The 57671-nt window shown below is 63.9% G+C and carries 46 protein-coding genes and 1 pseudogene (2 of these 47 cut by a window edge); 31 read left to right on the top strand and 16 right to left on the bottom strand.

Annotation, left to right across the window (positions count from 1 at the left end):
- The 4 genes from glp to LOY54_RS15590 form a co-directional block, all read left to right on the top strand.
- Positions 1-576: the 3' end of a gephyrin-like molybdotransferase Glp gene (glp, locus tag LOY54_RS15605; RefSeq protein WP_258607054.1), read on the top strand. 660 nt of this gene lie to the left of the window's left edge; only the last 576 of its 1236 coding nucleotides appear in the window; its start codon lies beyond the left edge, outside the window; its stop codon occupies positions 574-576.
- A 127-nt stretch (positions 577-703) separates the two neighbouring features.
- Positions 704-1699 (top strand): peptidase U32 family protein, encoded by a 996-nt coding sequence (locus LOY54_RS15600; protein WP_258607053.1) that lies wholly within the window; start codon positions 704-706, stop codon positions 1697-1699.
- A 10-nt stretch (positions 1700-1709) separates the two neighbouring features.
- The gene (locus LOY54_RS15595; protein ID WP_258607052.1) at positions 1710-2600 is read left to right on the top strand and encodes a U32 family peptidase; all 891 of its coding nucleotides are present in this window, start codon (positions 1710-1712) and stop codon (positions 2598-2600) included.
- On the top strand, positions 2594-3088 hold the full coding sequence (locus tag LOY54_RS15590; protein ID WP_045198001.1) for an SCP2 domain-containing protein: 495 nt from the start codon (positions 2594-2596) through the stop codon (positions 3086-3088). Before LOY54_RS15595 ends, LOY54_RS15590 begins: the two co-directional genes overlap by 7 nt.
- Here LOY54_RS15590 and LOY54_RS15585 read toward each other — a convergent pair.
- The 3 genes from LOY54_RS15585 to LOY54_RS15575 form a co-directional block, all read right to left on the bottom strand.
- A complete protein-coding gene (locus LOY54_RS15585; protein ID WP_258607051.1) occupies positions 3085-3762 on the bottom strand; it encodes a Crp/Fnr family transcriptional regulator in 678 nt (225 codons plus the stop codon). The two genes, LOY54_RS15590 and LOY54_RS15585, sit on opposite strands and share 4 nt — an antisense overlap.
- 89 nt (positions 3763-3851) lie before the next feature.
- Entirely contained in the window at positions 3852-4499 is a 648-nt protein-coding gene (narL, locus tag LOY54_RS15580) for a two-component system response regulator NarL (RefSeq protein WP_258607050.1), read from the bottom strand.
- Complete coding sequence (locus LOY54_RS15575) at positions 4496-6298, bottom strand: HAMP domain-containing protein (protein ID WP_258607048.1); 1803 nt, start codon at positions 6296-6298, stop codon at positions 4496-4498. Before LOY54_RS15575 ends, narL begins: the two co-directional genes overlap by 4 nt.
- A 315-nt stretch (positions 6299-6613) precedes the next feature.
- Between LOY54_RS15575 and LOY54_RS15570 the strand changes: the two genes are divergently transcribed.
- The 14 genes and pseudogenes from LOY54_RS15570 (at position 6614) to LOY54_RS15505 (ending at position 31822) form a co-directional block, all read left to right on the top strand.
- On the top strand, positions 6614-7909 hold the full coding sequence (locus LOY54_RS15570) for a nitrate/nitrite transporter (RefSeq protein ID WP_258607046.1): 1296 nt from the start codon (positions 6614-6616) through the stop codon (positions 7907-7909).
- Positions 7896-9293: a NarK family nitrate/nitrite MFS transporter gene (locus LOY54_RS15565; RefSeq protein WP_258607044.1), complete on the top strand. Its 1398-nt coding sequence runs from the start codon at positions 7896-7898 to the stop codon at positions 9291-9293. The genes LOY54_RS15570 and LOY54_RS15565 overlap by 14 nt, the downstream gene beginning before the upstream one ends.
- A 73-nt stretch (positions 9294-9366) precedes the next feature.
- Positions 9367-13134 (top strand): nitrate reductase subunit alpha, encoded by a 3768-nt coding sequence (locus LOY54_RS15560; RefSeq protein WP_258607043.1) that lies wholly within the window; start codon positions 9367-9369, stop codon positions 13132-13134.
- Positions 13135-13145: 11 nt separating this feature from the next.
- Complete coding sequence (narH, locus tag LOY54_RS15555; protein ID WP_258607042.1) at positions 13146-14684, top strand: nitrate reductase subunit beta; 1539 nt, start codon at positions 13146-13148, stop codon at positions 14682-14684.
- Between the two features lie 2 nt (positions 14685-14686).
- The gene (gene narJ, locus LOY54_RS15550) at positions 14687-15442 is read left to right on the top strand and encodes a nitrate reductase molybdenum cofactor assembly chaperone (RefSeq protein WP_258607041.1); all 756 of its coding nucleotides are present in this window, start codon (positions 14687-14689) and stop codon (positions 15440-15442) included.
- Positions 15435-16115, top strand: a complete 681-nt coding sequence (gene narI, locus LOY54_RS15545) for a respiratory nitrate reductase subunit gamma (protein ID WP_195884341.1) — start codon at positions 15435-15437, stop codon at positions 16113-16115. The genes narJ and narI overlap by 8 nt, the downstream gene beginning before the upstream one ends.
- 10 nt (positions 16116-16125) lie before the next feature.
- Complete coding sequence (locus LOY54_RS15540; protein ID WP_258607040.1) at positions 16126-16950, top strand: peptidylprolyl isomerase; 825 nt, start codon at positions 16126-16128, stop codon at positions 16948-16950.
- Positions 16951-16960: 10 nt separating this feature from the next.
- A complete protein-coding gene (gene moaA, locus LOY54_RS15535; RefSeq protein ID WP_258607039.1) occupies positions 16961-17953 on the top strand; it encodes a GTP 3',8-cyclase MoaA in 993 nt (330 codons plus the stop codon).
- 172 nt (positions 17954-18125) lie between these two features.
- A pseudogene (locus LOY54_RS15530) lies at positions 18126-20339 on the top strand (ribonucleoside triphosphate reductase).
- Positions 20336-21031 (top strand): anaerobic ribonucleoside-triphosphate reductase activating protein, encoded by a 696-nt coding sequence (locus LOY54_RS15525; protein ID WP_258607038.1) that lies wholly within the window; start codon positions 20336-20338, stop codon positions 21029-21031. Before LOY54_RS15530 ends, LOY54_RS15525 begins: the two are co-directional and overlap by 4 nt.
- A gap of 12 nt (positions 21032-21043) precedes the next feature.
- A complete protein-coding gene (locus tag LOY54_RS15520) occupies positions 21044-22663 on the top strand; it encodes a methyl-accepting chemotaxis protein (RefSeq protein ID WP_195884336.1) in 1620 nt (539 codons plus the stop codon).
- A gap of 95 nt (positions 22664-22758) precedes the next feature.
- A complete protein-coding gene (locus LOY54_RS15515) occupies positions 22759-22980 on the top strand; it encodes a DUF3079 domain-containing protein (protein WP_258607037.1) in 222 nt (73 codons plus the stop codon).
- Positions 22981-23039: 59 nt separating this feature from the next.
- Positions 23040-27296 carry an NEL-type E3 ubiquitin ligase domain-containing protein gene (locus tag LOY54_RS15510; protein WP_258607035.1) on the top strand — a complete coding sequence of 1419 codons (4257 nt, stop codon included), beginning with the start codon at positions 23040-23042 and terminating at the stop codon, positions 27294-27296.
- A complete protein-coding gene (locus LOY54_RS15505) occupies positions 27293-31822 on the top strand; it encodes an NEL-type E3 ubiquitin ligase domain-containing protein (protein WP_258607033.1) in 4530 nt (1509 codons plus the stop codon). Before LOY54_RS15510 ends, LOY54_RS15505 begins: the two co-directional genes overlap by 4 nt.
- Before the next feature lie 7 nt (positions 31823-31829).
- Here LOY54_RS15505 and LOY54_RS15500 read toward each other — a convergent pair whose 3' ends face one another.
- The 3 genes from LOY54_RS15500 to LOY54_RS15490 all read right to left on the bottom strand — a co-directional run bounded on the left by LOY54_RS15500 (position 31830) and on the right by LOY54_RS15490 (position 33433).
- The gene (locus tag LOY54_RS15500; protein WP_195884332.1) at positions 31830-32078 is read right to left on the bottom strand and encodes a hypothetical protein; all 249 of its coding nucleotides are present in this window, start codon (positions 32076-32078) and stop codon (positions 31830-31832) included.
- Positions 32079-32335: 257 nt separating this feature from the next.
- Entirely contained in the window at positions 32336-32857 is a 522-nt protein-coding gene (gloA, locus tag LOY54_RS15495) for a lactoylglutathione lyase (RefSeq protein WP_258607031.1), read from the bottom strand.
- Positions 32858-33073: 216 nt separating this feature from the next.
- Positions 33074-33433 carry a histone-like nucleoid-structuring protein, MvaT/MvaU family gene (locus LOY54_RS15490; protein WP_093381900.1) on the bottom strand — a complete coding sequence of 120 codons (360 nt, stop codon included), beginning with the start codon at positions 33431-33433 and terminating at the stop codon, positions 33074-33076.
- 364 nt (positions 33434-33797) lie between these two features.
- On the opposite strand from LOY54_RS15490, the gene LOY54_RS15485 reads away from it, so the two are divergent.
- Together LOY54_RS15485 and cobF are read left to right on the top strand one after the other, a co-directional pair.
- Positions 33798-35087: an OprD family porin gene (locus LOY54_RS15485; protein WP_258607029.1), complete on the top strand. Its 1290-nt coding sequence runs from the start codon at positions 33798-33800 to the stop codon at positions 35085-35087.
- 72 nt (positions 35088-35159) lie between these two features.
- A complete protein-coding gene (cobF, locus tag LOY54_RS15480; protein ID WP_258607028.1) occupies positions 35160-35909 on the top strand; it encodes a precorrin-6A synthase (deacetylating) in 750 nt (249 codons plus the stop codon).
- Here cobF and LOY54_RS15475 read toward each other — a convergent pair.
- Positions 35875-37194 (bottom strand): glycosyltransferase, encoded by a 1320-nt coding sequence (locus LOY54_RS15475; protein WP_258607027.1) that lies wholly within the window; start codon positions 37192-37194, stop codon positions 35875-35877. The two genes, cobF and LOY54_RS15475, sit on opposite strands and share 35 nt — an antisense overlap.
- A 64-nt stretch (positions 37195-37258) precedes the next feature.
- Positions 37259-37621: a response regulator gene (locus LOY54_RS15470; RefSeq protein ID WP_093381907.1), complete on the bottom strand. Its 363-nt coding sequence runs from the start codon at positions 37619-37621 to the stop codon at positions 37259-37261.
- Positions 37622-37917: 296 nt separating this feature from the next.
- Here LOY54_RS15470 and LOY54_RS15465 point away from each other — a divergent pair, with 296 nt between their 5' ends.
- From LOY54_RS15465 to LOY54_RS15440, 6 genes are all read left to right on the top strand, one after another.
- Positions 37918-41409 (top strand): response regulator, encoded by a 3492-nt coding sequence (locus LOY54_RS15465; protein WP_258607026.1) that lies wholly within the window; start codon positions 37918-37920, stop codon positions 41407-41409.
- Positions 41406-42227 (top strand): protein-glutamate O-methyltransferase CheR, encoded by an 822-nt coding sequence (locus tag LOY54_RS15460; RefSeq protein ID WP_045198052.1) that lies wholly within the window; start codon positions 41406-41408, stop codon positions 42225-42227. Before LOY54_RS15465 ends, LOY54_RS15460 begins: the two co-directional genes overlap by 4 nt.
- Positions 42224-42799 carry a chemotaxis protein CheB gene (locus LOY54_RS15455; RefSeq protein ID WP_195884329.1) on the top strand — a complete coding sequence of 192 codons (576 nt, stop codon included), beginning with the start codon at positions 42224-42226 and terminating at the stop codon, positions 42797-42799. Before LOY54_RS15460 ends, LOY54_RS15455 begins: the two co-directional genes overlap by 4 nt.
- A complete protein-coding gene (locus LOY54_RS15450) occupies positions 42793-44019 on the top strand; it encodes a hybrid sensor histidine kinase/response regulator (protein ID WP_045198057.1) in 1227 nt (408 codons plus the stop codon). The genes LOY54_RS15455 and LOY54_RS15450 overlap by 7 nt, the downstream gene beginning before the upstream one ends.
- A gap of 53 nt (positions 44020-44072) precedes the next feature.
- Positions 44073-44450, top strand: a complete 378-nt coding sequence (locus LOY54_RS15445; protein ID WP_093381910.1) for a response regulator — start codon at positions 44073-44075, stop codon at positions 44448-44450.
- Positions 44451-44796: 346 nt separating this feature from the next.
- Positions 44797-45453 (top strand): DUF2931 family protein, encoded by a 657-nt coding sequence (locus tag LOY54_RS15440; RefSeq protein ID WP_309475649.1) that lies wholly within the window; start codon positions 44797-44799, stop codon positions 45451-45453.
- 1 nt (position 45454) lies between these two features.
- Here the strand turns inward: LOY54_RS15440 and LOY54_RS15435 are convergent, their stop codons facing one another.
- The 3 genes from LOY54_RS15435 to LOY54_RS15425 are packed head-to-tail and all read right to left on the bottom strand — an operon-like array spanning position 45455 to position 48107.
- Positions 45455-46048: a TetR/AcrR family transcriptional regulator gene (locus LOY54_RS15435; protein ID WP_258607024.1), complete on the bottom strand. Its 594-nt coding sequence runs from the start codon at positions 46046-46048 to the stop codon at positions 45455-45457.
- An 11-nt stretch (positions 46049-46059) separates the two neighbouring features.
- The gene (locus LOY54_RS15430) at positions 46060-46908 is read right to left on the bottom strand and encodes a 3-hydroxybutyryl-CoA dehydrogenase (RefSeq protein WP_045198065.1); all 849 of its coding nucleotides are present in this window, start codon (positions 46906-46908) and stop codon (positions 46060-46062) included.
- Between the two features lie 14 nt (positions 46909-46922).
- A complete protein-coding gene (locus LOY54_RS15425; RefSeq protein WP_045198067.1) occupies positions 46923-48107 on the bottom strand; it encodes an acetyl-CoA C-acyltransferase family protein in 1185 nt (394 codons plus the stop codon).
- A gap of 170 nt (positions 48108-48277) precedes the next feature.
- Between LOY54_RS15425 and LOY54_RS15420 the strand changes: the two genes are divergently transcribed.
- The gene (locus LOY54_RS15420) at positions 48278-49309 is read left to right on the top strand and encodes an AraC family transcriptional regulator (protein WP_258607023.1); all 1032 of its coding nucleotides are present in this window, start codon (positions 48278-48280) and stop codon (positions 49307-49309) included.
- Here the strand turns inward: LOY54_RS15420 and LOY54_RS15415 are convergent.
- The 3 genes from LOY54_RS15415 to LOY54_RS15405 form a co-directional block, all read right to left on the bottom strand.
- Complete coding sequence (locus LOY54_RS15415; RefSeq protein ID WP_258607022.1) at positions 49278-50807, bottom strand: catalase; 1530 nt, start codon at positions 50805-50807, stop codon at positions 49278-49280. The two genes, LOY54_RS15420 and LOY54_RS15415, sit on opposite strands and share 32 nt — an antisense overlap.
- A gap of 160 nt (positions 50808-50967) precedes the next feature.
- Entirely contained in the window at positions 50968-51852 is an 885-nt protein-coding gene (locus LOY54_RS15410; RefSeq protein WP_258607021.1) for a dihydrodipicolinate synthase family protein, read from the bottom strand.
- A gap of 35 nt (positions 51853-51887) precedes the next feature.
- A complete protein-coding gene (locus LOY54_RS15405; protein WP_195884321.1) occupies positions 51888-52670 on the bottom strand; it encodes an aldolase in 783 nt (260 codons plus the stop codon).
- A 160-nt stretch (positions 52671-52830) separates the two neighbouring features.
- On the opposite strand from LOY54_RS15405, the gene LOY54_RS15400 reads away from it, so the two are divergent.
- Complete coding sequence (locus tag LOY54_RS15400) at positions 52831-53367, top strand: helix-turn-helix domain-containing protein (RefSeq protein WP_258607020.1); 537 nt, start codon at positions 52831-52833, stop codon at positions 53365-53367.
- A gap of 5 nt (positions 53368-53372) precedes the next feature.
- Positions 53373-54158 (top strand): AraC family transcriptional regulator, encoded by a 786-nt coding sequence (locus LOY54_RS15395; protein WP_258607018.1) that lies wholly within the window; start codon positions 53373-53375, stop codon positions 54156-54158.
- Here LOY54_RS15395 and LOY54_RS15390 read toward each other — a convergent pair.
- Complete coding sequence (locus tag LOY54_RS15390) at positions 54147-54734, bottom strand: LysE family translocator (RefSeq protein WP_258607017.1); 588 nt, start codon at positions 54732-54734, stop codon at positions 54147-54149. The two genes, LOY54_RS15395 and LOY54_RS15390, sit on opposite strands and share 12 nt — an antisense overlap.
- A gap of 181 nt (positions 54735-54915) precedes the next feature.
- Between LOY54_RS15390 and LOY54_RS15385 the strand changes: the two genes are divergently transcribed.
- Positions 54916-55626, top strand: coding sequence for an SDR family oxidoreductase (locus LOY54_RS15385; protein WP_258607015.1), 711 nt, complete (start codon positions 54916-54918; stop codon positions 55624-55626).
- 201 nt (positions 55627-55827) lie between these two features.
- Positions 55828-57399 (top strand): TerC family protein, encoded by a 1572-nt coding sequence (locus LOY54_RS15380; protein WP_258607013.1) that lies wholly within the window; start codon positions 55828-55830, stop codon positions 57397-57399.
- On the opposite strand, the gene rarD is transcribed toward LOY54_RS15380, so the two are convergent.
- Positions 57362-57671 carry the end of an EamA family transporter RarD gene (gene rarD / locus LOY54_RS15375; protein WP_258607011.1) on the bottom strand. 578 nt of this gene lie beyond the right edge of the window, so only the last 310 of its 888 coding nucleotides appear in the window; its start codon lies off the right edge, out of view — the gene reads right to left on this strand; it ends in the stop codon at positions 57362-57364. The two genes, LOY54_RS15380 and rarD, sit on opposite strands and share 38 nt — an antisense overlap.

The following is a 57671-nucleotide window of genomic DNA, read 5'->3' as shown; positions in this document are numbered from 1 at the left end:
GGCGTGGAGGTGCATGACTACGGGGTGATGGCTGATGAGCTGGCGGCCAGCAAGCACGCGCTGAACCTGGCGGCGGCCGAGTGCGACCTGTTACTGACCTCTGGCGGTGTGTCGGTGGGCGAGGAAGATCACCTCAAGCAAGCCATCCAGGCCCTGGGCCGTGTCGATTTCTGGCGCCTGGCGATCCAGCCGGGCAAGCCCCTGGCCTTTGGCGAGGTGGCGGGGCGGCCGTGGATCGGCATGCCGGGCAACCCGGCCGCGGCGCTGATCACCGCGCTGGTGGTGGTAAGGCCATGGCTGCTGCGCGCCCAGGGCGTGCGGGACGTGCTGCCACAGCCCGTGGCGCTGCCGGCGGGTTTTGACTGGCTGCAGCGTAACAAGCGCCGCCAGTACCTGCGGGCGCGCTTGTTGCCCGAGGCCAACGGCCAGTCCAGCGTGCAACTGCACCCGCAGCAAAGTTCGGCGATGCTCAGCGCCGCCTGCTGGGCCGACGGCCTGGCGCTGGTGGAGTGCGAGCAACAGGTGCACAAACACGACAGCGTACAGTTTTTGTCATTTGCCGAGCTGATGCAGTGAGTGGCCTTGATTGCCGTCAAGGTTCTGCTGGAGGCGCTGGCTAGACTGGCAGCGCTTTTTCCAGTGCTCCGGGCCTGTGTCAACCGCGCAGGCCAGTGGAGATAGGTTTCTTTGATGAGGAAAACCCATGCAACTGGTCTGCCCGGCAGGCAACCTGCCTGCGCTTAAAGCCGCGGTGCGCCAAGGCGCCGATGCGGTGTATGTCGGCTTTCGCGATGACACCAACGCCCGCCATTTCGCCGGCCTGAACATGGACGACAAGCAGTTCGACGCCGCCGTCGGCCATATCCGCCAGCACAATCGCAAGCTCTATGTCGCGGTCAACACCTACCCGCAACCGCTGGGTTGGGAGCGCTGGCAGCGGGCGGTGGACCGCGCCGCCGACCATGGTGTCGATGCCCTGATCGCCGCCGACCCGGGGGTGCTCGGCTACGCCGCCGAGCGCCACCCGCAGCTGAACCTGCACCTCTCGGTCCAGGGCTCGGCCACCAACGCCAGCGCCCTGGCTTTCTACGCCCAGCACTACAACATTCGCCGCGCCGTGCTGCCGCGGGTGCTGTCGCTGGCCCAGGTGCGTCAGGTCGCTGCCAGCACCACGGTACCGATCGAGGTGTTCGCCTTCGGCAGCCTGTGCATCATGGCCGAAGGGCGCTGCCACCTGTCCTCGTACATCACCGGCGAGTCGCCGAACCTGTGCGGCGTGTGTTCGCCGGCCAAGGCGGTGCGCTGGAGCGAAGATGCCGATGGCCTCAGCGCGCGCCTGAGCGAGGTGCTGATCGACCGCTATAAAGCTGACGAACCCGCCGGCTACCCGACCTTGTGCAAGGGCCGCTTTATGGTCGGCGGCAAGCGCTTCCACGCCCTGGAAGAGCCCACCAGCCTCGACACCCTCGACCTGCTGCCAGAGCTCGCCGCCATGGGCGTCGAGGCGGTCAAGATCGAAGGCCGTCAGCGCAGCCCGGCGTATGTCGAGCAGGTCACCCAGGTCTGGCGCGCCGCGCTCGACGCCCACCGCCTGGCGCCGCAACGCTTCACGGTCAAGGCGCAGTGGCGCCAGGTGCTGGCCGGTTTGTCCGAAGGCAGCCAGACCACCCTGGGTGCTTACCATCGATCATGGCAATGAGGGACTGCACATGAAACTCAGCCTGGGACCCGTCCTGTACTACTGGGACAAGGAACAATTGGGGCGTTTCTACAGCGAAATGTCGGCTTTGCCCCTGGATGTGATTTACCTGGGGGAAACCGTCTGCTCGAAACGCCGGGTGATGAACCTCGACCACTGGCTGGGCCTGGGCCGCGAGCTACAGGCCTGCAGCCCGGCGCAGATCGTGCTGTCGAGCCTGACCCTGATCGAAGCTGCGTCCGAGCTCTCCAGCCTGCGCCGCCTGTGCGATAACGGCGAGTTGCTGGTGGAGGCCAACGACATGGGCGCGGTGCAGTACCTGGCCGAGCGCAAGCTGCCGTTCGTGGCCGGGCCGGCGCTCAACCTGTACAACGGCCATGCCCTGGCCAGGCTGCTCGAGTGCGGGATGATCCGCTGGGTGCCGCCGGTGGAGTGCTCGGCGGCGCTGATTCGCGCGGTGCTCGACCAGGCCGTTGAACTGGGCCGTGAACTGCCCGAGGTCGAGGTCTTTGCCTATGGCCACCTGCCGCTGGCCTATTCGGCGCGCTGCTTTACCGCGCGGGCGGAAAACCGGCCCAAGGATGACTGCCAGTTCTGTTGCATCAACTACCCCGATGGCCTGGCCCTGAGCAGCCAGGAAGGCCAGGCGCTGTTCACTCTCAACGGCATCCAGACCATGTCCGCCGAAGTCACCAACCTGCTGGCCGACTATGCCGGGTTGCAAGCCTGCGGCGCCGACCTGCTGCGCCTGAGCCCGCGCGCCCAGGGCATGGCCGAGGTGATCGAGGCCTTTGCCCGGGTGCGCCAGGGCGAGGCGCCGCCGCTCTGTGTCGATGGCTGCAACGGCTACTGGCACGGCCAGGCGGGCATGTTGCGGGTCGAGGAGGTGGGCCTGTGCTGAACCGTACGCAATGGCTGTTGAAAGGCGCCGACAAGGTCCTGCCGTTGGTGCGCAAGGTGCCTTTTGTGATCCAGCGCGTGGCCTTGCAGCAGGCGCTCAACCGCTGCCTGGCCGAGCCCTTGCGCGACGGTGAGTTCGACCTGCTGCGCGGGCGCTGGCTGTGCCTGCGCATCCCTGACCTGGACCTGACCTGGTACCTGACGCGCACCCGCGAAGGCCTGCAGATCGCCGAGCGGGCCAGGGCCGATGTGACCATTCGTGGCAATTGGCGCGAGTTCCTGTTGCTGGCCAGCCGGCAGGAAGACCCGGACACCCTGTTCTTTCGCCGCCGCCTGGTGATCGAGGGCGACACCGAGCTGGGCCTGACCCTGAAAAACCTGATCGACAGCCTCGACCCCGAGGTGCTGCCGGTGTGGTTGTGGCGCAACCTGGAACGCGCCGGCAAGGGCCTGGCAGCAAGCTCTGGGCAGCGCCGGCGCGCGGGCTAGCCCGTGTAGCCGGCCAGCTCGTCGGCTTTGAGGATCTGGATGCTGCGCCGCTCCATGGCGATCAGGCCGCGTTCCACCAGGCGGTGCAGGGTGCGCGAAAAGGTCTCCGGCTGGATCCCCAGCTTGGAGGCCACCAGGCGCTTGGACACCTGCAACTCGAGCCGGCCGCTGTCCGAGTCGCACTCCTGCAGCAAAAAGTTGATCACCCGCCGGCTGGCGCTGGCCGAGGTCAGGGTGTCGATGTCCTTGAGGCGCTGGTGCAGGTGGATGCTCATGCTCGCCAGGATCGCCAGGCACACCTGCGGCTGGTCTTCCAGGGCATTGCGGTAGTGGCCGCCGTCGATGCTGATCAGCAGGCAATCCTTGAGCGCCGTGGCCGTCACCGGGTAGCTGCGCGCCTGGCTGAACAGCAGCGTCTCGGCAAAGGTCTGGCCCGGCTGGATGATCTCCACCAGGTGTTCCTGGCCCTCGGCGCTGAGCCGGTACAGCTTGATCTGGCCGCTGACCAGCAAGAAGAAGCGCTTGGCCGGGTCGCCCTGGTGCATGAGCGTGTCATGACAGCCCAGGCGCCGGAGCATGGCCAGGCTGCAGACGGATTCGAAGACTTTCTCCGGCAGTTGGCTGAACAGGTGATGGCGACGTAAAAGCAGAACGCTAGAAGGGTGGGTCAGCATGGCGTACCTCCGCTGGCGCCTATGGTAGAACCCGTGGCGCCGGCGGCCTATGCCTCTGCCGGTCTACCTCCAAAGGGGCAGTCGCCGGCTCAGGCACTGTGGCGCAGGTGCTCAAGGGCCCACACCGCCGCCTCCACCCGCGAGCGCAGGCCGAGCTTGTGCAGCAGGTTCTTCACATGCACCTTGACCGTGCCTTCGGTGATCCCCAGCTTGTGGCCGATGACCTTGTTGCTGTAGCCGCTGGCGATGGTTTTCAGCACCTGGCGTTCGCGTTCGGTGAGCTCGACGTCGGCCTGGCGCGGCGGTGAGCGCAGGGCCTGGGCCATGACCCGGGTCAGCCCCGGGCTGATCACCAGGGCGCCGTTCATGGCATCGCGGATGTACTGGATCAACAGCTCCGGCTCCATGTCCTTGAGCAGGTAGCCGTCGGCGTCCAGGCGCAGGGCATCGCGGATATCGTCTTCGGCATCGGACACGGTAAACAGCAGCACCTTGCCGGCAAAGCCCTGGCTGCGCAGATGGCGCAGGGTTTCGATGCCGTTCATCTGCGGCATGTTGTTGTCCAGCAGTAGCAGGTCAGGTTGCAGCGGCGCGATCAGGGCCAGGGCTTGTTCGCCGTGGCTGGCCTCGCCGACGATCTCGAAGTCGTCTTCCAGTTCAAGCATCTGGCGAATGCCATGGCGCATCATCGGGTGGTCGTCGACCAGCAGTATCCGGTAGCGCGGGGAGGGGTTCATACAGGGTTACCTTCGTTCAAGTGCCCGAGAAATTCCGGGCGAAATTCCATCTGTACCCGGGTGCCTTGCGGCGTCCGGCCAACAATCTGCAACTGGCCGCGCAGGCTGCGCGCCCGCTCGTCCATGATGTTCAGGCCGTGGTGTTCGCGCAGGTCGTGGGTGGCGCTGAAACCACGGCCATCGTCCTCGATCGACAGGCAGACCTGCTCGCCGTGCTGGCGCAATTGCAGCCAGGCGTTTTGCGCATGGGCATGGCGCAGGCAGTTGGACAGCGCCTCGCGGGTGATCTGCAGAATGTGGATCTGTTCGCTGGCCGAAAGCTCGAAGGCCAGGCTGTCGACGTGCAGGTGCACCTGGAACTCGCCCCGGCGGGAGAACTCCTCGGCGGTGTCCTTGAGTTCCTGCACCAGGCCTGCGTCATGGATCTGCAGGCGAAAGGTGGTGAGCAGTTCGCGCAACTGCCGGTAGGCGTTGTTCAGGCCTTCGCGCAGCTCGGCGGTGACGTTCTCAAGGGTTGCCACCGGCTCGCCACGGCGCATCAGGGTTTGCATGCGGCTGACCTGCAGCTTCATGTACGACAGCGCCTGGGCCAGCGAATCGTGCAGCTCGCGGGCGATGATCGCGCGTTCTTCGAGCAGCACCAGGCGATGGTCCTGTTCGCGCTGGCGCTTGAGCGACAGCGAGGTGCCGATCAGGTTGGCCAGGGCCTGGATCAGCTCGGTTTCCCAGGCTTGCGGCTCGTGGCCGTCGATAAAGTGCGCCTTCAGCTCACCGAGGGTGCTGCCCTGGTTGCTGATGCTGAAGGTATGGCGCAGGGTGCGCTGGTGGCGCTGGCAACTGGCGCAGTCGCTGCTGGCGCAGATCTTGCGGCTGGCGGCGCCATGCAGGGCCAGCAGTTGCTGGGCCGGGGCCTGCAACTGGCCTTGCAGGCACAGCGACAGGCGCAGGCCCGGCAAGCGCTGCTGAAAGCGCCGGATCAGCTCATCCAGGCCCTCGGCGTTGGCCAGCCGCGTGGCCAGGCTGCGGCTGCTCTGGTACAGCAGTTCAAGGGCGGCATTGGCCTGCTGCAGGTTGAGGGTTTTTTGCTGCACCTGGCTTTGCAGCGTGCGGTGCGAGTGTTCGATGGTTTCGGCCATGGCGTTGAAGCGGGTGGCCAATTCGCCGAGTTCGTCTGCCGACTGATGATTGACCCGCGCCTGGAACTCGCCACGGCGAAAGCGCTGGGTGGCGTCGACCAATTCCTTGAGCGGCGTGATGACGTTGTACTGCAGCTCGTACAGGCCGAACAGCAGGACGATCATGGTGGTGAACAGCGCCGCGCCCTGGATCACTTGCTGCCAGCCCTGCTTATGCTCGCTCTGGCGCTGCAGCAGGCTGACGAACTGGTTGAGCTGGTTGACGAAGGGCAGGGTGCTGGCCTGAAACGTGGCGGCGTCGTCGCGCTGCAAGGCCGGCAACAGGGTGTGCTGCCAGTAGTCCTGCAAGCGCTGGTAGCTGGCCTGCAGTTCAAGGTTCTTGCCGTCTTCGAGCACCGCTTGCAGGGCCGGGCTGTTGAGCCGTTGCTGCAGGCTGTCGCGGATGCGCTCAAGCTCGGCAGGCTCGGCACCGGCGGCGAGCTTCCAGCTCAGGTGGTAGGTCTCCATGCGCACCGAGCCTGCGGTATTGATCGCCGCCGCATCGCCCTGGCTGAACCAGGCGATCAGGCCGGCGCTGAGCGAGCTGGCCAGGGCCAGCACGGCAATCAGAATCACCGCCAGGCCGGCGCGCGCGGGCAACGAGCTGCGCAGCCAGCCGATCATGGACGGCGGCCGGGGGCGATGAGTGGAAAGCGGTACATGGAGCACTCCAGGGTGTTGCAGCTGATCGTTTCGCAGCCTTCCCTGGCGCTCTACCTCTAAAGAGTTTGCAACTGTCAGATTTCTTGCGATGGCGCTGAGGAATCTGACAAGGCCCTGATAAATAAAGGGTTTAGAGGTTTTTCGGCGCTACCTCGTTGGAGGTAGGCCGTACAAGCATAGGCCCAGGGGCGCCAGGGCTTCTTTGATCGGGGTCAAGTTTTATCGGGGTTTGCCTCTCTAGTCTGCCGGCCATGGCTACCTGACTGGAGACCCGAGATGACTCAACCGCGAATACGCCAAGGCCTGGTATTGGGCATGAGTACGCTGGCCTTCACCGTCTGCTTCATGGTCTGGATGATGTTTGCCGTGCTCGGCGTGCCGATCAAGGACCTGCTCCAGCTCAACGAAACCCAGTTCGGCCTGCTGGCCGCCACCCCGGTACTGACCGGCTCGCTGGTGCGCCTGCCGCTGGGCATGCTCACCGACCGCTTTGGCGGGCGCAGCGTGTTCTTCCTGTTGATGCTCGCCTGCGTGCTGCCGCTGTACCTGATCAGCCACGCTACGGCGTACTGGCAGTTCCTGGTCCTGGGTTTGTTCGTCGGCCTGGCCGGTGGCTCGTTCTCGGTGGGCATCGCCTACGTTGCCAAGTGGTTCGAGCAGGACAACCAGGGCCTGGCCATGGGCATCTTCGGTGCCGGCAACGCAGGCGCCGCGGTCACCAAGTTCCTCGCCCCGGCGCTGATTGCCGCCGGCAGCTGGCAGCTGGTGCCGAAGGTGTTCAGCGCCATTCTGTTCATTACCGCGCTGCTGTTCTGGTTCCTCAGTGCCGACAACAAGGCCCATCGCAGCGCCAGCGGTGCGAGCCTTGGCGAGCAGCTCAAGGCCCTGGCCGAGCCTGCGGTGTGGCGCTACTGCCAGTACTACTCGATCGTCTTCGGCGGCTACGTGGCCCTGGCGCTGTGGATGACCAAGTACTACGTCCAGGAATACGGCTTCAGCCTGCAAAGCGCGGCGCTGCTGGCCGCCTGCTTCTCACTGCCGGGTGGCGTGCTGCGCGCCGTCGGCGGCTGGATGTCGGACCGCTGGGGTGCGCAGAGCGTGACCTGGTGGGTGCTGTGGGTCAGCTGGATCTGCCTGTTCCTGCTCTCGTACCCGCAAACCCAGCTGCAGGTGCAGACCATCAACGGCCCGCTGGACTTTCACATCGGCCTGAACCCTGCGCTGTTCACCGTGCTGCTGTTCGTCATGGGCATCGCCTTCGCCTTCGGCAAGGCCTCGGTGTTCAAGTACATCGCCAACGACTACCCGCAGAACATGGGCGCGGTGTCCGGCATCGTCGGCCTGGCCGGCGGCCTGGGCGGCTTCATTCTGCCGATCCTGTTCGGCGCGCTGGTCGACCTCACCGGCGTGCGCTCCTCCTGCTTCATGTTGATGTACGGCGTGGTCTGGGTCTCGCTCATCTGGATGTACCTCAGCGAAATCCGCAAGCGCCCGCTGCTGGGTAGGCAGCCTGCAGCCGTAACGCCCCCGTTTTCCAGCATTGCCCAAGGAGAAGACCATGTCGGTTCTTAAACAGCCTGACCAAGGCCCGGTGATTCACGACTGGCGCCCGGAAGACCCCGCGTTCTGGGGGCAAAGCGGCAAGCAGACCGCCACCCGCAACCTGTGGATCTCGATCCCCGCACTGCTGCTGGCCTTTGCCGTGTGGATGGTGTGGAGCACGGTGATCGTGCGCCTGAATGCCATCGGCTTTACTTTCAGCACTGACCAGTTGTTCTGGCTGGCAGCCTTGCCCGGGCTCTCGGGGGCGACCTTGCGGGTGTTCTACTCGTTCATGGTGCCGATCTTCGGCGGCCGGCGCTGGACTGCCCTGAGCACCGCCTCGCTGCTGGCACCGTCGCTGTGGATGGGCTTTGCCGTGCAAGACCCGAACACCCCCTACAGCGTGTTCGTGATCATCGCGCTGCTGTGCGGCTTTGGCGGCGGCAACTTCGCCTCGAGCATGTCCAATATCAGCTTTTTCTACCCCAAGTCGCAGCAGGGCACCGCCCTGGGCCTGAACGCCGGGTTGGGTAACCTCGGCGTTTCGGTGATGCAGTTCTGTGTGCCGCTGGTGATCACCTTCGGCCTGTTCGGCGCCTTCGGTGGCCAGCCGCAGGCACTCGCCGACGGCGGCCAGCTGTGGCTGCAGAACGCCGGTTTCATCTGGGTGCCGTTCATTGTCCTGGTCACGGTGCTGGCCTGGTTCGGCATGAACGACCTGTCCAGCGCCAAGGCCTCGTTCAGCGAGCAGGCGGTGATCTTCAAGCGCAAGCACAACTGGCTGATGTGCTGGCTGTACCTGGCAACCTTCGGCTCGTTCATCGGTTTTTCCGCGGCCTTTCCGCTGCTGATCAAGACCGCCTTCCCGCAGGTCAACGCCCTGACCTTCGCCTTCCTCGGCCCGCTGGTCGGCGCCCTGGTACGCCCGCTCGGTGGCTGGCTGGCCGACAAGCTCGGCGGCGCACGGGTGACCTTGTGGAACTTCGTGCTGATGATCGTCATGGTCTTCGGCGTGCTGGCGTTCATCCCCGCCCAGGGCGAGAGCGGCAACTTCTACGGCTTTCTCGGCATGTTCATGCTGCTGTTCATCACCACCGGCATCGGCAACGGTTCGACCTTCCGCATGATCCCGGTGATCTTTCGCACCCTGCACGAACAGGCCGCCAGCGGCAAAGGCGCCGCCGCCCGCGAACAGGCGCTGAAGAACGCCGGCAAGGAATCGGCCGCAGTGCTGGGCTTCAGCTCGGCGATGGGCGCCTTCGGCGCGTTCTTCATCCCCAAGACCTTCGGCACCTCCATGGCCCTGACCGGTGGCCCGCAGATGGCCTTCTACCTGTTCGTCGGCTTTTACCTGAGCTGCATCGTCGTGACCTGGTGGTGGTACGCACGCAAAGGCGCTGCGACCCCCTGCTGACAGAACCCCGAATTCACACCTTGCCCGGGCGGGGCGCAGAACCCCGCAGCCGCAAGCCTGAGAGGAAAGCACCATGAGTCATTTACTGGATCAACTGCGGTTCTTCAATCGCAAGCAGGGCGAGTTCGCCGACGGTCATGGCGAAACCCGCAAAGAGTCGCGCGACTGGGAGAACGTCTACCGTTCGCGCTGGCAGTACGACAAGATCGTGCGCTCCACCCACGGGGTCAACTGCACCGGCTCCTGCTCGTGGAAGATCTACGTGAAGAACGGCCTGATCACCTGGGAAACCCAGCAGACCGACTACCCGCGTACCCGCAACGACCTGCCCAACCACGAGCCGCGCGGCTGCCCGCGGGGTGCCAGCTACAGCTGGTACATCTACAGCGCCAACCGCCTGAAGTACCCGAAGATCCGCAAGCCGCTGCTCAAATTGTGGCGTGAGGCGCGCCAGAACCTGGCGCCGGTCGAAGCCTGGGCCAGCATCGTCGAGAACCAGGCCAAGGCCGACAGCTACAAGAGCAAGCGCGGCATGGGCGGCTTCATTCGTTCCAGCTGGGATGAAGTCACCGAGATCATCGCCGCCGCCAACGTCTACACCATCAAGCAATACGGCCCCGACCGGGTGGTGGGCTTCTCGCCGATCCCGGCGATGTCGATGGTCAGCTACGCCGCCGGTGCCCGCTACCTGTCGCTGCTGGGCGGCACCTGCCTGAGCTTCTACGACTGGTACTGCGACCTGCCGCCGGCCTCGCCGATGGTCTGGGGCGAGCAGACCGACGTGCCGGAATCGGCCGACTGGTACAACTCCAACTACATCATCGCCTGGGGCTCCAACGTTCCGCAGACCCGCACCCCCGACGCGCATTTTTTCACCGAGGTGCGCTACAAGGGCACCAAGACCGTGGCCATCACCCCCGACTATTCGGAAGTGGCCAAGCTCACCGACCTGTGGCTCAACCCCAAGCAGGGTACCGACGCCGCCCTGGCCCAGGCCTTCAACCATGTGATCTTCAAGGAATTTCACCTCGACCAGCCCAGCGCCTACTTTACCGAGTACGCCAAGCGCTACACCGACCTGCCGGTGCTGGTGCTGCTCAAGCCGATGCTCGGCACCGCGCCGGGCAACGGCTATCAGCCGGACCGCTTCCTGCGCGCCTCGGACCTGGCAAACAACCTTGGCCAGGACAACAACCCCGAGTGGAAAACCATTGCCCTGGACGCCAACGGCGAGCTGGTCTCGCCCCAGGGTTCGATTGGCTACCGCTGGGGCGAGCAGGGCAAGTGGAACATCCTTGCCCGTGAAGGCGGCGAAGGCCGCGAGATCGACCTGACCCTGAGCCTGATCGGTGGCGACGTCGCCGAAGTGGCCTTCCCGTACTTTGCCGGCGAGAGCCACGAGCACTTCCAGCATGTCGCCGGCGACGCCGTGCAGTACCGCCGTGTGCCGGTGCGCAGCCTGACCCTGGCCGACGGCAGCCAGGTCAAGGTCGCCACTGTGTTCGACCTGTCGGCGGCCAACCTTGCCATCGACCGTGGCCTGGGCGGCGCCAACGTCGCCCGCGACTACGATGACGCCAGCGTACCCGGCACCCCGGCCTGGCAGGAGCAGATCACCGGCGTCAGCCGCGAGAAAGCCATCCAGATCGCCCGCGAGTTTGCCGACAACGCCGACAAGACCCGTGGCCGCTCGATGATTATCGTCGGCGCGGCGATGAACCACTGGTACCACATGGACATGAACTACCGCGGGCTGATCAACATGCTCATGCTCTGCGGTTGCGTCGGCCAGACCGGTGGCGGCTGGGCCCACTACGTCGGCCAGGAAAAACTGCGCCCGCAGTGTGGCTGGCTGCCGCTGGCCTTCGGCCTGGACTGGAGCCGGCCGCCACGGCAGATGAACGGCACCAGCTTCTTCTACGCCCACAGCTCGCAATGGCGCCACGAGAAGATGAGCATGCACGACGTGCTCTCGCCGCTGGCCGACAAGCGCGAGTTCCCCGAACACGCCCTGGACTACAACATCCGCGCCGAACGCGCCGGCTGGCTGCCCAGCGCGCCGCAGCTCAACACCAACCCGCTGCACATCTGCCGCGACGCCGCCGCGGCCGGCATGGCGCCCAAGGACTACGTGGTCAAGGGCCTGCACGAAGGCAGCCTGCGCTTTGCCTGCGAGCAGCCGGACAACCCGGTCAACTTCCCGCGCAACATGTTCATCTGGCGGTCCAACCTGCTCGGCTCCTCGGGCAAGGGCCACGAGTACATGCTCAAGTACCTGCTCGGCACCCGTAACGGGGTGATGAACGAAGACATCGGCCAGGTCGGCGACTGCAAGCCGCAAGAGGCCGAATGGGTCGACGACGGCGCCATCGGCAAGCTCGACCTGGTGACTACCCTGGATTTCCGCATGTCTTCGACCTGCGTGTATTCCGACATCGTCCTGCCGACCGCGACCTGGTACGAGAAGGACGACATGAACACCTCGGACATGCACCCGTTCATCCACCCGCTGTCGGCGGCCATTGACCCGGCCTGGGAATCGCGCTCGGACTGGGAAATCTACAAGGGCATCGCCAAGGCCTTCTCGGCCATGGCCGAAGGGCACCTGGGCGTCGAGCAGGACCTGGTCACCGTGCCGCTGATGCATGACAGCGTTGGCGAGCTGGCCCAGCCGTTTGGCGGCACCGACTGGAAAACCGCCGGCGTCGCCCCGCAGCCGGGCAAGAACGCACCGAACCTGCAGGTGGTCGAGCGCGACTATCCGAATATCTACAAGCAGTTCACCTCGCTCGGCCCGCTGCTGGAAAAACTCGGCAATGGCGGCAAGGGCATCAACTGGAACACCGATGAAGAAGTGAAGTTTCTCGGTGAGCTGAACTACCGCGAAGTCGAGGCGGGCATCAGCCAGGGCCGGCCGAAGATCGACACTGCGATCGATGCGGCGGAAGTCATCCTCTCGCTGGCCCCGGAAACCAATGGCCACGTGGCGGTCAAGGCCTGGGCGGCGCTGTCGCAGTTCACCGGCATCGACCACAGCCACCTGGCGCTGTCCAAGGCCCACGAAGCGATCCGCTTTCGCGACATTCAGGCGCAGCCGCGCAAGATCATCTCCAGCCCGACCTGGTCGGGGCTCGAGGACGATCACGTCAGCTATAACGCCGGCTACACCAACGTCCACGAGAACATCCCGTGGCGGACCATCACCGGCCGCCAGCAGTTCTACCAGGATCACCCGTGGATGCAGGCGTTCGGCGAGCAGTTGATGAGCTACCGGCCACCGGTCAACACCCGCACCATCGCCGGGGTGAAAGACAAGCGCAGCAACGGCGAGACCGAGATCGTCCTGAACTGGATCACCCCGCACCAGAAGTGGGGCATCCACAGCACCTACAGCGACAACCTGCTGATGCTCACCCTGAGCCGTGGCGGGCCGATTGTCTGGCTCTCGGAGATTGATGCGAAGAAGGCCGGCATCGAAGACAACGACTGGATCGAGTGCTTCAACGCCAACGGCGCGCTGACTGCGCGGGCGGTGGTCAGCCAACGGGTCAAGGAGGGCATGGTGATGATGTACCACGCCCAGGAACGGATCGTGAACGTGCCCGGCGCCGAGACCACCAAGACCCGCGGCGGCCACCACAACTCGGTCACCCGCGTGGTGCTCAAGCCGACCCACATGATTGGCGGCTACGCGCAACAGGCCTATGGCTTCAACTATTACGGCACGGTCGGCTGCAACCGCGACGAATTCGTCGTGGTGCGCAAGATGGCCAAGGTCGACTGGCTCGACGGCTCGCGCGGCGATGAGCTGCCCCGTCCGCTGCCGACCGAGATGGAATAAGGAGCACTGTCATGAAGATCCGTTCACAAATCGGCATGGTCCTCAACCTGGACAAATGCATCGGCTGCCACACCTGTTCGATCACCTGCAAGAACGTCTGGACCAGCCGCGAAGGCATGGAATACGCCTGGTTCAACAACGTTGAATCCAAGCCCGGGGTCGGCTACCCGAAAGAGTGGGAAAACCAGGACAAGTGGAAGGGCGGCTGGCAGCGCAACGCCAACGGCTCGATCAATCCGCGCATTGGCGGCAAGTTCCGGGTGCTGGCGAACATCTTCGCCAACCCCGACCTGCCGAGCCTGGACGACTACTACGAGCCGTTCGACTTCGACTACCAGCACCTGCACACCGCGCCCCTGGGCGAGCACCAGCCGACCGCGCGGCCGCGCTCGGTGGTGTCCGGCAAGCGCATGGAGAAGATCGAATGGGGGCCGAACTGGGAGGAGATCCTCGGCACCGAGTTCGCCAAGCGGCGCAAGGACAAGAACTTCGACCAGATCCAGGCCGACATCTACGGTGAGTACGAAAACACCTTCATGATGTACCTGCCGCGCCTGTGCGAGCACTGCCTCAATCCTGCGTGCGCGGCGTCCTGCCCGAGCGGGGCGATCTACAAGCGCGAAGAGGACGGCATCGTCCTCATCGACCAGGAAAAATGCCGCGGCTGGCGCATGTGCATCAGTGGCTGCCCGTACAAGAAGATCTACTTCAACTGGAAGAGCGGCAAGTCGGAAAAATGCATCTTCTGCTACCCGCGCATCGAAGCCGGTATGCCTACGGTGTGCGCCGAAACCTGCGTCGGGCGCATCCGCTACCTCGGCGTGCTGCTGTATGACGCCGACCGCATCGCCGAGGTGGCCAGCACCGCCAACGAGCACGACCTGTACGAGAAGCAGCTGGAAATCTTCCTCGACCCCAACGACCCGGCGGTGATCCGCCAGGCCCTGGAGGACGGCGTACCGCAGTCGGTGATCGACGCCGCGCAACGCTCGCCGGTGTACAAGATGGCCGTCGACTGGCAGCTGGCGCTGCCGCTGCACCCGGAATACCGCACCTTGCCGATGGTCTGGTACGTGCCGCCGCTGTCGCCGATCCAGAACGCCGCAGCTGCCGGCACCGTGGGCATGAACGGGGTAATCCCAGACGTCGACAGCCTGCGTATCCCATTGCGCTACCTGGCCAACCTGCTCACCGCCGGTGACGAAAAGCCGGTCAAACGCGCCCTCAAGCGCCTGCTGGCCATGCGCGCTTACAAGCGCGCCGAGCAGGTCGAGGGCGTGCAGGACCTCAAGGTGCTGGAGGACGTCGGCTTGAGCGTCAACCAGGTCGAGGAGATGTACCGCTACCTGGCCATCGCCAACTACGAAGACCGTTACGTGGTACCGAGTGCCCACCGCGAAGAGGCCATGAGCGATGCCTTCGCCGAGCGTTCCGGTTGTGGCTTCAGCTTCGGCAGCGGCTGCAGCGGCAGCTCCGACACCAACCTGTTCGGGGCGAAGAAGGCCAACCGCCGCGACATCCTCAAAACCGTACAGCTGTGGGAGGAATGAGCATGCGCATCCTGAAAGTGATTTCGCTGCTGCTCGATTACCCGAACGAAGCCCTGGTGGCCGGCCGCGACGAGCTGGAGCAGGCGATCATCCAGGCGCGGGAAATCAGCCCGCGCCAGCGCGGCGCGCTGTTCGAGCTGCTGGAACTGATCTGCAACAACGACCTGATGGATGGCCAGGAGCATTACGGCGCGTTGTTTGGCCGTGGCCGTTCGCTGTCGCTGCTGCTGTTCGAGCATGTGCATGGCGAGTCCCGCGACCGTGGCCAGGCCATGGTCGACATGCTCGCCCAGTATGAAGCAGCGGGCTTTGCCATCGGCGTCAAGGAGCTGCCGGACTACATTCCGCTGTACCTGGAATACCTCTCGACTCGCGAAGACCTCGAGGCCCGCGAGGGCCTGGCCGATGTCGCGCACCTGCTGGCGCTGCTTGCCGCACGCCTGGAGGAGCGCGAGAGCGCCTACGCCAGTTGTTTTCGCGCGTTGCTGCAGATTGCCGGCGCCGAGCCGCAGCAGGCGGTGGCTGATTTGCGCGAGCAAGTCGCCGCCGAGCAACGCGATGATTCTCTCGAAGCCCTGGACAAGATCTGGGAAGAGGAGGCGGTGGACTTTCTCAAGGCCGAGCAGCAAGAGCGTTGCAGCTCACTGCAAAGCCCGCCGGGCAAGGCCCGGGAAGAAAGCGCGGTGCCGCTGCACTGGGTCGATTTTCAGCATCAAGGCCAGGCTTCTGCGCCGGCCGGGGAGGTGGGTAATGTCTAAGTGGAACCTGTTGATGTTCGGGGTCTATCCCTATGTCGCCCTGGCGATCTGCTTGCTCGGCAGTTGGGCACGGTTTGACCTTTCGCAGTACAGCTGGAAGGCCGGCTCCAGCCAGATGCTCGACAAGCGCGGCATGCGCGTGGCGAGCAACCTGTTCCATGTCGGCGTGCTGTTCGTGTTGGCCGGGCACTTCGTCGGCCTGCTGACCCCGGCGTCGGTCTATCACCATGTGCTCAGCACCGAGCACAAGCAGCTGCTGGCAATGGTCTCCGGGGGCTTCTTCGGCCTGCTGTGCCTGATCGGCCTGATCATGCTGCTGCACCGGCGCCTGACCGAGCCGCGGGTACGGGCCACCTCCAGCACCTCGGACATCCTGATTTTGCTGGTATTGCTGGCGCAACTGGTGCTCGGCTTGCTGACCATCGTCGCCTCCACCGGCCATATGGACGGCTCGGTGATGGTCATGCTCGCCGACTGGGCGCAGAACACCGTGCTGCTGCGCCCGGTGGATGCGGCGGCGGCAATCGCCCCGGTGAGCCTGGTGTACAAGCTGCACGTGCTGCTGGGCCTGACCCTGTTCGTGCTGTTCCCCTTCACCCGCCTGGTGCACATCGTCAGCGCGCCGGTGTGGTACCTGGGCCGGCGCTATCAAATTGTCCGGCAGAAAGCCTGAGGAGGTCGCCATGACGCACGCAAGCGAAGCGCAACTGATTGCCAGCAGCGAACAGCAGTGGCCGGTCATCAGTGTCAATGACGTGGTCATCAGCCAGCAGGCCCTGGCCCAGGAGCTGCAATACCACCCGGCCAAGGATCGTGAGGAGGCCGTGTACATGGCCGCCCGCGCCCTGGTGATCCGCGAGCTGATGCAGCAACGCATCGCCGAACTGGGGCTGGCGCTGCAGGTGGGCGCCGGCGAGAACCCGGAGGAAGCGGCCACGCGGTTACTGCTGGAGCGCGAAGTGCAGGTGCCCAGCTGTGACGAGGCCACCTGCCTGCGCTACTACCACAGCAACCGCGGGCGCTTTCACAGCGCGCCGCTGCTCGCGGTGCGGCACATCCTGCTCGAATGCGCGCCGGACGATGCCGAGGCGCGCAGCCTGGCCCTGGTCCAGGCCGAGATCCTGCATGAGCGGCTGTTGCAGTTCCCCGAGCAGTTCGCCGAGCTTGCGCAAAAGTACTCGGCCTGCCCGTCGAAGGCCCAGGGGGGTGAGCTGGGGCAGATCAGCAAGGGCCAGACCGTGCCAGAGCTTGAGCGCCAGCTGTTCACCCTGGCGCCGGGCCTCGCGCTCAAGCCGCTGGAAAGCCGCTACGGCTGGCACCTGGTCAGTGTCGACCAGCGCATCGAAGGCCAGGCCTTGCCTTACGAGGCAGTGGCCACGGCGATCCGCACCCAGTTGCAGCAGGGCGTGTGGCAAAAGGCCCTGGTGCAGTACCTGCAAACCCTGATCGGCGCCGCCGATATTCGTGGCATCCGCCTGCAGGGCGCCGATTCACCGCTGGTGCAATAAGGGGACGCTGATGAGCACTGTGATGCAGGACGGCTTCGGGCGGCAGATCGATTACCTGCGCATGTCGGTGACCGATCGTTGTGATTTTCGCTGTGTGTACTGCATGGCCAAACACATGACCTTCTTGCCGCGCCAGCAGGTGCTGACCCTCGAGGAGTTGCGGCGCCTGGCCACGCTGTTCGTCGGCCAGGGCGTGGGCAAGATCCGCCTGACCGGCGGTGAGCCGCTGATTCGCCCGGGTATCGTCGATCTGTGCCGTGACATTGCCGCCTTGCCCGGCCTGCGTGAACTGGTGATGACCAGCAATGGCTCGCAGCTGCAGCGCCTGGCCCGGCCGCTGGTAGAGGCCGGGGTCAAACGCATCAACATCAGCCTCGACAGCCTCGATGGCCAGCGCTTTCGGGCAATTACCCGCACGGGCGATCTGGATCAGGTGCTGCGCGGCATCGAGGCGGCGCGCGAGGCCGGTTTCGAAGGCATCAAGCTCAATTGCGTGGTGATGAAGGGGCGCAACTACGATGAGGTGTTGGCGCTGCTGCAGTACGCCATCGACCAGCGCATCGACATCACCTTCATCGAGGAAATGCCCTTGGGCGAGGTCGGCCGTGCGCGCGCTGAGTCGTTTTGCGCCAGCGACGAGGTACGGGCGCTGATTGCCAGCCGCCACGCTTTGCTCGACAGCGCCGAGCACAGCGGCGGGCCGGCGCGCTATGTGCGCCTGGCCCGGCACCCGGCAACGCGCATCGGTTTTATCTCGCCCAACAGCCACAACTTCTGCGCCAGCTGCAACCGGGTGCGGATGACGGTGGAAGGGCGCTTGCTGCTGTGCCTGGGGCAAGAGGATTCGCTGGATCTGCGCGGCTTGTTGCGCCGTTATCCGCTGGATGACCAACCGATCATCAGCGCGCTGCAACAGGCGTTGCGGCGCAAGCCGTTGCGCCATGATTTCAACCCGCAAGGGGAGGTGCAGATTTTGCGGTTCATGAGCATGAGCGGCGGGTGAGGGTGGCTGTCAGGGCCTTATCGCGGGGCAAGCCCGCTCCCACCCTGTAGGAGCGGGCTTGCCCCGCGATTCTTGATATCGATCAATTTCTTTCACCCGCTTTACCCGTAGCCTGCACTGCATATTGTGTTTCCAGATCAATAAACGTCTATATGTAGTGTCAGGAGGGCAAATGCACAGCACGCTGATCAGGGTAGGGCACAACCGGTTGCACAAGCGCGATGGCAGCCTGGTGGCCTTTGACGCCGACAAGATCCGCCAGGCGTTGATCGCCGCCGGCAAGGCCACTGGCGAATATGCCGAAGCCGAGGCAGACGGTTTGCTTGAAGCAGTCCTTGCCCACCTTGAGGGCTACTCCAAGCTGCACGTCGAGCAGATCCAGGACCGGGTCGAACGGGTGCTGATGGACGCCGGGCACTTCCTTTCGCTACGCGCCTATATCGTCTACCGCGAACAGCACGGACGCCTGCGCCGTGACCGCAAGACCCTGGTCGAAGTCGCCACCTCGATGAACGAGTACCTCAACCGCGAAGACTGGCGGGTGCAGGCCAACGCCAACCAGGGTTATTCCCTTGGCGGCCTGGTGCTCAATGTCTCCGGCAAGGTCACTGCCAACTACTGGCTCGACGAGGTCTACAGCGAAGCCATCGGCCGCGCCCATCGCGAGGCCGACCTGCATATCCACGACCTCGACATGCTCGCCGGCTACTGCGCCGGCTGGTCGCTGCGCAGCCTGCTGCACGAGGGCCTCAATGGCGTGCCCGGGCGGGTCGAGGCCGGCCCACCCCAACACCTGAGCAGCGCCCTGGGGCAGATGGTCAACTTTCTCGGCACCCTGCAGAACGAGTGGGCCGGAGCCCAGGCCTTCAGCTCCTTCGACACTTACCTGGCGCCCTACGTGCGCAAGGACCGGCTGAGCTATGAAGAGGTGCGCCAGGCCCTCCAGGAGTTCATCTACAACCTCAATGTGCCGTCGCGCTGGGGCACGCAAACGCCGTTTACCAACCTGACCTTCGACTGGGTCTGCCCGCAGGACCTGCGCGAGCAGATCCCGGTGATCGGCGGCGAAGAAATGCCCTTTGCCTACGGCGAGCTGCAAGCGGAGATGGACCTGCTCAACCGTGCCTACATCGAAGTGATGCAGGCCGGCGACGCCAAGGGCCGGGTGTTCACTTTCCCGATCCCGACCTACAACATCACCCACGACTTTCCCTGGGACAGCGACAACGCCGAGCGCCTGTTCGCCATGACCGCGCGCTATGGCCTGCCGTACTTCCAGAACTTCCTCAACTCGGACATGCAGCCCAACCAGGTGCGCTCGATGTGCTGTCGCCTGCAACTGGATGTGCGCGAACTGCTCAAACGTGGCGGCGGCCTGTTCGGCTCGGCCGAGCAGACCGGCTCGCTGGGGGTGGTGACCATCAACTGCGCGCGCCTGGGCTACCTGTACAAGGGCGACATCAGCGGCCTGTTGCAGCGCCTGGATGGGCTGATGGAGCTGGCCATGGAGAGCCTGGAGGTCAAGCGCAAGGTGATCCAGCATCACATGGATGCCGGGCTCTATCCGTACACCAAGCGCTACCTGGGCACCCTGCGAAATCACTTCTCGACCATCGGCGTCAACGGCCTGCACGAAATGCTGCGAAACTTCAGCGACGAGCAGATGGGCCTGCACACCGCCCAGGGCCGGCGCTTCGCCCTGAACCTGCTGGACCACGTGCGCGCCACTCTGGTGCGTTTCCAGGAAGAAACCGGCCACCTGTACAACCTCGAAGCCACCCCGGCCGAAGGCACCACCTACCGCTTCGCCAAGGAAGACCTCAAGCGCTTCCCCGACATCCTCCAGGCCGGCTGCAGCCAGGCGCCGTACTACACCAACTCCTCGCAACTGCCGGTGGGCTATACCGACGATCCGTTCGAGGCCCTGGAACTGCAGGACGAGCTGCAATGCAAGTACACCGGCGGCACCGTGCTGCACCTGTACATGGCCGAGCGGATCTCCTCGGCCCAGGCCTGCAAGCAACTGGTGCGCAGGGCCCTGGAGCGCTTCCGGCTGCCGTACCTGACCATTACCCCGACGTTCTCCATTTGCCCGGTGCATGGCTACCTGGATGGCGAACACGAGTTCTGCCCCAAATGCGACGAAGCGCTGCTGCTGGCCCAGCAGCAGGGCAGCGTGCATTGACCCGTTTTACCCTCAACAGCAAGGAGCTTCATCATGACTGCACAGCAAACCCTGCCGGCGGCGCAACGCCAACGGTGCGAAGTCTGGACCCGGGTCATGGGTTATCACCGCCCGGTGTCGGCGTTCAACCCCGGCAAACAGTCCGAGCACCACGAGCGGCTGCACTTCAATGAGGGCGCGGCAACGGCCGGGCATCCATGAGCCGAGCGCTGCGGGTCGGGGGCATGGTGCCCCTGACCACCCTCGATTACCCCGGCAAGCTCGCCTGTGTGCTGTTCTGCCAGGGCTGCGCCTGGCGCTGCCGTTACTGCCACAACCCGCAACTGATCCCGCCCCGGGGCCGTGATGAACTGCCCTGGGCGCAGGTACTGGCGTTTTTGCAGCGTCGCCGCGGCTTGCTCGATGCCGTGGTGTTCAGCGGCGGTGAGGCAACCCTGCAGGACAGCCTGCCCGAGGCCATGGCCCAGGTGCGGGCCATGGGCTTTGCCATCGGCCTGCACAGTGCCGGGATCAAGCCCGATGCGTTTGCCCGGGCATTGCCTGGGGCCGACTGGGTCGGCTTTGACGTCAAGGCGCTGGCCGAAGACTGCCAGTTGGTTACCGGCGTGCGCGGCAGTGGCCAGGCCAACTGGCGCAGCCTGGATTCCCTGCTGGCCAGCGGCGTCGACTACGAATGCCGCACCACGGTGCACTGGCACCTGATCGATCCACCGCGACTCCTCACCCTGGCCCGGCGCTTGAATGCGCTTGGGGTCCAACGCTTCGTCGTGCAGCGGGTACGCACGGCACGCATGCTCGACCCGCAGCTGCCCGGTGCTTCGGCACACAGATTGCTACCCGAGCTGTGGGACACCCTCCACACGCTGTTTCCCGCGTTTGAAGTACGCGACTAGTAAGGCTTTGAAATGACCAGATTGACCACAGCACAACGTATCCTCATCGGTTTTGCCATCGCGCCCCTGGCGCTTCTGGGCCTGGCCTTTTATGCATTGCATGACCTGGCCACGCTCAAAGAGCAGGCGGTGGTGATCGTCAAACAGGACTGGCCGAAGATCGAACCGATCATGGTCATCGCCACCGGGGTTCGCGACAACGCACGCAACACCCGCGACCTGTTGCTCGACAAGGACAACCTGCAGGTGCAGCAGGCCATCGACACCACCAAGCAGCGCATCAGCCAGGCCCTGGCAACGCTTGAGCCGCTGTTCTACCTGCCCGAGGGCAAGGCCGCCTACGCTGCGCTGAAAGCCAGCCGCGAAACCTATGTCGCGGCGTTTACCCAGGTACAGACACTGATCCGCCAGGGTGACGCGCAGGCGGCAATGACCCAGCTCAAGCAAAACGTGGTACCCGCCGAGCACGAGGTATACCAGCACCTGGAAAGCCTGATGGCCTTGCAGGGGCAGATCTTCGTCGAGCGCGAACAGGCCGCCCAGGCCCTGTACAACGACGCCCGGCTGAACATGCTCGGCCTGGTCGTGCTGTGCCTGCTGGCGGTGATCGCCGCTGCGCTGCTGGTGACCCGCAGCGTCACCCGGCCGTTGGGCGGCGAGCCGGATACCGCCGCGCGGGTGCTCAGCCGGATCGCCGAGGGCGACCTGACCATCGCCGTGCCGACCCATGGCAGTGCCGACGGCAGCGTGATGCTCAACATGCAGCAGATGCAGCAGAGCCTGAACAGCATGGTCAAGCACATCGCAGCTTCGGTGGAGCGCGTCGCCAGTTCTTCCGAGGAACTCAGCGCGGTCAGCAGCCAGACCAGCAGCAGCCTGCAGCTGCAGGGCCTGGAAATCGAACAGGCGGCAGCGGCGGTCAACGAGATGACCGCCGCGGTGGACGAAGTGGCGCGCAACGCGGTGAGCACCAGCGAAGCCTCGAAGGTCTCCGAACAAACCGCCCAGCGTGGCCGTGAACAGGTGCGCGAGACGGTCGCCTCGATCAGCACCCTGGCCGACGGCGTCAGCGATACCTCCGCGCGCATCCAGCAACTGGCCGGGCGTGTGCAGGACATCAGCACGGTGCTGGATGTGATCCGCAGCATCGCCGAACAGACCAACCTGCTGGCGCTCAACGCCGCCATCGAAGCAGCCCGCGCCGGTGATGCCGGGCGCGGCTTTGCCGTGGTCGCCGACGAGGTGCGGGCCCTGGCCCATCGTACCCAGGTGTCGACCCAGGAGATCGAGCAGATGATCGGCAACATCCGGCAGGACACCAGCGAAGCGGTGACCGCCATGCTCAGCAGCAGCGAGTTGGTGCACACCACCCTGGATGTGGCCCAGCGTGCCGGCGAAGCGCTGGAGGCGATCACCCGGTCGATTTCGCAGATCAACGAGCGCAACCTGATGATCGCCAGCGCCACCGAAGAACAGGCCCTGGTGGCCCGTGAGGTGGACCGCAACCTGGTGGGTATTCGCAACCTCTCCGAACAGGTGCTGCTGGGGGCGCAACACACCGACAGCGCCGGCCAGGACCTGGCGCAGATGGCCGGCAGCCTGAGCCAGACCGTGGCGCGCTTCAAGGTTTGATACCAGTCTGGATCAGCGCCCTTGATCTGTATCAAGGGCAAACCCGGCACTGGGCGCTAGCGTGAACGCTCGCCCATTGCCGCCTGAGGCACTTCATGGCCAAGCCCTTTCCTGTCAGCCCCAAGCACCCCGAGCGCATCTGCTGGGGCTGCGATCGCTACTGCGCGGCCAACGCCCTGGCTTGCGGCAACGGCGCCGACCGCACCATGCACCCGGCAGAAATGTTCGGTGACGACTGGAACGAGGAAGTTGACTACGGGCTGGCGTCGCCGGCCGGCAACGAAGGCGCAGCGCAGCGGGCCACACTACTTAAATAGCACCCGCGCAGACCATGGCCAGGGTCTGCTGCTGACTTTTCCAACACCAGGAAGTCAGCATGAACGACCACGACGATGCCTCGATCGACAGCTTTATCGCCCAGCGCCTGCCAGGCTGGTTACGGGATGCGCCGTTGGCTGCGGTGCAAGCTTTGCAGCAGAGCATGGGCGACAGTCAGCGCGCCCAGGTGCCGATGCAGGCACTGCTGGACTCGCTGCAGTCTCCTGAAGATTTTGCCGCGCCACTGTTGAGCGCAGCGCTGGGTGCGCGCTTTGCCCAACGAGTAAATGTGCGCACCTGGCGCTTGCGCCTGGTGCGGCGCATTCTCGACGGCCTGCCGCAAGCGTCACTGCCGCCGGTTTTTCGCGTGCAGACCACTTACCAGAGCCTGTTGCATGCCGCGCTGCACAATTTTGCGGCTGAAGAAACGGTGGAGGGTAGCCATGACGAACTGACCGCGATCATCGACGAAAAGGGCGTAGTGCAGCCGCTGTCGGTGGCAGCGTTCGCCAGCCTGTGCCGGGAACTGGACCTGGGTGGCCAGTACCAGGCTCACCTCAAGGCGCTGCTAAGCCCTGCTGGCGAGGTGGCCAGGCAGGTAAGCAAGACCCTGGAGCAGGCCAGCCGCAGCGGCCTGGCCGTCGCCCTCAACCAGGCCTGGATCAAGGGCGACCTCGACGCCGCCAGCCATGACTGTCTGTTGCGCGTCCTGGCGCTCAGGCCGCTGGTGCCCAATGCCACCTTGAGCAGTTTTCCCCACCACCTCAATCTGCTGGGCAAGCGTCTGGTCGGGGTGGTGGCGTTTGAGATGCGCGAGAAACTGTTCGATCCCAATGGCTATTCCGATGTTCTGGGGGTGGTCTTGTATGTGCCGGATGATCCGCTGCACCCGGTCAAACACTACAACTCGTGGAGTGCGGCGTATTCGGCGCTTGCCACACGCTTTGCGCAAGCAGGGTACGGGAAGTTCTTTCAACGCTTTGTCAGCGAACGCGATCGTGCGACATTCGTGATCACCCTGACGCGGCTGCTCAGGCAAGCCACGGCGGGCTCGGCAATCGAGCTCGATGGTCGACAGTTCTCCTTTGCCGGGCCGCTGCTGGCCACGCTGGCAGGCGCACGGATCAGCAAGATCGAGGACGACGCCCGGGTGCTGGCGGTGCCAACCGATGATGAAGACCGCGCCAACCGCAACGTCAGGTTGCAGGAGTACCTGGACGCCGGGTTGACCCTGGCGAACCTGGCGGCGTTTTTTGTTCCGGGGCTTGGGGAAGTGATGCTCGGTGTCGCCATCGGACAGATGCTCGGCGAGGTCTATCACGGTTATGAAGACTGGCAGCAGGGGGATCGAGAGGGGGCCTTGAACCACTTGCTCGGGGTGGCGGAGAACCTGGCGGCCAACGCCTTGCTGGTGGCCGGTGGCACGGCGTTGGTCAAGGCCGTGAAGCGTTCGGGCTTTGTCGATGGCCTGGTGCCGGTAACGCTAGCTGACCAGCACCAGCGCTTGTGGAGTCCCGACTGGCAATCGTACCGGGCCAATGCGTTCGAGCATCGCCTGGAGCTTCTCGGTACCACGGGCTGGCGCCCGGCCTGGGACAGCCCGCAGCACTGGCAGGATAGCCGGTTGATGCTCAGGCGTTACGGCGGGCAATGGGCCCGGGCATCCGACGCGCAACTGGACCGGGTACTGGCAATTACCGGCACCGAGGAGGCGCAGGTCAGGCACTGGCAGGTGCAGGGCGCGGCGGTGCCGGCGACGCTGGTCGATGCGCTGGAGCGCGTGCAGCTCGACCACCAGCTCGCCTCGATGCTCAGCAGCCTGACCGTGGGTAACGTCGGCCAGCCGGTACCCTTGCTATTACGGGCGCTGACCGCTATTGAGGGCTGGCCCGCACAAGTGCTGTTGCAGCTTGGTGATGAGCGTTTCGGCCAGCAGGCGCTCGAGCAATCGCGCACCATTGAACTGACCGGTGTGCCTTCGGCCAGTGGCGATTGGCTGAGTCAGGTTCTGCAGGCACTGGATGAAACCGAAAAGAGCACGCTGCTGAGCGATGACGCAGAGGGCCTGAGCGAGCGCCAGCAATTGATCGCGCGTCTGTCCAGTCACCTTGAACAGCAACGACCGGATGCCTTTGACTACCTCTATGCCCATAGGCGGACAAACCCCGGTGCCGGGGCGCAGATCCTCCAGCGCAACTTTCCCGGGCTGCCGCTGGTGGTTGCCGAAGAGATCTGCAGCCACGCCCGGGCCGATCACCTGCAGAGCCTGCTGGACACCTCGAAAGTGCCCTTGGCGATGCTGGAAGAGGCTCGCCTGTTGATGCGCGAAGTGCGCATCAACCGCGCCCTGGAAGCTGTCCACCTGCAGAGCCCGGGCCGGGCCAGCAGCGCTACGCTGGCGGCCCTGAGCGGGGCGCGACGCGAGGAGGTGGCTGGCATTATCGGCCTGAGCGAGCCGGGGCAGTGGTTTCACCCGCCGCAGCGCCTGGCCGACGGGCGTATTGGTTACCCCTTGAGCGGGCGTGGAGTGGGCGGGCGGCAGGCAGTCAATCGCGCCGTGCGTGAGTTGTACCCCACGTTCAGCGACGCCGAGGTTGGCGAATTCCTCACCGAGTTGCGGGTGTCTGGCCGCGAGTTGTGGAGCGGCTTGCAGGCACTGCATCAGGAGCTGGCAACCCTCAATGAAACCCTCTACAGCTGGCAAGCGGCCGACCCGATCCGTGGCGCTGCCCGCGAACGGGTCGCCGCGCGCTTGCGTCGCTGCTGGCGCCGGCAGACGGCGCGGGTGCGCAATCGCGGCGCCGACTATCGCCTGCTGCTCGAGCACGAGCCGATAGGTGCATTGCCGCAGCTTCCCGAGAGCATCAGCTTTGCTCATGTGGCGGAGATTACCCTCAATGACTTGCAGATCACCGAATTGCCGCCAGGCTTTCTCCAGCGCTTTAGCGCATTGCGCTGGCTGGATGTGGTGCACGGTGATCTCGCCCGAGTGCCTGAAGGCATTGACGGGCTGAATCATCTGACCTGGCTGAACCTCAGTCACAACCGGATTGCCTGGACCCCGGCCGACAATCAACTGCTGGTATCGCTGGGCCGCCTGGAGGTGCTCGACCTGGATCACAATCCGCTGGCGTCCCCGCCGGATGTGACCGCGCTGTCGCGCTTGCGCTTGTTGCGCCTGCGCAGTACCGCCATCACCACGGTCCCGGCCGGCTTGCTCAGCCGCCCGGCGCTGGAGAGCGCCGACCTGCGCGAAAACCCCATTGTGGTGTTGCAGGAGGGCCTGTTCAACGCCCCGCGGCGCATCCTCGAACGCATCAACTTCCACGACAACCCGCTCAACGCCGAGAGCCGCGAACGCTTGCTGGCGTTCGAACGCGCCGGTTTGTTGCCGGCGGTCGCCGGCTTCAGTCATGCGCGCTTCGACAACCTGCAGGAGGAGTGGCTGACGGGATCGCAAGACGAGGTGCGCGTGCAGCGCGCCCGGCAATGGCAGGCACTGCAGGGGGAGGAAGGCTCCGCCGACCTGTTTCGCCTGTTGGGTGACCTGCGTGAGACGGCCGACTTCAGGCGTCGGCGCCAGGACCTCACGCGCCGTGTCTGGGAGGTGCTTGAGGGTTGTTATGACGATACCGGCTTGCGCAACGAACTGTTCGCCCTGGCCGGCGCACCGCGAAGCTGCTCGGACAGCGTCGCCCTGAACTTCAGCGCCCTGGAGGTGCGCGCCCATGAACTCACCGCGACCCGTGGCCTTACCGGAGCCAGTCGCCAGCAACCGTTGCTGAACCTGGCCCGTTCGCTGTTTCGCCTGGATGAAGTGGACCGCCTGAGCGCCGAGGAAATCCAGCTGCGTCGCGCGATGGGCATGGCCCCGGACGAAATCGAAGTCCTGCTGGCTTTTCGCACCGGGCTTGCCGACGAACTGGAACTGGTCGGGCAGCCACGGAGCATGGCTTACCGTTTTGTCGCCGGCGTCGATCGGCATGCCTTGAACACCATGCGCGACCAGGTCCGCATGGCCGAGCGCACGCCACGCCTGGCGGCATCGGTGGCGGCACGGGGATTCTGGGTCCGCTTTATCGAAGCGCATCAACAGGCGGCGTTCGATGCGCTCGACCAGCCGTTCTTCCAGCAACTGGAATCGCTGCAGGCGATGCAGGCCGAACTCACCGACCAGCAGTACCTGCAGCGCAGCAATGACATCGGTGCGGCCCGGGAAGCGGCGCGTGGCGAACTGGTCCTGCAGTTGACCACCCTTGCCCTTGGGCAACACCCCTCGGCCAGCGCCGGTGGCATCAGCGAGGAGGGGCGATGAGCACGCCAGGCCCGCAGGCGCACGTGCCAGTGAACGACAGCCAGGTCCATGACTACCTGCCTCAATGGCTGCTGCAGGCGCCGGCCGAGCGCCTGCTGGCCCTGAGCCGCGCAATGCAGTTGAGCCAGCAGCAACGTACCCGGGTTGCTGGCGTACTGTCGAACATTCAACCACTCGATAGTTTCGCCCGCACCTTGCTGCGGCAACAATTGCGCAGGCAGACCGGCGTGGACCTTGACGTCGAGCACAACCAACTGGTCCACACCCGGCACCTGAGCCGAACCTCGACTTTGCTGTCGCTGCCGCGCCAGGGTTCAACCGCAGTGGTCTCCAGCCACAGCCTGTTACAGGCGGCGCTACAGAACTTCAGCGCGGCCGAGGCGGCCAATGGCGGGCTTGCGGGCAAGGCCCGGCTGCAGTTCGTGCGACCGCTGGCAACCTCGGCGCAATTGACTCCCGAATCCTTCGCCGGCTTGTGCCGCACACTCGACCTGGGTGGCCGCTACCAGCGGCATCTGGATCAGGTGCTGACGGACGAGTTCACGCAAATGCTGCGGCGCAGCCACTACCACGACCTGGAAGTCGCCGCGTTGCTCGCGGTACTCAGTGGCGCGCTCGATGAGTACGGCTTCACGGCACTCCTGCAGCATATTCATGCAGATTTTCTGCAGCCGGGCGATGACCCGGTCATCCGCCCCCTGCAGGTGCGTTTGGGTGGGGTGAGGCTCAGTGGCATGGTGGTCTTCGAGCTATTGCCGGAGTCGGCCTTCAATACATCGCCGGGCGTGGTGCGCCTTGGCCAACTGAACTGGCTATTGTACATCCCCGGTGACCCACAACGTCCGTTGGTTCAGTTCAGTGCCCGGGAAGATATGCTGGGTGAGCTGGGAGTGCGCTTGAAATCGCCCGGCTACGCGCGCTGGTTCACGCGCTTCGTGCCCCAGGCCGAGCAACCGGCATTTGCCGCGACCCTGGGTGAGCTGCGCCAGCGCGCTGCGCCGGGCGCGCCGCTGGCAATAAGCATGGGCTTGTCGGCCTTCGCCGGGCCGTTGTTCAGTACCCTTGCCAGCCAACAGCTGGCGAAGATCCGCAACGATGCGCGCACCCTGGCCGTGCCTACCGATGACGAAGATGAAAAACAGCGGGTGGAACGCCTGCATGCCTACGAGACCGCCGGCTTGTTGTTGCTCAATGTTGCCGGTTTGTTTGTGCCGGTACTGGGTGCGGTAATGCTCGGCGTGGCTGCAGCGCAGTTGGCCTCGCAATTGTTCGAAGGCTTTGGGGACTGGCTGCAGGGCGACAGCGACAAGGCGCTCGAACACCTGACCGACGTGGTCGAGAACCTGGCGTTGTTTGCGGCCGCTGGCGCCGGCGTGCACCTGGTGGGCAAGGCGCTGCGCCACGCAGCCTTCATCGAGGCGCTGGTACCGGTCAGTAGCCGGCAAGGCCAGGCGCGTTTGTGGAAGCCCGACCTGGCGGGTTACCAGGCCCGGATCGAACCGGGTACGGCTGATGCCCAAGGGTTCATTGGCGGCGCCCCGGGCCCTTATCTCACCCTGGACGACCGGGTTTACGCGGTGGAGCACGACAGCGCTCTGGGGCAATGGCGCATCGTCCATCCCGAGGGGGGCGAACGCTATTCGCCGGTCCTGCAGGGCAATGCTCGGGGAGGGTGGCGCCATGGCGGGGAGAACCCGCTGCAGTGGCAAGACACGCGGTTCATGCTCAAGCGCCTGCTACCTGAGCTGGCAACGCTGGCGGAGCCTGCGCAAGAACAGATTCTGACCATAAGCGGCCTTGATGGCGGGCAGTTACGCCGCTTGCACCTGGACAACCTGGCGGCTCCAGGCCTGCTGCGCGACTGCCTGTTGCGCTGGCGTCTGGATCAGGACATCGAGCGTTTTATCGACCAGCTTGCGGCTGGGGCACCGCTGGACACCACAGAGGCGCAGATGCGTGACTACCTGGTGTCGCGCCTGCCCGCTGACACTACCGCCAGCCCTGCGCCCGGGGTGCTGGCCCGGCACGCAAGGATGCTGCGCCAGGCGCTGTTCAGCCATTGCTATGGCCTGCGTACGCGCCTGGCGGGCATCGCCGAATCCGTGGTCCAGGTGGATTTTCCCGAGCTGCCTAGCAGCCTCGTCGGTGATCTGCTCGAGGCGGCCAGTGACGCTGAGCTGGAACGCCTGGTGGAGCAATGGCGGGTGCCTCTGGCGATGGCCAACCGCATACGGGCGCCGTTGCACGATGTACGGATCAGCCGCGCCGTCGAAGGGCTGTACCTGCAATCGGTGCGCAGCCGCGACAGCGACAGGTTGTTCCTGGCCTTGCTTGGGCAACTGCCAGGCTGGCCGCAGGCGCTGGCTATCGAGGTGTTCGAAGGCAGCCTGTCAGGGCCCAGACTCGTCCCGGCCGCGATAGCGACCGGCAGCCGTCGCGTCCAGATCGTCAGGCTGGAGTCGGGATACCAGCTGTATCGCCAGGCGGGGGAGCACGCGGGCGAGTTTTACCTTGATCTGTTCAGTGCCTTGAGCAACGCGCTGTCTGCCTCGGAACAGGCGGCGCTGGACACGCCGCTGCGCAGCCGCCTTGGCGAGCTGTTGCACCTGCACCGCGGCAAGGTTGGGCAGTGGCTGCAACCGACGCCCAGGCAACGCCCCTGGTTCAACCCGCCACAGCGCTTGGCCGATGGGCGTATCGGCTATCCCTTGAGTGGTCGCGGCCTGTTCGGTGGGCGCCGCGCGGCCCAGGTGCGGGATATCCGCCAGCTGTACCCGGGGCTCTCGGATACCGACGCCGATGCCTTTGTCGACGCACTGCAGCGCAATGGTGTCGACGTCGCGGCGCGCATCAAAGCCTATCAGCGTGAATACCAGCTGCTCGACGGCACCTTGCGGGCCTGGAGCCAATCAGTAGCCGTCGATGAAGCGGGCCAGGCCCTGCGCCGCAGCCGTCAGCAGGCGGCGCTGCTGATCCGCCGTGCCTGGCGCAAGCTGTCGCCCAAACGTTGGTCCAACCACAGCGTCATCGGTTACAGCCTGAGCCTCGAAGGGCTGTACACCGGCGACTTGCCAGGCTGGCCGGCCGAGGTCAATTTTGACCATGTGGTCGATCTACAGTTGCACAACATGGGCCTGGGCGACGCCTCGGCGGCTTTCCTGCTGCCCTTCAAGCGCTTGCGCGAGTTGAACCTGGGCAACAACGCCCTGACCCGTTTGCCCGACGCCCTCAGTGGCATGCCGGCGCTGGCGCGCTTGTTGGCGCCGGGTAACCATATCGAACTCGACCAGCAGGCGGCCCGGCAACTGGCCGGGCTGTCGCAACTGCGCATCCTCAACCTCAATGACAATCCTGTGGGGCCCTTGCTGGACCTTGAACGTTTGTCGCGCCTGGAGGAGGTGCAACTGCGCAACACCGGGCTGCAAGCCTGGCCGCACGGGCTGTTGAACCGCTATCACGGCTACCGCCTGGACCTGCGCAACAACCAGATCGACAGCCTGCCGCAAGCGGTGCTCGACGCCCCGGGCTGGATCAACCGCGGGCTGGCGCTGCATGACAACCCGCTGTCGCAGGCAACCTTTGAACAGCTTGAGCAGTACCAGCAGCGCACCGGTATTCGCCTGGCCAGCCGCCGTAGTCATCAGTCGCCAGTGAGCAAGGCGCGGCGCCTGTGGCTGCAAGCGGCGCCGGCCGGCGACAGCGCCCAGGCGCTGACTACCTGGCAGGCATTGGCCGACGAGCCGCAGGCGACAGGTTTGTTCCAGCTGCTGGCCGACCTCAGCGTGACTGCCGAGTTTCAGCGCACGCCTGCTGACCTGGGGGGGCGAGTATGGGCTTTGCTTGATGCCGCCAGCAAAGCGCCCGAACTGCGCGAGTCGCTGTTCGAGCTTGCGGCCTCACCAATCACCTGCGGTGACAGCGTCACCCTCAATTTTGCCACCCTGGAAATCCGCGCGTCGGTATACATCGCCTCGCACCTGGCGACCGACCAGCCTCTGGCACAGCGGCTATTGAGCCTGGGTCGGCGGCTGTTTCGCCAGGAGCAACTGGACCTGCTGGTTGCCGAGCAGGCGCAGGCGCCAACAAACGCGGCGGCAGTTGTCGATGTCGTCGAGCTGAACCTGGCCTACCGCATTGCCCTGGGCGAGGCCCTGGACTTGCCGAGCAAGCCACAGAGCATGTTGTTCCCGGCCCTGGCGCCGCTGGATGAGGGCGAGATCGCCAGCGCCCGCCAGCGCATCGAGGGCCTTGAACAGACGCAGGCGTTGCAGCGCTTCATCGGTGGCCGGGACTTCTGGCTCGACTACCTCAAGGAGCAACACAAGGCGCAGTTCGAAGCCCTTGACCTGCCTTATCGCAACCAGCTGGAGGCGATCATGGACAGCCAGGGCGAGCTGCGCGATGACGATTATCTTCAGCGCATGCGGGCATTGACCAGTGCCCGCGAGCACGCCGAAGCGAACCTGGCGTTGCGTTTGACCGAGGAGGCGTGGGCCGCCTTCGTGGCCCAGGCGGCCGAACCGTGAAGGTGCCTCAGAACAGTTGCTGGCGCCTGTCCAGTTGCTGATCGACCAGCCACTTGCCGTGGGCCAGCGCCGCATGCTGGGCGTTTTCCAGGTCGGCCAGGTAGGCCATCTTCACTGGCAATGACAAGCGCCGGCTGGTGTGGCCTTCGGGATCGGTGATCAGGCAGCCGGCGTTATAGGGCGTGGGGATGCCGGGGTGGGTTTCGACGCTGGCGGTGATGGTGTGGTTGCGATGCTCGCATTGAAGGGTTTTCATCGTCCTTACCTCGCTGCTGTGGTATCGAAAGCGCCTCAGTCAGGGTGCTTTTTCGGGTATACCACAGCAGCGGCGCGGTTGGATCCGGGCCGACGAACGTCAGCTTCAGCGAAACGCCGGCAGCAATCCGTTGATGGGGCGTGATCCTCGGAAGCTAGACCGTAATACGTGATTTGCAGGTGTAATAGTTGGCTGCGAGCGCTGGCAAGTCCGGCTCCCACAGCTCTGGCGCACACCGTGGGAACCGGCGAGAAGGATCAGAACTCGGTCGGCTGGATGATCTCGACCCAGTAGTCATCCGGGTCCTTGATGAATGCCAGGTGCTTCATGCGGCCGTCGCTCAGGCGCTTCTGGAAGGTGACGCCCAGTTGCTCGAAACGCTCGCAGGCGGCGCGGATGTCCGGCACCGAGATGCAGATATGACCGAAGCCACGCGGGTCGGTGTTGCCGTTGTGGTAGGCAAACCCGGCGTCGTTTTCAGTGCCGTGGTTGTGGGTCAGCTCGAGAATGCCCGGGATCGATTTCATCCACTCGGTGCGCTGGGCAGCATCGGCCGGGATCTGCGCCTTGTCGACCAGGGCGAGGAAGTACAGGCTGAACTCGGCCTCGGGGAAGTCGCGCTTCTCGACCAGGCTGAAGCCCAGCACGCGGGTGTAGAAGTCCAGGGACTTGGCAACGTCCTTGACCCGCAGCATGGTGTGGTTGAAAACGAAATTGTGGGTCGCGGCATCCGGTTGCGCGGTGACACCAGGGAGGGTGTCGAGATGGTTCAGGCTCATGGGCTCTCCGCATTTGAGGCTGGCAACAGCGTTGCCAGCAAAACAGTCAGGGCGTCATGATACGGAACTGAAGCGATTGCGCAAACGATTTGCGCCCCGCCTTTGTGGGGCGGGGCGCAAGAATTAGAAGCCCGCCGAAGCGGGCGTATGGGGCGCTAGTCCGTTAGCAGTCTTCATCCTGAGCCAGTCGATGTGAAAAAAGTGTGAAGGGTTTTTTCACCTGCGCAACCAGCTGTCGACAGTCTTGGCCCCGTACTGCTCCTTCCAGGCCTTGAGGCCGCGGTGGTTGCCACCCTTGGTTTCGATCAACTCGCCGGTGTGCGGGTTTTCATAAACCTTTACCACCCGCGCACGGCGTTGTTTAGGTGCACTGGGCGGGGCTTTGTGGGTAGCCTTCGGGTCGAGGATCGCGACAATATCGCGCAGGCCCTTGTCGTAGTGTTTCATCAGGTCGACAAGTTTCTTCTCGAACTCGATTTCACGCTTCAGGCCGGCGTCTTTTTTCAGCGCCTCCAATTGCGCCATTTGTTCCTGAAGGGCCTTTTCGGCGGCGCGGAACTCTGCAAGTCTGGACACTGTCATCACTCCTTTAAGTCTGCAGTGGCCCGGCATGCGTGTAGATAGCAACATTCTGTATAACGCAGCCGCCACCGGGTTGGGCACAACATCGCACTAATAAAGAGTGTAGTAGTCGTCGCGCAGTGGGTAAACATTAAACTTTTATATTGTGTGTTATGGAACTTTCTTAATTGCCACCAGACCTTGACCAAAGAACTAGTCAATATTCCGCCAGCGGCCTTAGACCATGGTCCAATGGCCCGAAATAGAGCGGTTGCGAGATCATGATCGGTCACCGTCGACTGCCATCGACGCTGGGAGCATTGTCGGCGCCGGGATCGGCGCCGGTTGTTTTTTGCCTTTCTTTCGGATTTCGCTTCTCATGTTTGCCCCATACCCTCTCGCGCCCGGGCGCAGCCTTGTCGGCCTGCTCGCGATGTTTGCTGCTGTCTCGACACAGGCCGCTGGTTTTCTTCAAGACAGCAGCGCCAAAGTCGAAGCACGCAACGTCTACTTCAATCGTGACTTTCGCGATGGTCATACCAGTTCCGACCAGGGCGCGTCGAAACGCGAAGAGTGGGCCCAGGGCTTTATTCTCAATGTGCAGTCTGGTTATACCGAAGGCACTGTAGGATTTGGTGTAGATGCCATCGGCATGCTCGGCTTCAAACTCGACTCCAGTCCGGCCGATAGCAACAGTGGTCTGTTGCCCTCCAGCGGACATGATCCGCGTGGTTCGGTAGACCAGTACGCGAAGATGGGCGTAGCCGGCAAGATGCGTTATTCGCAGACTGTGCTCAAGGTCGGTTCGATGATGCCGGACATGCCGCTGCTCAAGTACAACGACGGCCGCCTGTTGCCGACGATGTTCCAGGGCGCGATGCTGAGCTCCGAAGAATTCAAGGACCTGAAGTTCACCGTGGCGCGCCTGGACAAGTACACCGCGCGGGACTCGACCGACCGCGAGGACATTCGCGTTCACTGCAAGAACAAGCGCTACGCCTGTGGTACCACGGCCGATCATTTCGACATGGCCGGGATCGACTACAAGTTCAATGACCGCCTCAGTGCGCAATACCAGGTAGGCAAACTTGAAAACATCTACCGCCAGCACTTTTTCGGCCTGGTGGTCAGCCAGCCGCTGAGCGTCGGCAGCCTGTCGGCCGACCTGCGCCTGATAAAAAGCGATGACATTGGCCGTGCCCGCGCCGGTGACATCGATCACCGCGCCTTCAGCGGTATGCTCGGCTACAGCCTTGGTGGTCACAAGGTCAGCGCCGGCTGGCAGCGCATGTATGGCGAGAACGCCATGCCGTACCTGGATGGCAGCAACCCGTACCTGGTCAACTACGCTCAGGTCAACGACTTCGCGGCGGCCCAGGAGCGTTCCTGGCAACTGCGTTACGACTACGACTTCAAGGCCATGGGTGTACCGGGCCTGAGCTTCTTTACCCGTTACATCAACGGCGACCATATCAAGGTCCCGGGCAGCCTGGCCGAGGGCAAGGAGTGGGAGCGCGACAGCGAACTCAAGTACCAGGTCCAGAGCGGCACCTTCAAGGATGTCAGCGTGCGCCTGCGTAACTCCACCTACCGCAGCAACTATGAGAAGTATGCCCGCGACATGGACGAAACCCGGGTGATCGTCAGCTACAACTTCTCGATTTTCTAAAGCGCAGTACATTGCCATTGTGCTTCGGCCAGCCGACTATGAAGGCTGGCCGAATCATGGAAGCGACGTGCAATGAAACAACTGCTGTTGATCGGTATCGGGCCGGGCAATCCGCGCCAGATCACCTTGCAAGCCATCGACGGGCTGAACCGGGCCCAGGTGTTCTTCGTGCTCGACAAGGGTGCGGTCAAGGACGAATTGCTGCAACTGCGCAAGCACATTCTCGAGTGTTACATCGATAAGCCCGGCTATCGCCTGGTGCAGGTCGAAGACCCCCTGCGCGATGGCGCTGCCAGCGATTACGTTGGCGCCGTCGAGGACTGGCACCAGCAGCGTGCGGCGTTGTACGCCAACCTGATCGAAAACGAACTGGCTGACGGCGAATGCGGCGCTTTCCTGCTCTGGGGCGAGCCGACCCTGTACGACAGCACCCTGCGTATTCTCGACCTGGTCCAGGCCCGTGGCGTGGCCCTGTCGCTTGAGGTGATCCCCGGCATCAGTAGCGTCCAGGCCCTGGCCGCCGCTCACCGTATTCCCTTGAACCGTATCGGCGAGCCACTGACCGTGCTGCCTGGCCGGCGCCTGGCTGAACAGCCGTGCATCGACAACCTGGTGGTGATGCTCGACGGCCAGTGCGCCTTTGCCGCGCTGGACGATCCGCAGTTGCATATCTACTGGGGCGCTTACCTGGGTAGCGCCGATCAGGTCCTGATCGCCGGGCCGCTACTGGAGGTCAAGGCGCAGATCCTCGCCGCCCGTGAACAGGCACGGGCGCGCAAGGGCTGGATCATGGACACTTATCTGCTGCGTCGGCCGCTGTAGCCAGGCGGTTCTTGGCCTCGATCCACTGCGACATGTACTGGGTACTTTTGTGCTGGTGGTGACGGAGCATGGCGCCGGTGAAGTTGAACAGCCGGTGCTGGTCGAGGTCGGCCAGGGCGTACTCGATACGCTCGACCAGGGCGCTGGCGTGCTGGTGCCGGTCGTAGCGTGCGCCGAGCAAGCGCAGCGCGTCCTGCTGGGCGCGGTTCCAGCGTGCTTCATCGCTGTACAGGGCGGCGGCGGCTTCGGCCAGGCCTTCGGCGGTTTCGGCGATTGCCCCGGGCCAGGGCAGGGCGCCGTGCATGGCTTCGGCGCCGATGGGGGTGGTGACGCTGGGGGTACCGCACTGCATGGCGTCGGTGAGCTTGCCCTTGATCCCGGCGCCAAAGCGCAGCGGCGCCAGGCAAATGCGCGCGCTGCTCATCACTTCAAGGGCGTCTTCGGCCCAGTTCATGATGTGAAAGCCCTCGGCGGGTTTGTGCAGCGCCGTGGCCTTGGGCGGGGTGTAGGCGCCGTAGATGTGCAACTGCGCCTGGGGCAGGCGCCGGCGGATCATCGGCCACAGGCTGTTCTTCATCCACAGCACCGCGTCCCAGTTAGGCGCATGGCGAAAGTTGCCGATGCTTAGAAAATGCGCGCGCTCGGCAAATGGCTTGAACGGCTCGCTGGGGGCGTCGAGCATCAGCGGGCACCAGTGCAGCAAGTGCTCGGGCACGCCGAAGCCGTTGATCAGCAGGTCGATCTCGACATCGGAAATCATCAGGCTCAGGTCGCTGCGGTAAATGGCGGCGAGTTCGCGCAGGGTCAGGTCGGCGCTGGCCATCTGCCGATAGAGGTCGGGGCCGGAAGTGTTGAACAGCGCGCGAAAGTCATTCGGGTCCAGGCCTTCGATCAGGCGCCGGCGCAGCAGTTGCTGGCGGGCATCGCGCAGGCTTTGCAGGTCGGAGGTTTCCAGCACGCGCAAGGCGTTGGGGCAGTGTTTTTCGACGCGCCAGCCGAACTGCTCTTCCATCATGAAGCGGTCGAACAGCACCACGTCCGGGGCCAGTTCGCTGACAAACGCGTCGAAGCTGCTGTCGTTGAGGGCAATGGTCTGTTCGCCGATGCCCAGGCTCGCCAGGTCGGCCTTGTGCTCGCCAATGGCTGCGGGGCTGCTGAAGGTGACGCGCCAACCGCGCTGCACGAAGGTTTCAAGGATCTGCATCATGTGCGAGCCGGCGGCCGAAGAGCGCGGCTCGGGCCACACGTAACCGATGACCAGGACGTTGAGGGCAGGGGCGGGCATGGGCATCGGGGACCTTGGCAAAAAGTGTGTATTAAAGCAGATTCCGTGCTGGCCGGTAGGTGCACTAAATGGCCTGGAGAATACCCTGCACCTTGTCACGCAACTGGTCGATGCTGAACGGCTTGGTTATCTGGTGCATGCCGAGGGGTATGTCAACGTCGCCATAGCCGCTGGCAAACAGCACCGGCAGCTCCGGCCGCAGTTCCCGGGCTTTGACGGCCAGGTCCTTGCCGTTCATGTCCGGCAGGCCGACATCGGTGAGCATCAAGGCCAGGGATTGTTGCGTGTTTTGCAAAACCACCAGCGCCGTGTGCGCATCAGCCGCTTCCAGCACCTGATAGCCCAGCTCTTCAAGCACCTCGACCGTCAGCATGCGCACGATATCGTCATCTTCAACGACGAGCAGGGGCGGGGATGTCTGCGGCATGGCGGTATTCCTGTACAAAAGTCTGTTCATTATCTGTAAGCCGGGCACGCCCTGAAGTTCCCTCTGCGCTGAAAAAAGCCTCCCGAATGAACAGCATAGCGGTCATTGAAAAAGCAGGGAACGTTTGCGCGCGACACCTCTCAAATGCTGGCTAAGTGCCCTGCCAGAATGGCCAAAGGCGTTTAGACTCGGAGTAGGAAGGGCTGGCAGAATGGCCGTTCCCGCGGAAAATAGAACGATTACTCGAAAATTCCGCCACACTCTTTCGTTTGCTTCCTTAGCTCGGGCGTCTTGAGATGATTCAACCAGCCTCAATCGATCAGCGCAGCTTTCGCAAGCTGCTGACCCGCAACATCGGCCTGCCCCTGGGGGTAGGGCTGCTCAGTGCGGTGGTGTTCGTGACGATCATCAGCTACCTGCTGTCGGCCATTCAATGGGTTGAACACACCGACCGGGTGATCAACAACGCCAACGAGACGGTGAAACTGTCGATCGACATGGAAACCGGCATGCGCGGCTTCCTGATCACCGGCGAGGAGCGCTTTCTCGACCCCTATGAGGTGGCCAAGCCGCAGGTGATTGCCGGCATCAAGGGCCTGGAACAACTGGTGGCCGACAACCCGCAGCAGGTTGACCGCCTGCAGCGCCTGCTGGGCCTGCAGGATGAGTGGAACACCTTCGCCGCAAACATGATCAGCCTGCGCCGCGACAACGGTAATTTCCGCGAGGCCGTCGGCTCCGGGCGGGGCAAGCGCCTGACCGACGAAATCCGCAAGGAATTCGACGCGTTCATTGCCATGGAGCATCAGCTGCGGGTGGCCCGCAACGACACGGTGAATACCACCACCCTCGTGTCGATTTCGGCATACCTGGTGTTTGTCATCCTGCTCAGCGGCCTGCTGGCCTACCTGGGCCGCCGCGACCTGCTGGCGCTGTCGGGCAGCTACGCCAGCAGCCTTGAGTCGCAGCAACGGGCCAACCAGCGCCTGGAACGCCAGGCCTGGCTGCGTACCGGGCAGACCGAGCTGGCCAGCCAGGTGCTCGGGCAACTGACCCTGCCTATGCTCGGCAACAACATCCTGCGTTTTTTTGCCGGTTACCTGGGCAGTGCTGTCGGCGCCATGTACGCCCGTGACGAGCACGGCGGCCTGCGCCGGGTGGCCACTTACGGTATGTCGGCGGAGCAGGCCGGGCAAGAGCAACGGGTTGCCAGCCACGAAGGCATTCTGGCCCAGGCGGTGATGCAGGAGCGCCTGTTGCGCCTGGACGAGTTGCCGGCTGACTACTTCAAGGTCAGCAGTGGCCTGGGCCAGGGCCTGCCGCGCAGCGTGCTGGTGATGCCGACCAGCAACGACGGGCAGATCAACGGCGTGGTCGAACTGGGCTTCTTGCGCAGCCTGGATGAACGCGACATCGAATTCCTCGAACTGGTGGCCGGCAACATGGGCACTTCGATCGAGAGCGCCCGCTACCGCCAGCGCCTGCAGGAAGTGCTGGCCGAAACCCAGCAGCTCAACGAAGAGCTGCAGGTGCAACAGGAAGAGCTGAAAACCGCCAACGAAGAGCTCGAAGAGCAATCGCGGGTGCTCAAGGAGTCCCAGGCGCACCTGGAAACCCAGCAGGCCGAGCTTGAGCAGACCAACGAGCAACTGGCCGAGCGCACCGAAGCCCTGGCCGAGCAGCGCGATGTGCTGGACCGCAAGAACGGTGAACTGAACCAGGCTCAGGTCGAGCTGCAGGAGCGCGCCGAAGAGCTGCAGCGCTCGAGCAAGTACAAGTCCGAGTTCCTCGCCAACATGTCCCACGAGCTGCGCACACCGCTCAACAGCTCGCTGATCCTGGCCAAGCTGCTGGCCGAGAACGGCGAAGAGAACCTCACCGGCGAGCAGGTCAAGTTTGCCGAGTCGATCTACTCGGCGGGCAACGACCTGCTCAACCTGATCAACGATATTCTCGACATCGCCAAGGTCGAGGCCGGCAAGCTTGAAGTGCGCCCGGAAACCACCCACGTGGCGCGCCTGAGCGAAGGCCTGCGTAATCTGTTCGAGCCGCTGGCCAGCGAGAAGCAGCTGAGCTTCACGGTGTCGGTCGAGCCGCAGGTGCCGGCGACCCTGTACACTGATCGCCAGCGCCTGGAGCAGATCCTCAAGAACCTGTTGTCCAACGCGGTGAAGTTCACCGAACGCGGCGAAGTCAGCCTCACTATCGGCTGGCAGCCCGGCGCCGGCATTGTCTTCTCGGTGCGCGACAGCGGCATCGGCATCGCCGCCGACCAGCAGCAAAGCATCTTCGAAGCCTTCCACCAGGCCGATGGCACCACCAACCGCCGGTATGGCGGCACCGGCCTGGGCCTGTCGATCTCGCGTGACCTGGCGCAGTTGCTGGGCGGGCAGATCAGTGTCGACAGCAGCCTGGGCCAGGGCAGTGTGTTCAGCCTGGTCCTGCCGGAGCGCTACGAGCCGATTATCGATCAGAGCCCGGTGCAGATCGTTCATCAGCCAGCGCGCCTGGTCAGCGCGCCGTTGCCGGCACCCGTTGCGCCTGCGCCGCTAGCACGCCCGGCGCCGAGCTTTGCCGACGACCGCGACAAGGCGCCGTTCAGCAACCGCTTGATCCTGGTGATCGAAGACGAGCCGAATTTCGCCCGTATCCTCTTCGACCTGGCCCACGAACTGGGCTACAGCTGCCTGGTGGCCCAGGCTGCCGACGAGGGCTTTGAACTGGCGGCGAGCTTCATTCCCGATGCGGTGTTGCTGGACATGCGCCTGCCGGACCATTCCGGTCTCACCGTGCTGCAGCGCCTTAAAGAGCAGGCCAGCACCCGGCACATTCCGGTGCATGTGATCTCGGTCGAGGACCGGGTCGAGGCGGCGCTGCACATGGGCGCCATCGGCTACGCGGTCAAACCTGCCACCCGCGAAGAGCTCAAACAGGTGTTCGCGCGCCTGGAAGCCAAGCTGACCCAGAAGCTCAAGCACATCCTGCTGGTCGAGGACGATGACCTGCAGCGCGAAAGCATTGCCCGCCTGATCGGCGACGAAGACATCGAGATCACCGCGGTGGGCATGGCCCAGCAGGCCCTGGACCTGCTGCGCGAGAATATCTACGACTGCATGATCATCGACCTCAAGCTGCCGGACATGCTCGGCAACGAGCTGCTCAAGCGCATGTCCGACGACGACATCCGCGCGTTCCCGCCGGTGATCGTCTACACCGGGCGCAACCTGACCCGCGAAGAAGAAGCCGACCTGCTCAAGTACTCGCGCTCGATCATCATCAAGGGTGCGCGCTCGCCCGAGCGCCTGCTCGATGAAGTGACGCTTTTTCTGCACAAAGTCGAATCCAAGCTGTCCCATGAAAGACAGCGCATGCTCAAGACCGCGCGCAGCCGCGACAAGGTCTTCGAGGGCCGCAAGCTGCTGCTGGTGGATGACGATGTGCGCAATATCTTTGCCCTGACCAGCGCTCTGGAACACAAGGGCGCGATTGTCGAGATCGGGCGCAATGGCCGCGAAGCCCTCGAGCGCCTGGAGCAGCACGAGGACATCGACCTGGTGCTGATGGACGTGATGATGCCGGAGATGGACGGCTACGAAGCCACCCGCCTGATCCGCAAGGACCCGCGCTGGCGCAAGCTGCCGATCATCGCCGTCACCGCCAAGGCGATGAAGGATGACCAGGAGCGTTGCCTGCAGGCCGGGGCCAATGACTACCTGGCCAAGCCCATCGACCTTGACCGGTTGTTCTCGCTGATCCGTGTCTGGCTGCCGCAACTGGAGCGAATTTGAGTATCGAACGCAACACCGACATTGAAATACGGCTGCTGATCGAGGCGATCTACCTCAAGTACAGCTATGACTTTCGCGATTACTCCGGCGCCTCGATCAAGCGCCGGATCCAGCACGCATTGCGCCAGTTCGACTGCAAGACTGTCTCGGCCCTGCAGGAGCGGGTGCTGCACGACCCGGGCATGTTCATGCAGTTGCTGCAGTTCCTGACCATCCCGGTCAGCGAGATGTTCCGCGACCCCGAGCACTTCCTTGCAGTGCGCCAGGAAGTGGTGCCGCTGCTGCGTACCTGGCCGTCGATCAAGATCTGGATCGCCGGTTGCAGCACCGGCGAGGAGGTCTATTCGATGGCCATCCTGCTGCGTGAAGAAGGCTTGCTGGAGCGCACCATCATCTATGCCACCGACATCAACCCCAGCTCCCTGGAGAAGGCCAAGCAGGGCATCTACAGCATGCACAACATGCGCCTGTACGGTGACAACTACCGCAAGGCCGGCGGGCGCGGTGAGCTCAGCGACTACTACACCTCGGCCTATGGCAACGCCATCGTCGACAGCAGCCTGCGCGACAACGTGACCTTCGCCGACCACAGTCTGGCCACCGACAGTGTGTTCTCCGAAACCCAGTTGATCTCCTGCCGCAACGTCCTGATCTACTTCAACAAGACCCTGCAGGACCGCGCGTTTGGCCTGTTTCACGAGTCATTGTGCCATCGCGGCTTTCTGGTGCTGGGCAGCAAGGAAACCCTGGACTTTTCGGCCTATGCCGACAAGTTCGAGGCGCTGGTCAAGCCCGAACGGATCTACCGCAAATCATGAACGGCGTTCAGGCGATTACCCTGGGCGCTTCGGCGGGCGGCGTCAGTGCCTTGCTCACGGTGTTTCATGCCTTGCCGCCGGCGTTTCGCATTCCGCTGCTGTGCGTGCTGCACTTGCCGGATGACCGGCGCAGCCACCTGGCCGAGGTCCTTGCCCGCAGGCTCAAGCGCCCGGTGCGCGAAGCGCGCGACAAGGAAGACATCGCCCCCGGCACCATTTATGTGGCCGGGCCCGGTTATCACCTGTCGGTGGAGCGTGACCACAGCCTGTCGTTGAGCCAGGAAGAGCGCGTGCATTTTTCCCGGCCTTCAATCGATTTCCTTTTCGAGTCGGCCGCCGATGCCTACGGCGCGAGCCTGCTTGGCGTGCTGCTGACCGGTGCCAACGAGGACGGTGCCCGCGGCCTTGCCTGCATCAAGCGCCAAGGCGGCCGGACCATTGTCCAGGACCCGCTTGAAGCGCAAGTGTCGACCATGCCGCGTGCGGCGCTGGCCCTGCATCGGCCCGACTACATACTCCCTTTGAATGGCATCGGGCAACTGCTCGCCAGCCTGGAAGCCCCAGAATGCTAAGGCACATACAAGCAAAACTGCTGATCGTCGACGACCTGCCGGAGAACCTCCTGGCCCTGGAGGCGTTGATCAAAGGCGAAGATCGCGAAGTGCACCAGGCCCAGTCCGCCGACCAGGCCCTGGCGCTGCTGCTCGAGCACGAATTCGCCCTGGCCATTCTTGACGTGCAGATGCCCGGCATGAACGGCTTCGAGCTGGCCGAACTGATGCGCGGTACCGAGAAGACCAAGAACATCCCGATCGTCTTCGTCAGCGCCGCCGGGCGCGAAATGAACTATGCCTTCAAAGGTTATGAAAGCGGCGCGGTGGACTTCCTGCACAAGCCGCTGGACAGCCTGGCGGTGAAAAGCAAGGTGGCGGTGTTCGTCGACCTGTTCCGCCAGCGCAAGGCCCTCGGCCAGCAACTGGAAGCCCTGGAGCGCAGCCGCGAAGAGCAGGAACTGCTGCTGGCCCAGTTGCAGGTGACCCGCCGGGAGCTTGAGCACGCGGTGCGCATGCGCGATGACTTCATGTCGATCGTCTCCCATGAGGTGCGCACGCCGCTCAACGGCCTGATTCTGGAAACCCAGTTGCGCAAGCTGCACCTGGCCAAGGACAACGCCGATGCCTTTACCCTGGACAAGATGCGCGCCATGGTCGAGCGCGACGAGCGGCAGATCAACAGCCTGATCCGCTTGATCGAAGACATGCTCGACGTGTCGCGGATCCGCACCGGCAAGCTGTCGATCCGTCCCAGCCAGTTCGACCTTGGGCAACTGGTCGGCGGCTTGATCGAGAACTTCCAGGCCCAGGCCGCAGCTGCCGAGTCGCATATCGAGTTCAATGCCGGCGTGCCGCTGGCCGGCGTATGGGACGAGTTTCGCATCGAGCAGGTGGTCGCCAATCTGCTGACCAACGCCCTGCGCTATGGGGCGAAAAGCCCGGTGCAGGTGCGCACCTTCGAGGAAGGCGGCATGGCCTGCGTCGAAGTGCGCGACCACGGCATCGGCATCAGCGAGCACAACCAGCAGCGGATTTTCCAGCAGTTCGAGCGGGTTGCCTCCAGCCAGAGCAGCGCCGGCCTGGGCCTTGGCCTGTATATCTCCGAGCAGATTGTGCTGGCCCATGGCGGCAGCATCAGCGTGCACAGCATTGAGGGTGCGGGCGCGACCTTTACCGTGCGTCTGCCGCTGCCGCAATCGCTGCGGGAAAATGACCGGCACCAGGCAACCTCTGCCTGAGGCCGGGGTCGTATAGCCAAACAGCTGAATATTTTATCGAACAAGGCATTGGCATGAGTGAAGATGCGCAAGACGTAGTACTGGTGGTCGAAGACGAGCCAGTGATTCGCATGATTCTCGAGGACTACCTCAAGGGCGAGGGTTACCACGTGCTGGTGGCGGAGAACGGTGAGCAAGCTTTCAAGATTCTCGCGAGCAAGCCGCACCTGGACCTGATCGTCACCGATTTTCGTTTGCCGGGAGGAATCACCGGGGTGCAGATTGCCGAACCTGCGGTGAAGATGCGCCCGGACCTGAAGGTGATCTTCATCAGCGGTTACCCGGCAGAAATTCGCGAATCAGGCAGCCCGATCGCCTTCAAGGCGCCGATCCTGGCCAAGCCGTTCGACCTGAACAGCTTGCGCGAGCAGATTCAGGAGCAATTGCGCTAGGAGCCTGTTGACTCTTCCCACGCCATCCAGCATGGGTGGCTGATGTTCCCCGCCGAGTAAAAAAGCGTCCGATAGCATCCTTGTGAGTCGCCACAGGGAGTCGGCGCATGCGCTTTATCGCAAGGGAGACGCCACCAGCACCGGTGGTGAAGTACGCAATGGCTGCGCAAACAGGGGATAACACGCAAGTTGATGGCCTATGCCCTAGGTGAAACCAGCAGCCCTGAACTGGTCTGGGAGGAAGAGAAGTTACTTCGGACCAAGTACATTCACTTGTCGGCCCATTGGAATCCCGCAGGCTACCCCATCAGCGACAGTGCTGATGTGATGTTTATCCATCGGCCTAATGACAGCGGCGAACGTAGCGTATACCCCAATGAATAGAGGGCTTCGAACCGCGCTACTTTGTGTTTTTTTGATTTTGACCGGCTGTGCCAAGCAAGGCGTATCCAGCCTGCCGTATGACGCCTGGTACCTGGGTTTTGTAGCACCCACTCATATGGCTGTCTGGATCGAGGCCGCCGACGTACTGGACATTCGCGATCGGGGGTTCTGGAGGGTCATGGGCGGCGGCGCCAGGATGGACTTTTCGCACAGGCCTGAGGACGGCTGGTCTGAACGTACCGGTGTTGGCTCGGGCAAATACATAAGCGGCAGTGATCTGCCCAAGATGATTCGTGTTCGATGGCAGTCGCTGGCTGAAATGAAAACCTATGACGTGGTCGTTGAGATACCGCAACCCGCTCGTAACACCATGTTGACAGCGCAAAGGGCCTATTGCCGATTGGACGGCAAAGTGGTTCCTCAGTACCGCACCTACCTTACCATCGGCCTGGCCCCAGGCGGCATTGCCCAGGCCTGGCTACGGGGTGTTTGTCTGGACCGCATCCAGGTCACCCGCGCGGTCGGTCGCAGCGTGCCATCGGAGGACGGCTACCTACCACTGGAACCCGAATCCCAAGCCTACATTGACGCCCACGGTATCCCCTATGGCGCCTGGTAAGTCAGGCCATCGAGTTCAGGCTTTCACCGCGCAGGGTCCGCTCGATTCCGCCCAGCAGCATGCTTTCCATCAGCGCCAGGCCCTGGGCCTGGGGCAGTTGCGAGGCTTGCAGCCATCCGGGCAGGCTGTTGAGCAGGTTGGCGATGACATGGGCGGTGGCTTGCAGTGCCTTGCCGTGCAGAGTTGCCTTGGGCGTCAGCAGGCGCAGCAGGGCGCTTTCATACTGTTGACGCAGTTGGCCGATGCGCGCTTGCTGCTCGACACTCAAACAGCACAGGTCACGCTCGGCCAGGCGAAACTGCAGCGGCCGCTCGGCATGCAGGCTCCAGTGCGCGGCAATCACCTCGCCGAGGGTCTGCTGCTGGCTGCGCCGCCCCGGGTTAAGGGTGGCCAGCAGCTCCTCGAACAATTCCTCGATGAGGTCGAACAGCAAGTGCTGCTTGCTCGGGAAGTGGTGGTACAAGGAGCCTGCGGTCAGGCCCAGGTGGGCGGCCAGTTCGCGCATGCTGACCTGGCCGAAACCCTTCTCGGCGAACAGCTCCAGGGCCTTGTCACGCCGCTCTTCAAAGTTCGCACAACGCAAAGCGGCGTCCATGGCAGGGCTCCCTAGTAGGTGAAAAAGCCGCGACCGCTTTTACGCCCCAGGTAGCCGGCGGCAACCATTTCCTTGAGCAGCGGCGCAGGGCGGTACTTGCTGTCGTTGTAGCCTTCGTGGAAGGCTTCGATGATCGCCAGCAGGGTATCGAGGCCGATCAGGTCGGCCAGGGCCAGCGGGCCGATCGGCTGGTTGCAGCCAAGGCGCATGCCGGTGTCGATGTCTTCGGCGCTGGCCAGACCTTCCTGGAGCACGAAGATCGCCTCGTTGATCATTGGCACCAGGATGCGGTTGACCACAAAGCCGGGGCGATTGCCGGCGCTGATCGGGGTCTTGCCGACCTTTTCGGTCAGGGCCAGGGCCTTGGCGTAAGTGGCGTCACTGGTTTGCAGGCCGCGGATGATCTCGACCAGGGCCATCATCGGCACCGGGTTGAAGAAGTGCACGCCAACAAAGCGCTCCGGCTGGCTGACCGCCGCGCCCAACTGGGTGATCGACAGCGACGAGGTGTTGGTGGCGATCACGCACTGCTCGCTGACGCTGGCGGCGATCTGCTTGAGGATGCGTAGCTTGAGCTCGAGGTTCTCGGTGGCCGCCTCGATCACCAGTTCGGCCTGTTGCAGTTGCGCGTAGTCGGTGCTGGTGCGGATGCGTGCCACGGCGGCTTCGGCATCTTCTGCGGCCAGGGTCTGCTTGCTGACCTGGCGCTCGAGGTTCTTGCGCAGGGTGGCCAGGCCGCGCTCCAGGGCGGCGTCGGAAACGTCGATCAAGGTGACCTGGTAACCGGCAACCGCACAGACCTGGGCAATGCCATTGCCCATGGTGCCGGCGCCGATTACTGCAATGTTCTGAATACTCACTTTTAAATCCTTGCTCAGACGCGTTCGAAGACGATGGCGATACCCTGGCCGCCGCCGATGCACATGGTTGCCAGGGCGTAGCGGCCCTGGATGCGCTGCAGTTCATGAATGGCCTTGGTGGCGATGATCGCCCCGGTGGCGCCGACCGGATGGCCGAGGGAGATGCCCGAGCCGTTGGGGTTGACCTTTTCCGGGTCGAAGCCCAGTTCACCGGCAACCGCGCAGGCCTGGGCGGCAAAGGCTTCGTTGGATTCGATCACGTCGAGGTCGGCAACGCTCAGGCCGGCCTTGTCGAGCACCTTGCGGGTCGCCGGTACCGGGCCCAGGCCCATCAGCTCAGGTTCGACGCCGGCGTGTGCGTAGGCCACCAGGCGTGCCAGCGGCTGCAGGTTGTGGCGCTTGACGAAGTCACCTGTGGCCAGCACCAGGGCGCCGGCGCCGTCGTTCAGGCCGCTGGCATTACCGGCGGTGACCGTACCGTCCTTCTTGAACACCGCCTTCATGCCGGCCAGTTGCTCTGCGGTGACTTCGCCGCGCACATGTTCATCCACCTCGAAACGCACCGGGCCTTTGCGGCTGGGGATCTCGATCGGCACGATCTGGCTGGCGAAGCGGCCCTCGGCGATGGCGCGGGCGGCGCGGCGCTGGCTGGTCAGGGCCAGTTCGTCCTGCATCTGGCGGGTGATGCCATTGCGTTCGGCGACGTTTTCCGCGGTGATACCCATATGAAAGCCGGCGAACGGGTCGTGAAGGATGCCGAGCATATAGTCGATGCCCTGCAGGTCACCCATGCGTGCGCCCCAGCGGGCTTGCGGGAGCAGGTAAGGGCCGCGGCTCATGGATTCGGCGCCAGCGGCGACCACTGCTTCAGCGTCGCCCAGCAGCAGGCTTTGCGCCGCCGAGACAATGGCCTGCAGGCCCGAGCCACACAGGCGGTTGACGTTGAACGCCGGGGTTTCCTTGGGAATGCCGGCGTTCATGGCCGCTACCCGCGCCAGGTAGGCGTCGCGCGCCTCGGTCGGAATCACGTTGCCCATGACCACATGGCCGATCTGCTCGGGGGCAACGCCTGCACGTTCGATGGCGGCACGGGTCACGCTGCTGGCCAGGTCCGCCAGGGGCAGGTCCTTGAGGGCCCCGCCGAAGCTGCCGATGGCCGAGCGTACAGCGCTGACTACATAGATGTCCGGGGTATTCATGATCGACTCCAGTGTGCGAAAGCGTGGCGGGGCAGGCCCGGCGTCTGCCAGAATGCTGCCCGCAGCCACCTTCAGGTTGGCTTCGAGTCTAGGCAAAGCCTGCGTACGGGCCTATGCCATAACTGTCCAGTGACACTGGTATTTTTTGCCACACCCTTGCGGAATCCGCCATGCGGGAAAACGATACAGTCGCCGTCTATTTCGTCCATACCATGCTCCATGCCCTGCGCGCGCAACCGGCGCGGGCGGCGGCGCTGCTGGTCGAAGCCGGAATCGACCCGGCGGTGCTCCAAGCGCCTGGCGCACGGGTGCCAGCGTCTGCGTTTGCACGCCTGTGGTTGCTGCTGATCGAGACCCTTGACGACGAATTCTTCAACCTCGACAGCCATGGCATGCCGTTGGGCAGCTTTGCCCTGATCTGCCGCGGGCTGATCCAGGAACCGAACCTGGAAAGGGCGCTGCGCCAGTGCCTGAACAACTTTGCGTTGTTCCTGCGTGATATTCGCGGGCAGTTGACGATCAAGGGGGGGCGCGCGGTGATCAGCCTGCGCACTGACATCGAAGATCCGCTGACCCGGGTCTACGCCGAGGAAACCTTTCTCGCCCTGGTGATCAGCCTGGCGTGCTGGCTGGTCGGGCGACGCGTGGTCATCGATCGAACGGCACTGGCCGACACACGCCCGGCCCAGGACGATGACCCGTTGCTGTGGGGCGCCAACGTGCAGATGGGCGGTGGCCGTACCGAGATCGAGTTTGCCGCCGATTACCTGCGCCTGCCGGTGGTCCAGGACCTGGCGGCGCTGAAGACCTTCCTGCGCAGCGCACCGCAGTGGCTGGTGATTCGCTACCGCAACCAGAATGGCCAGGTGGCCCAGGTGTACCGTTACCTGCGTGCCCGTCAGTACGGCCAGTGGCCGACCCTGCTGGCCATGGCCGAACGCCAGGGCCTGAGCCCCAGCAGCTTTCGCCGCCAGCTGGAGCGCGAGGGCCGTTCGTACCAGCAGATCAAGGATGAAGTGCGTCGGGCCATGGCCTTTGAGTGCCTGCGCCAGACGCACCTGAGTATTGCCGAAGTCGCCGAGCACACCGGCTTCCAGGAGCCCAGTGCGTTCCACCGGGCGTTCAAGAAGTGGACCGGCGAGAGCCCCGGCAGTTACCGCCAGCGCATGCTCAGTCCCGCAGCTGCGCTGCCAGTTGCTTGACCCTTACCAGGTCGCCACCGGCAACCTTGGCCACGCCCTTGCCATAGGCAGGGTCGGCCTTGTACAGGTACGCGAGGATGAGGTGCTTGCTTTCGTCGTCGCTGGTGGCCAATGAGCCACCGAAGCTATTGATCAGGTCGCGGCGGTCGTTGGCGCTATAGGAGCGGAACAGCTCGCCGGCCTGCTTGAAGTTCTGCTGACGCTCGATGCCTTGCTGCTGGGTGCTGCCGCTCAAGGGTTGCTGGCTGTAACGTGCCGACTCGGTCGGGGGGCGTGGCATCAGGCGGCTGGGCTCGTAGTTGACCCCGCTGACACTACGCGCGCTGTTGAGGGCACCATCCTGATTGGCGTTATTGATCCTGACCCTGGGCTGATTGATTGGCAAACCGGCGGCATTGGCGCCGACCCGGTACATCTGGGTGTCGGCATAGGAGAACAGCCGGCCTTGCAGCAGGCGGTCTTGCGAAGGCTCGATGCCCGGCACCAGGTTGGACGGCGCCAGGGCCACCTGCTCGGTTTCCTGGAAGAAGTTGCCGACATTGCGGTTGAGTACCATCTGCCCGACTTTTTGTTCAGGCACATCTGGCCAGATCTTGGTCGGGTCCAGTGGGTCGAAGTCAAAACCGGCGAGCTGCTCGGGCTTGAGCGTCTGGATGTACAGGTCCCACTTTGGATGATCACCACGATTGATCGAATTGACCAGGTCGTTGGTCATGTGGCTGAAGTCATGCCCCTGAATCTTGGCCACTTCGCCAGGGCTCAGGTTTTTCTGACCTTGCAGGGTTTTCCAGCGAAACTTCACGTAGGTGATTTCGCCATCGCGGTTGACGAACTTGTAGGCATGCACGCTATTGCCATCCATGTGCCGGTAGCTCAGCGGCGTGCCTTCGTTGGAGTAGAGCAACGTCAGGGTGCGGGTGGCTTCTGGCATGTGCGAGAGCAGGTCGAAGCGGCGCGCGTCGTTGCCAAGGTTGGTGCGCGGGTCAGGCTTGAAGGCGTGAACCATGTCCGGGAACTTGATGGCATCACGAATGAAGAAGGTCGGGAAGTTATTGCCGACCAGGTCCCAGTTGCCATCGGTGGTGTAGAAACGTGTGGCAAAGCCGCGCGGGTCGCGCAGGGTTTCTGGGGAATGAAGGCCGTGCACCACCGAGGAGAAGCGCACGAACACCGGGGTTCGCTCCCCCGGGGTGAATACCTTGGCCTGGGTCAGTGCGGAAATATCGGCGCTGGCGGTGAACTCGCCATGGGCACCGGTACCGCGGGCATGCACCACACGCTCAGGCACCCGCTCGCGATCAAAACGCTGCAGCTTCTGGATCAACTGCACGTCCTGCAGCAGGGTGGGGCCGGTACTGCCAGCGGTCTGCGAGTTCTGGTTGTCGCCCACCGGGGCGCCATTGTCGCGAGTTAGCGGGGCGGCGAATGCCGTGCTGGCAATCAATACGGCCGAGGCGAGTACGCCCAGCGTAAAGCCTGAAAAACGTCGGGTGCTCATGGTGACTGTCCTGTCATGGGTTAGAGCAGCCGATGATAAAAACGGCAGGACACCAGCCCCAGATGGGCTTTCTTCAAGCAGTGTCGGACTTCTCCGGAACTGCTGGGTGACTCTGCATCGGTCCCCGGCACCGTTGCAGTGCCGGGTTGTTACGGTCGTCCTACAGCATGTGTTTGAGCAGTTGTTGCAAGTGCGCCCGACCTGCGTTGTCGAGGGCAAAAACCGGCCGCCGCGGCTCACCCACCGGCAAACCGGTCATGCCCAGACCGGCCTTGATGGTTGCCGGCAGGCCACCTTTGAGGATGAACTCCAGCAGCGGCAATTGACGGTAGAACACCGCCTTGGCTGTGCCCAGGTCGTTGGCCTGGACGGCCTGGTACAGCTGCTGGTTGAGGGCCGGGATCAGGTTCGCAGCGGCGGTGCACCAGCCGCTGGCGCCAGCCACGAAGGCTTCCAGGGCCAGCGGGTTGCAGCCGTTGTAGAACGGCACCTTGCCTTCACCCAGTAGCTGCAGCTTGTGCATGCGCTGGATGTCGCCGGTGCTCTCCTTGACCATGGTGACGTTTTCGACCTCGCGCACGATGCGCAGGATCAGCTCCACCGACATGTCGGTACCGCTGGTGGCCGGGTTGTTGTAGAGCATGATCGGCAGTTCGATGCTGGCGCCGATGGCCCGGTAGTGCTCGAGTATCTCCTCCTCGGTGAGCTTCCAGTAGGCGGCCGGCAGCACCATCACCGCATCGGCGCCGTGTTCCTGGGCAAAGCGCGCGCGGCGAATGGCACCGGCGGTGGTCAGGTCGGAGACGCTGACGATGGTCGGTACCCGCCCGGCGATCTGGCGCAGGCTGAAGGCGGCTACCTGCTGCCATTCCAGATCGCTCAGGTAGGCGCCTTCGCCGGTGCTGCCCAGCGGCGCAATGGCGTGAACGCCACCCTCGATCAGGCGCTCGATCGAGCGGCCCAGGGCCTCGAGGTCAAGCTGTTCGCCGTCGGCGCTGAACGGGGTGATGGTGTAGCCGATGATGCCGTGAAAAGTCTTGGACATGAAATCTACTCCGCAAGGTCAGTGACAGGCTTGGTTCAGTTCAGGCAGTCGCCATGTACCCGCAGGCATTGGCGCGCATAGTAGTTGAAGGCGGCGCTGTGGCGCTTGGGCCGGGAGATCCAGTCGTGGGCTTCACGACCCAGCTCAGGGGCGATCGGCTTGATGCTGCCGGCGGCCATGGCCAGCAGTTGCAGCTTGGCGGCGCGCTCGATCAACTGGGCGATCACGCAGGCTTCCTCGATGCTGGCACCGGTCGACAACTGGCCGTGGTGCGACAGCAGGATGGCGCGCTTGTCGCCCAGGGCGGCGCTGATGATCTCGCCTTCTTCGTTGCCCACCGGCACGCCGGGCCAGGCCTCGAGGAACGCGCAATCGTCGTACAGCGGGCAGAGGTCCATGTGCGAGACCTCAAGTGGCACTTCCAGCATCGACAGGGCGGCGACGTGGGTGGGGTGGGTGTGGATGATGCAGTGCACATCCGGGCGGGCACGATAGACCCAGCTGTGGAAGCGGTTGGCCGGGTTGGGCATGCCCTGGCCTTCAAGCACGTCCAGGTCTTCGTTGACCAGCAACAGGTTGCTGGCGGTGATTTCGTCGAAACCCAGGCCCAGTTGCTGGGTGTAGAAGGTGCCTGGCTGCGGGCCGCGGGCGCTGATCTGCCCGGCCAGGCCGGAGTCGTGGCCGTTGTCGAACAGAATCCGGCAGGTCAGTGCCAGCTTTTCGCGCACAGTCCACGTATTATCGGCAAGCGAGCCTTGCATCTGCTTAAGGGCCTGCTGGATCAGTTGGTCCTTGGGGAGTGCCATTGTCTTGGCCATGGGGCTATCCTCGGTGGCGTGATGGAGTGTCACGGCTGGCCCACCCCGGTTGCTTGGAAGGTGACGGGGTGGTCAACTGCATGACACAATCAAGGCTATATGACACAAGGTGTCATTAGCAAGAAAATACTTGCCCATGGCATTGGGAAAATCGCGTCACATGTCTATCCGATTGAAACTGTTGAGAAAAAAACTGGGTATTACCCTGGAGGCGCTGGCTGAAACGGCTGGCATGACCAAGAGTTACCTGTCCAAGGTCGAGCGCGGCTTGAATACGCCCTCCATCGCTGCAGCGTTGAAGCTGGCGCGTGCCTTGAACGTCAATGTCGAGGAGCTGTTTGCCGAAGACCAGCCAGGCCAGGCCCGCTACAGCCTGGTGCGCAGCCATGAACGCCAGGCGGTGTCGGGGCAGGGGCCGGGTTATTCGGTGCTGGCCAAGCAGATCGGCAGCCGCAGCCTGCTGCCGTTCATCATCAGCCCGCCGCCGGAGTTCAGCGATGCCTCGTTCAAGGAGCACCTTGGCGAGGAGTTCCTGTTCGTCCATGAAGGCCAGGTCGAGGTCGACTTCATGAACGAGCGAGTGATCCTCGAGCGTGGCGATGCCCTGTATTTCAACGCCCAGACCCCGCACCGCCTGCGTTCGTTGGGGTCGGTGCAGGCCCAGTTGCTGGTGGTGGTGCACGACGCCGAGGGCTGAAGCCTATGCACGCAAATTCGCGATTCTGGCGTGACCCGGCGCTGCCCTTCGTTGAAGTGCGCAGCGTCGCCGATGGTCGCAAGGTCTGTTACGCGGCGCATTCGCACGAGAGTTTCTCGATTGGTGCGATTACCGCAGGGCGCAGCACCTACATCAGTGGCGACCGCCAGCAGCAAGTGGCTGCCGGCACCGTGGTGCTGATGAACCCCGCAGTGGTGCACACCTGCAATCCCATCGCGGGCGAGCCCTGGTCCTACCTGATGCTGTTCATCGACTGGGCCTGGTTGCAGGGCCTGGGTTTCTCGCCGCTGGCGGCTGTCAGCAGCACCGAGGCGGGGCTGTTCGATGATTTGCTGCAGCTGTTTGCCGTGCTGCTGGATGAGCAGCAGCCGCCAGTTGGTAAAGAGGCGGCACTGCGAGTGTTTTGCAGCGCACTGAGCCTGCGCCTGGGCGAAAGCGCAAGCGCACTGGACCAGGGCGACCCGCGCCTGCTGGCCGCAGCCGAATTCATCCGCGCGCACTGTACCGCGCCTTTGCGCCTTGAAGACATCAGCCGCGCTGCCGGCTTGTCCGCGTCCTACCTGATCCGTGCGTTCAAGCAGCAGTTCGGCTTGACGCCCCATGGCTACCTGCTCGATCAACGGGTGCAGTATGCCCGTGCCCAGTTGCGCCGCGGGCGGTTGATCGCCGAGGTGGCACTGGAGGCAGGTTTCGCCGACCAGGCGCACTTGCAGCGTGCCTTCAAGCGCCACCTGGCGGCGACGCCTGGGCACTATCGTTCAGCCCACTAGCAGGTACAGCGCGCTAGCCAGCAACAGCAGCGCCAGGCAGCGGTTGAACCGGCGCATACGCTGGGCATTGCTCAGGGAGTGGCTGATTGCACTGCCGGCCCAGGCCCAGCTGGCAATCGACAGAAAACAGATTACCAGGTAGATCGCGCTGAACTGCCACAAACGGCTGCTATCGCCCTCGCCGACATAGGCGCCGATGCCGGCCACGCAGGCCAGCCAGGCCTTGGGGTTGAGCCATTGCAGGGTGGCACCGGCAAGCACCGAGGGCGCGCTCGTAGCGCCGCCAGCGCCCAGTTCGCCGTTATCGCTGGCCAGTTTCCAGGCCATGTACAGCAAGAACACCACGCCGGCCCAGTGCAACACTTGGGTCATGGCCGGCCAATGGCGCAGCAACTGGTGCAAGCCAAGGCCGATCAGCACCAGCAGCAGAGTAAAGCCGAGGGTTGCGCCGCTGACATGCCGCAAGCTGGCGCGAAAGCCGTGGCGGGCGCCGGCGCTCAGGGCGACGATATTGACCGGGCCGGGGGAGATTGAGGCGGCCAGGGCGAAGGCGGCCATTGATAACATCAGGCTCATGGGGGGTATCCAGCAGTGGAAGACCGACACAGCCTAAGGCGCGGCGAATGGCCGGGTATTGAAGAAAATTACCCTGGATATCTTCAAGCAATGGTTACAGGTGCTTGGCGTACAGCCTGGTTTTTCCCTGATTGTTCGCAGAGCAAGATGTAATCACTTTCAAGCACAGGCAGTGATCATCATGTACAACGTTCATCAATCCTTGTTGCACCAGACCGTGCTGGTGCTCGGCGGCGCCAGCGGTATCGGCGCGGCGGTAGCGCGCCAGGCCAGGGCACGTGGGGCACGGGTCATCGTTGCCAGCCGCCAGGCGGTAAGCCCGGGTGAGGGGATCGAGGCATGTGTTGCCGATATCACCGATACCCGGGCGCTGCAGGCGCTGTTTGCCGGCGTTGGCACCGTCGATCATCTGGTCATCAGCGCTGGCCCCGCCGTGCAGGCCAGGCCCCTGGCGCAGAGCGACCTGCAACTGGCGCGCGAGGCTTTCGAGGTGAAGTTCTGGGGCGCCTTGCAGGCGATCCAGCTGGCGTTTCCGCACCTTTCGGCGCACGCCAGCATCAGCCTGACCTCGGGGTTGCTGTCACGCAAGTTCGTCGCCGGGCAGATGATCAAGACCACCCTCAATGCGGCGCTCGAAGCCCTGGCCAGGCAACTGGCCAAGGAGCTGGCGCCACGCCGGGTCAACGTTGTCAGCCCGGGGCTGACCGAAACCGAAGCCTACGCCGGGATGGACGCCGAGTCGCGGCAGGCGATGTTCGCCCGCGCCGGCGCGGGCCTGCCGGTCGGACGGGTGGGGGCGGCGGATGAAGTGGCGGCGGGGTATCTGCTGGCCATGGAGAACGGCTTCATGACCGCCAGCGTCATTGATATCGATGGTGGTGGGTTGATCTAGGCAGTTGTTAGAACGGGTGGGTACAGAATTTGAAATAGTTTCGCGCTGTGAGAAAAGCCTGCTGAAATTGTAGGATCACATCCCCAATTGATTTCAGGTTGATATGACTTCGTTCTCGGAGCCTCCCAGTACCCGGCCGTCCCGGCCATTCTCCCGTCCTTGCGACGTTTCCCGCCCGTTCTCGCACATGAGTAATCGCCCATGGAATGGCTAGCTGACCCCACGGCCTGGCTGGGCCTTGCCACGCTGATTGTGCTGGAACTGGTACTGGGTATCGACAACCTGGTGTTCATCGCCATCCTCGCCGACAAACTGCCGCCCCATCAGCGCGACCGTGCGCGGGTGATCGGCCTGTCGCTGGCGCTGATCATGCGTCTGGGCCTGCTGGCCAGTATCTCGTGGATGGTGACCCTTACCGCGCCGCTGTTCGAGGTGTTCGGCAAGAGCTTCTCCGGGCGCGATCTGATCATGCTCTTCGGTGGTGTGTTCCTGTTGTTCAAGGCCACCATGGAGTTGCACGAGCGCCTCGAAGGCCACGTTGCGCAGAACACCGGCAGTGTGCGCCATGCCGCGTTCTGGCCGATCGTCGCGCAGATCGTGGTGCTCGATGCAGTGTTCTCCCTCGACGCGGTGATCACCGCCGTGGGCATGGTCGAAGAGCTGTCGATCATGATGATCGCGGTGATCTTCTCCATCGGCATCATGATTGTTGCCAGCAAGCCGTTGACCCGCTTCGTCAACAATCACCCGACGGTGATCATGCTGTGCCTGGGCTTCTTGATGATGATCGGCTTCAGCCTCACCGCCGAGGGCCTGGGCTTTCATATTCCCAAAGGCTACCTGTACGCGGCCATTGGCTTCTCGATTCTGATCGAGCTGTTCAACCAGTTGGCCCGGGCGCGGCGCAAGCGCAGCCTGCAGCAACACCGGCCGCTGCGTGAGCGCACTGCCCACGCGGTCCTGCGCCTTTTGGGCGGGCGCCGGGTCGAGGCTGATGATGTCGGCGAGGAGATTGCCGACCTGGTCGAAGGTGGCGAAGAACAGGTGCTGTTCGACCGCCGCGAGCGGGTGATGATCAGCGGCGTGCTGAACCTGGCCGAACGGCCGATCAAGACGCTGATGACGGTGCGTGCCGAGGTCGATGCCATCGACCTGGCGCAGCCGGCCGAGGCGATTCGTACCGCACTGATGCATTCGTCCTACTCGCGCCTGCCGTTGATTCGTGACGGGCGTATCGAAGAACCGCTGGGCTTCGTGCACAAGAAGGAGCTGCTCAAGGAACTGCTGGCCGGCAATCAGCCGGATCTGGAAAGCCTGGCCCGGGCGCCGGTGAACCTGCTGGAGAGTTTCAGCATCCTCAACGCCCTGGAGCAGATGCGCAGCCAGTCGACGCACATCGCCTTCGTGGTCAACGAGTTCGGTGATTTCACCGGGGTGCTGACCATGACCGACATCCTTGAGTCCATCGCCGGTGAACTGCCCGATGCCAGTGAGGTGGAAGGCCCGGGCATCGTCGAGGACGGCCACGGCTTTGTCGTCAGCGGCGCCCTGAACCTCAGCCAGATCCAGGCACGCACCGGTTTTGCCGCCAAGCCCACCGAGGACTACCAGACCCTCGCCGGCCTGGTCATGAGCCTGCTCGACCGTTTGCCGATGGTCGGCGACAGCCTGGTGTGGAATAACTGGAAGATGACCGTGGTCGCGGTGGAGGAGCGCCGTGTGCGCCAGGTGCGCCTTACACCGAACGCCGCCGTTGACGCAGCAGGTGCCTGACGCCTTCGGCGATCAATACCAGCACCGCCAGCCAGATCGGCAGGTAGGTCAGCCACTGGTCGGGGCCGATGGTCTCGCCCAGCAGCAGGGCCACGGCCACCAGCAGCACCGGCTCGACATAGCTGAGCAGGCCGAACAGGCTGAAGGCCAGCAGGCGGCTGGCCAGCACATAGCAGATCAGCGCCAGGGCGCTGATCACCCCAAGCAGCGGGATCAGGCCGTACAGCCCCGGATGCGCGGCCAGGTCCTGGGCTGACAGCGGCCCCTGGATG

It is taken from the genome of Pseudomonas sp. B21-032, from assembly GCF_024748965.1.
GTDB lineage: Bacteria > Pseudomonadota > Gammaproteobacteria > Pseudomonadales > Pseudomonadaceae > Aquipseudomonas.
Note: the sequence above shows the minus strand (reverse complement) of the source record. Positions and strands in the feature narration are given on the sequence as shown.

Bases quoted from the DNA above. Each gene is read 5' to 3' on its own strand.
- LOY54_RS15400 (WP_258607020.1), top strand. From the start codon at position 52,831: ATGTCTATCCGATTGAAACTGTTGAGAAAAAAACTGGGTATTACCCTG.
- LOY54_RS15500 (WP_195884332.1), bottom strand. From the start codon at position 32,078: ATGAAAACCCTTCAATGCGAGCATCGCAACCACACCATCACCGCCAGC.
- LOY54_RS15440 (WP_309475649.1), top strand. From the start codon at position 44,797: ATGACAGCGGCGAACGTAGCGTATACCCCAATGAATAGAGGGCTTCGA.
- LOY54_RS15575 (WP_258607048.1), bottom strand. From the start codon at position 6,298: ATGATCGGCTGGCTGCGCAGCTCGTTGCCCGCGCGCGCCGGCCTGGCG.
- LOY54_RS15385 (WP_258607015.1), top strand. From the start codon at position 54,916: ATGTACAACGTTCATCAATCCTTGTTGCACCAGACCGTGCTGGTGCTC.
- LOY54_RS15565 (WP_258607044.1), top strand. From the start codon at position 7,896: ATGTCGGTTCTTAAACAGCCTGACCAAGGCCCGGTGATTCACGACTGG.
- LOY54_RS15405 (WP_195884321.1), bottom strand. From the start codon at position 52,670: ATGGCCAAGACAATGGCACTCCCCAAGGACCAACTGATCCAGCAGGCC.
- LOY54_RS15595 (WP_258607052.1), top strand. From the start codon at position 1,710: ATGAAACTCAGCCTGGGACCCGTCCTGTACTACTGGGACAAGGAACAA.
- LOY54_RS15600 (WP_258607053.1), top strand. From the start codon at position 704: ATGCAACTGGTCTGCCCGGCAGGCAACCTGCCTGCGCTTAAAGCCGCG.
- LOY54_RS15390 (WP_258607017.1), bottom strand. From the start codon at position 54,734: ATGAGCCTGATGTTATCAATGGCCGCCTTCGCCCTGGCCGCCTCAATC.
- narI (WP_195884341.1), top strand. From the start codon at position 15,435: ATGTCTAAGTGGAACCTGTTGATGTTCGGGGTCTATCCCTATGTCGCC.
- LOY54_RS15475 (WP_258607027.1), bottom strand. From the start codon at position 37,194: ATGCCCGCCCCTGCCCTCAACGTCCTGGTCATCGGTTACGTGTGGCCC.
- LOY54_RS15540 (WP_258607040.1), top strand. From the start codon at position 16,126: ATGACGCACGCAAGCGAAGCGCAACTGATTGCCAGCAGCGAACAGCAG.
- LOY54_RS15525 (WP_258607038.1), top strand. From the start codon at position 20,336: ATGAGCCGAGCGCTGCGGGTCGGGGGCATGGTGCCCCTGACCACCCTC.
- LOY54_RS15510 (WP_258607035.1), top strand. From the start codon at position 23,040: ATGAACGACCACGACGATGCCTCGATCGACAGCTTTATCGCCCAGCGC.
- moaA (WP_258607039.1), top strand. From the start codon at position 16,961: ATGAGCACTGTGATGCAGGACGGCTTCGGGCGGCAGATCGATTACCTG.
- LOY54_RS15445 (WP_093381910.1), top strand. From the start codon at position 44,073: ATGAGTGAAGATGCGCAAGACGTAGTACTGGTGGTCGAAGACGAGCCA.
- LOY54_RS15380 (WP_258607013.1), top strand. From the start codon at position 55,828: ATGGAATGGCTAGCTGACCCCACGGCCTGGCTGGGCCTTGCCACGCTG.
- LOY54_RS15410 (WP_258607021.1), bottom strand. From the start codon at position 51,852: ATGTCCAAGACTTTTCACGGCATCATCGGCTACACCATCACCCCGTTC.
- LOY54_RS15455 (WP_195884329.1), top strand. From the start codon at position 42,224: ATGAACGGCGTTCAGGCGATTACCCTGGGCGCTTCGGCGGGCGGCGTC.
- LOY54_RS15515 (WP_258607037.1), top strand. From the start codon at position 22,759: ATGGCCAAGCCCTTTCCTGTCAGCCCCAAGCACCCCGAGCGCATCTGC.
- LOY54_RS15585 (WP_258607051.1), bottom strand. From the start codon at position 3,762: ATGCTGACCCACCCTTCTAGCGTTCTGCTTTTACGTCGCCATCACCTG.
- LOY54_RS15415 (WP_258607022.1), bottom strand. From the start codon at position 50,807: ATGAGCACCCGACGTTTTTCAGGCTTTACGCTGGGCGTACTCGCCTCG.
- gloA (WP_258607031.1), bottom strand. From the start codon at position 32,857: ATGAGCCTGAACCATCTCGACACCCTCCCTGGTGTCACCGCGCAACCG.
- LOY54_RS15425 (WP_045198067.1), bottom strand. From the start codon at position 48,107: ATGAATACCCCGGACATCTATGTAGTCAGCGCTGTACGCTCGGCCATC.
- LOY54_RS15435 (WP_258607024.1), bottom strand. From the start codon at position 46,048: ATGGACGCCGCTTTGCGTTGTGCGAACTTTGAAGAGCGGCGTGACAAG.
- cobF (WP_258607028.1), top strand. From the start codon at position 35,160: ATGAAACAACTGCTGTTGATCGGTATCGGGCCGGGCAATCCGCGCCAG.
- LOY54_RS15450 (WP_045198057.1), top strand. From the start codon at position 42,793: ATGCTAAGGCACATACAAGCAAAACTGCTGATCGTCGACGACCTGCCG.
- narH (WP_258607042.1), top strand. From the start codon at position 13,146: ATGAAGATCCGTTCACAAATCGGCATGGTCCTCAACCTGGACAAATGC.
- LOY54_RS15470 (WP_093381907.1), bottom strand. From the start codon at position 37,621: ATGCCGCAGACATCCCCGCCCCTGCTCGTCGTTGAAGATGACGATATC.
- narJ (WP_258607041.1), top strand. From the start codon at position 14,687: ATGCGCATCCTGAAAGTGATTTCGCTGCTGCTCGATTACCCGAACGAA.
- LOY54_RS15560 (WP_258607043.1), top strand. From the start codon at position 9,367: ATGAGTCATTTACTGGATCAACTGCGGTTCTTCAATCGCAAGCAGGGC.
- LOY54_RS15485 (WP_258607029.1), top strand. From the start codon at position 33,798: ATGTTTGCCCCATACCCTCTCGCGCCCGGGCGCAGCCTTGTCGGCCTG.
- narL (WP_258607050.1), bottom strand. From the start codon at position 4,499: ATGAACCCCTCCCCGCGCTACCGGATACTGCTGGTCGACGACCACCCG.
- LOY54_RS15520 (WP_195884336.1), top strand. From the start codon at position 21,044: ATGACCAGATTGACCACAGCACAACGTATCCTCATCGGTTTTGCCATC.
- LOY54_RS15465 (WP_258607026.1), top strand. From the start codon at position 37,918: ATGATTCAACCAGCCTCAATCGATCAGCGCAGCTTTCGCAAGCTGCTG.
- LOY54_RS15505 (WP_258607033.1), top strand. From the start codon at position 27,293: ATGAGCACGCCAGGCCCGCAGGCGCACGTGCCAGTGAACGACAGCCAG.
- LOY54_RS15395 (WP_258607018.1), top strand. From the start codon at position 53,373: ATGCACGCAAATTCGCGATTCTGGCGTGACCCGGCGCTGCCCTTCGTT.
- LOY54_RS15570 (WP_258607046.1), top strand. From the start codon at position 6,614: ATGACTCAACCGCGAATACGCCAAGGCCTGGTATTGGGCATGAGTACG.
- LOY54_RS15420 (WP_258607023.1), top strand. From the start codon at position 48,278: ATGCGGGAAAACGATACAGTCGCCGTCTATTTCGTCCATACCATGCTC.